Origin of the sequence: Corallococcus sp. AB030 (assembly GCF_003668965.1) — a bacterium.
GTDB lineage: Bacteria > Myxococcota > Myxococcia > Myxococcales > Myxococcaceae > Corallococcus > Corallococcus exiguus.
In genome coordinates this window covers 1-48183 of record NZ_RAWQ01000054.1, presented here as the reverse complement: position 1 = coordinate 48183, position 48183 = coordinate 1, and the positions used below count along the sequence as shown (strand labels likewise).

General features: G+C 69.6%; 18 protein-coding genes. 8 read left to right on the top strand and 10 right to left on the bottom strand.

What is annotated here, in order from left to right; genetic code table 11:
• Nucleotides 1–69 precede the first annotated feature (69 nt).
• The 4 genes from D7Y15_RS15565 (at nucleotide 70) to D7Y15_RS15540 (ending at nucleotide 31965) form a co-directional block, all read left to right on the top strand.
• A complete protein-coding gene (locus tag D7Y15_RS15565; protein WP_233604970.1) occupies nucleotides 70–15285 on the top strand; it encodes an IPT/TIG domain-containing protein in 15216 nt (5071 codons plus the stop codon).
• A 119-nt stretch (nucleotides 15286–15404) separates the two neighbouring features.
• Nucleotides 15405–16199, top strand: coding sequence for a peptidylprolyl isomerase (locus D7Y15_RS15560; RefSeq protein ID WP_158629060.1), 795 nt, complete (start codon nucleotides 15405–15407; stop codon nucleotides 16197–16199).
• On the top strand, nucleotides 16196–31489 hold the full coding sequence (locus D7Y15_RS44695; RefSeq protein WP_158629059.1) for an RHS repeat-associated core domain-containing protein: 15294 nt from the start codon (nucleotides 16196–16198) through the stop codon (nucleotides 31487–31489). Before D7Y15_RS15560 ends, D7Y15_RS44695 begins: the two co-directional genes overlap by 4 nt.
• A gap of 11 nt (nucleotides 31490–31500) precedes the next feature.
• A complete protein-coding gene (locus D7Y15_RS15540; RefSeq protein ID WP_121753076.1) occupies nucleotides 31501–31965 on the top strand; it encodes an SUKH-3 domain-containing protein in 465 nt (154 codons plus the stop codon).
• A 758-nt stretch (nucleotides 31966–32723) separates the two neighbouring features.
• Here the strand turns inward: D7Y15_RS15540 and D7Y15_RS15535 are convergent.
• From D7Y15_RS15535 to D7Y15_RS15510, 6 genes are all read right to left on the bottom strand, one after another.
• Nucleotides 32724–33533: a hypothetical protein gene (locus D7Y15_RS15535; RefSeq protein ID WP_121753075.1), complete on the bottom strand. Its 810-nt coding sequence runs from the start codon at nucleotides 33531–33533 to the stop codon at nucleotides 32724–32726.
• On the bottom strand, nucleotides 33530–34240 hold the full coding sequence (locus D7Y15_RS15530) for a DUF4956 domain-containing protein (protein WP_121753080.1): 711 nt from the start codon (nucleotides 34238–34240) through the stop codon (nucleotides 33530–33532). Before D7Y15_RS15530 ends, D7Y15_RS15535 begins: the two co-directional genes overlap by 4 nt.
• A gap of 5 nt (nucleotides 34241–34245) precedes the next feature.
• Nucleotides 34246–35958, bottom strand: a complete 1713-nt coding sequence (gene tmk / locus D7Y15_RS15525; protein ID WP_121753074.1) for a dTMP kinase — start codon at nucleotides 35956–35958, stop codon at nucleotides 34246–34248.
• Nucleotides 35959–35964: 6 nt separating this feature from the next.
• Entirely contained in the window at nucleotides 35965–36684 is a 720-nt protein-coding gene (locus D7Y15_RS15520; protein ID WP_120597486.1) for a VTC domain-containing protein, read from the bottom strand.
• A gap of 14 nt (nucleotides 36685–36698) precedes the next feature.
• Entirely contained in the window at nucleotides 36699–37994 is a 1296-nt protein-coding gene (locus D7Y15_RS15515) for a hypothetical protein (protein ID WP_233604969.1), read from the bottom strand.
• A 131-nt stretch (nucleotides 37995–38125) separates the two neighbouring features.
• Nucleotides 38126–38731, bottom strand: a complete 606-nt coding sequence (locus tag D7Y15_RS15510) for a hypothetical protein (RefSeq protein WP_147476311.1) — start codon at nucleotides 38729–38731, stop codon at nucleotides 38126–38128.
• Between the two features lie 114 nt (nucleotides 38732–38845).
• On the opposite strand from D7Y15_RS15510, the gene D7Y15_RS15505 reads away from it, so the two are divergent.
• Nucleotides 38846–41065: a serine/threonine-protein kinase gene (locus D7Y15_RS15505; RefSeq protein WP_121753072.1), complete on the top strand. Its 2220-nt coding sequence runs from the start codon at nucleotides 38846–38848 to the stop codon at nucleotides 41063–41065.
• Here D7Y15_RS15505 and D7Y15_RS15500 read toward each other — a convergent pair.
• Entirely contained in the window at nucleotides 41062–41394 is a 333-nt protein-coding gene (locus D7Y15_RS15500) for a rhodanese-like domain-containing protein (protein ID WP_121753071.1), read from the bottom strand. The genes D7Y15_RS15505 and D7Y15_RS15500 overlap by 4 nt on opposite strands.
• A 101-nt stretch (nucleotides 41395–41495) precedes the next feature.
• Here D7Y15_RS15500 and D7Y15_RS15495 point away from each other — a divergent pair, with 101 nt between their 5' ends.
• The gene (locus D7Y15_RS15495) at nucleotides 41496–41879 is read left to right on the top strand and encodes an iron-sulfur cluster assembly accessory protein (protein ID WP_121753070.1); all 384 of its coding nucleotides are present in this window, start codon (nucleotides 41496–41498) and stop codon (nucleotides 41877–41879) included.
• A 78-nt stretch (nucleotides 41880–41957) separates the two neighbouring features.
• On the opposite strand, the gene D7Y15_RS15490 is transcribed toward D7Y15_RS15495, so the two are convergent.
• Genes D7Y15_RS15490 through D7Y15_RS15480 form a run of 3 tightly spaced genes read right to left on the bottom strand, consistent with a single transcriptional unit; the run spans nucleotide 41958 to nucleotide 44098 of the window.
• The gene (locus D7Y15_RS15490) at nucleotides 41958–42476 is read right to left on the bottom strand and encodes an acyl-CoA thioesterase (RefSeq protein ID WP_121753069.1); all 519 of its coding nucleotides are present in this window, start codon (nucleotides 42474–42476) and stop codon (nucleotides 41958–41960) included.
• Nucleotides 42477–42510: 34 nt separating this feature from the next.
• Nucleotides 42511–43266, bottom strand: a complete 756-nt coding sequence (locus D7Y15_RS15485; protein ID WP_121753068.1) for a deoxynucleoside kinase — start codon at nucleotides 43264–43266, stop codon at nucleotides 42511–42513.
• 13 nt (nucleotides 43267–43279) lie between these two features.
• Complete coding sequence (locus D7Y15_RS15480; RefSeq protein WP_121753067.1) at nucleotides 43280–44098, bottom strand: glycerophosphodiester phosphodiesterase; 819 nt, start codon at nucleotides 44096–44098, stop codon at nucleotides 43280–43282.
• A gap of 159 nt (nucleotides 44099–44257) precedes the next feature.
• Between D7Y15_RS15480 and D7Y15_RS15475 the strand changes: the two genes are divergently transcribed.
• The gene (locus D7Y15_RS15475; RefSeq protein WP_120581023.1) at nucleotides 44258–45319 is read left to right on the top strand and encodes a hypothetical protein; all 1062 of its coding nucleotides are present in this window, start codon (nucleotides 44258–44260) and stop codon (nucleotides 45317–45319) included.
• 213 nt (nucleotides 45320–45532) lie between these two features.
• The coding region (locus D7Y15_RS45250) for a serine/threonine protein kinase (RefSeq protein WP_199745929.1) at nucleotides 45533–48183 on the top strand (2651 nt) is incomplete at its 3' end.

The following is a 48183-nucleotide window of genomic DNA, read 5'->3' as shown; positions in this document are numbered from 1 at the left end:
CTGTTCGTGTCCACCGACGGCGCGAACACCGTGCAGACGGTGCCGCCCGTGGAGCTGTTGCCCGTGGGCATGGTGCCCGCGTCCGGGGCGCTCACGGAAGCGACGACCTCCGTGCAGGTGGACTTCACCTTGCCGGTGAAGGAGGAGTCCCTCACCGCGACGTCGTTCGAGGTGAAGGCGCTGCGCGCGGGGACGACCCTCGTGGTGCCGGGGACGCGGAAGGTGGAGTACGCCGTGCGCGGCTCCTCCGTCGTCTTCACGCCCGACGCTCCGTTCCAGGATGGGGACGTGGTCTCGGTGGGCGTGAGTGGGCTCGTGTCGATGAGCCTCAAGCCCCAGGCCGTGCCCTTCCACGGGACGTTCACGGTGGTGGGCGCGCAGGCGCTCCAGCCGCGCATCGACTCGCTGAAGCCGGCGTCGGGCCGGGCGGACCGGACGACGGTGGTGGAACTCACGGGCGCGGGCTTCCGCGCGGGCGACGTCGTCCGCGTGGGCGGCCGTCCCGTCACGGTGACGGTGGTGGATGAGAACACGCTCTCGCTCACCATTCCCCCGACGCCGTTGGACAGCTCCGGCCTGCCGGTGGCGGGCGCGGCGGCGGTGGAGGTGGTGGACCCGAGCGGCCTGTCCGCCCTGAAGCTGGGTGGCTTCGTGTTCCGCGACGCGCTGAAGCTGCTCGCGCTGTCGCCGGACCGCGCGCCGCAGCAGGGTGGGGTGAAGGTGCAGTTGTCCGGCCGAGGCTTCGCGCCGGGCATGAAGGTGTCCTTCGGGGGCACGAACTCCTTCGACGTGCGGGTGCTCGGCACGCAGGCCGCGGAGGCCGTCGCGCCGACCCATGTCGCGGGTGTGGTCGACGTGGGGGTGACGCTGGAGGGCGACACGTCGCTGCTGCCGGCCTCGTTCCTGTATGGCTCGGGCGCGGTGTCCCGGCTGTCGACGCCGCCGGTGCGCGACGTGCTGGTGGACAACGGCGTGGCCTATGCCGCGCTCGGCGCCACCGTCGATGTGTACGGCGCGAACGGCACCCTGTTGGCCGCCAACCGGAAGACGCCGAACGGCGGACTGCTGCTGGCAAGCCTCAGCGAGCCCACGCACGTCACCCCCATCGCGCAGCTCACCTTCCCCGGGGAGGGGGGCAGCCGCCGCGTGCTCAAGCAGGGCAACACCGTCTACGTCGCGGCGGGTTCGAGTGGCGTGCAGCGCGTGAACGTGGCCACGCCGGGTCAGCCCGCGCTGTACTCGGCCCTCACGGTCCCTGGCGGCGCGGTGGACATCGCGCTGGGCGGGTCGCTGCTGTTCGTCGGTGACTCCGAAGGCGTCAAGGTGTTCGACGTGTCCAACGCCAATGCCGCCGCGCAGCCCCTGCGCGTTGGCGCGCGCGCCATCCCGGGTGGGGTGGGCGCCCTGGCGTTGCACGGGAGCCGTCTGCTGGTCTCCAGCGCGGCGAAGGTCGCGCCGAAGTTCTACGTGCTGGACGCGCGGACCGGCGACCTGGTGGAGCAAGGCGTGGCGGAGCTCGTGGCCCCGGCGGTGCACATCAGCGCCGAAGGGACGCGGGCCTTCCTGGCACTCGGGTCAGCGAAGCAGGTGGCCATCTACGAGCTGTCGGGCGCCCAGCCCTCGCCCGCGGGGACCCTGGTGGTGGAGGATCCGCTGGGCGGCACCTGGGTGTCCGCCGAGCAGACGCGCGTCGCGGCGGGCGTGGCGTACGTGGCCGCGGGTGGTGGCAAGGTGCAGCGTTTCTCCGTGCGCGAGGGCACTGCGCCGGTCCGGCTGGGCCAGGCGGCGGTGGTGGGCGACGCGCGCACGCTGGCGTTCATGGGGCGCTACCTCCTGGTGGGCACGCTGGTGCTGGACGACGCGGGCACGGCGGTGGAGCTGCCGCTGACGGACCCGGCCCAGGCGGGGCTGCAGCTCGCGGGCGCGCTGGCCTCCGTGGAGCTGGACACGCTGGAGATCCGCGGCACGGAGCCGGCGGAAGGGGACATCGTCGCGCCGGGCGCGGAGGTCCACGTCCTGTTGACCTCCCTGCCGGACGTGGCGAGCGCCGGACAGGTGACGCTGATGCGCGCGAATGACGGCGAGCCGGTGTCGGTGTCGCGCTCGGTGGTGACCGACACGCAGGGCGGCCAGGTGGTGCTGACGCCGGCGGCGCCGCTCGCGCTGGACACGCGGTACGAGCTCCGCGTGGGCGCGGGGTTGAAGGACCTCCGGGGCGCCATGCTGGGCACCGAGGCCCGGGTCCGCTTCCGCACCAGCCTCAACGCGTCGCAGGAGCGGCCGGAGGTGGCCTCCGTGTCGCCGGCCTACGGGCTGGAGGCGGGCGGCAACGAAGTGGACGTGCTGGGCACGGGCTTCCTGCAGGACTGCACCGTGAAGGTGGGCGGCGCGGTGGCGGCGGTCTCGCAGGTGTCGCAGGACGGCAAGCGCGTCCACGTGACGGTGCCGCCGGGCAAGGCGGGCGCCGCCGCGGTGGAGGTCATCAACCCGGGTGGTCTGTCGCACGTGCGGCTGGGCGCCTACCGGTACCTGTCGCTTCCGTCGCTGGCGGCGGTCCAGCCGGCGCGCGCGCCGTACAGCAGCCGGCAGGTGGTGACGCTCACGGGCCAGGGACTCTTCCCGGGCTCACAGGTGTCGTTCGGTTCGGTGCCCGCGCGGTCGGTGACGTTCTCCGATTCCGGGGCGCTGCTCGTGGAGGTCCCGGATGACGTGACGGGGCGCGTGGACCTCACGGTCCTCACGCCGGGCACGCCGCCCCAGCAGGCCACGCTCGCGGGAGGCTTCACCTTCACGCTGGCGAAGCGCGCCCAGCTGGACGGCGTGGGCCAGGTGGTGGCGCGCAAGGACCACCGGCTGTTCGTGGCCCGGGATGGGTTCCTCACGGCCCTGGACTTCTCCGTTCCGGGGAGCCCCACGGAGGTGGGGACGGTGACGGGCGTGACGCAGCCCGTGGACCTCGCGCTCCACGGTGACTCGTTGTTCCTCGCGGGCAAGGGCGAGGTCGTCCGCTACGACGTGTCGTCTGGTGCGTGCGCGCCCCAGCCGCTGGCGACGTGTGGTCCGCTGGAGAAGGACCGCGTTCAACTCGCGCCGACGTCGGGTGTCACGCTCCGCGCGGTCGCGGCGGGCGACGCCGGGGCGTACGTGGCGGTGGCGGGCGGCAACGAGCTGGCGCTGCTGGCTCCCGTGAACGGCGTGTACGCGGTGGTCGCGCGGACGTTGCTCGACTCGGGCACGGTGCTGGACCTGGACCTGGTGCGGGGCGCGCTGGTGGTGCTGGTGCGGGATGGCGCGGCCGGTGCCCGTCTGGAGGTGCGCAGCACGGAGAGCGCCAGCCTCACGCGTCTGCGCGAGGTGTCCCTGCCGGGCACGACGTCCGGCGGTGACGGCGCCCTGACGCACGAGGGGGCGCGCCTGGCGGCCTCCGTGGGTGGGCAGCTGTACCTCTTCGATTTGACGGAGGTGGAGGCGCCGGGCTTCGTGGCGTCCGCGCTGGACCCCAGCGGCGGCACCTCCAGCACCCTGTCGCTGTCGGGCCCGTGGCTCATGGCCGCACAGGGCGGCCGCGTGTCGTGGCTGGACACCACGCAGGGGCTGCGGGAGCGCACGTTCGCGGACGGCCTGGGCCTCGTGTCGGACGTGGCGGTGATCAACGGCGTGGCCGTGGCCGCCAGCTCCAGCAACAGCCTGCACGTGTTCCGGGTGCCGTACCCGGCGGTGGATGGCATGTCGCCGCTGCCCGGTGAGAGGGTGGCGCAGGGGGCGGCGGTCTCCGTGGCCCTGGCCTCGGAGGTTCCCAGCACGGTGACCCAGGCGTCCTCGCTGGCGCTGTGGGACGGCGCGCTCGAGGTGGAGGGTTCGTTGCTGGCCTCGGGTCACTCGCTCGTCTTCACGCCGGTGGCGGCGCTGGACCCGGCGCGCTCCTACGTGGCGCGGCTGGGACTGGGCGCGCTGCCGGATGTCGTCGGTGGCACGGTGCTGGGACCGTGGGACTACCCGCTGCGCGCGGGCGGCCCGGCGGTGTCGCTGAGCATCTCCTCCGTGACGCCGGACACGGGCCCGACGGCGGGTGGCGTGACGGTGAGCGTGCTGGGCGCGGGCTTCGATGCGAGCACGCAGGTGTTCATCGGTGGCATCGCCGCGCCGCTCGTCGCTCCGTTCGAGGAGAACCAGCTGCAGGTGAGCCTGCCGCAGGCCACTGTCGCGGGCCCCGCGGACGTGCGCGTGCGTCGCGCCTTGGATGGCGTGGAGGCCGTGGCGGCTTCGCGCTTCCTGTACGTGGCGCCGCTGTCGTTCGCGAGCGTGACGCCCCGCGCGGTGGACCTGGCGGGAGGCACGGTGAGCATCACGGGCACGGGCTTCCACCGCGGCCTGGAGGTGCGCTTCGACGGCGTGAAGGCGTTCACCCAGAACCTGACCGCCAGCCGCGTGGACGCGCTGGTTCCGGCGGGTGACGAGCGGCACCTGACGCTGACGCTCAGCCAGCCCGGCGCGACGCCGGTGGTGGTGGCGCAGGCGGTCTACCGCGGTGACGTACGTGCTCCCGTCGTGGAGCGCGTGGAGCCGATGGCCACCGTGGGCAACCAGAACGTCCCGCTGGCCGCCGTCTTCGACGTCCGCTTCGACGAGACGCTGGCGAGCGCCAGCACGCAGGGCCTGAAGCTACTGCGCCATCCCTCCGGCGTGGCCGTGCCAGGCATCGCGAGCCTCCTGGGCGACGGGCGCACCCTGCGCTTCACGCCGGGCGCCGCGCTGACGTCCACCACGTCGTATGCGTTGAGCGTCACCGGCGTGACGGACGTGGCGGGCAACATCGCGTCCGCCTTCACGCACGTGTTCCGCACGGTGGACACGGTGAAGCCCACCTTGCAGCTGCGCCGTGCCGGTGGGGCCGTGGTGGTGGATCAAGCGCGCTTCGCGGCGGAGGTCGCCTGGACGTTCCAGGTGGTGGCCACCGATGACAGTGGCGGCACCACGACGACCACCCTCAAGGTGGACGGCCAGCCGGTGACGGCGACGAACGGGCTCTACCGCTACACGTGGCCGTCGTCCGCGATGGGCCCCTCCGTGCTGACGGCGACTGCGACGGACGCGAGCGGCAACGTCAGCGACCCGGTGACGGTGACGGTGACGGTGGTGGAGGACTCGCCTCCGGACGTCTCCTTCCAGCAGCCGGTGGCGGACGGGACGCGCACCGAGGGCGAAACGCAGGACATCCTCGTGGCGGCGTCCGACAACCACGGGCTCGTGTCCGTCGAGCTGCACCTGGATGGCGTGCCCTTCGCGCGGCTGGACGGGTTGAGCGGCACGAGCGCGACGCTGACGCGCACGCTGAGGCTGGACCCGGTGCCGGGGACGGACCTCCAGGTGCAGCGCGTGCTGACCGCCTATGCCACGGACTCCGAGGGCCAGGTGTCGGCCGCGGAGCCGCGCGTCGTCACGGTGACGCGCGATGCGCAGGCGCCCACGGTGGCGCTGCGCTCGCCGGTCGAGGGTGGCCGGGTGGTGGGCGGTTCGGAGCTGACGCTGGAGGCGCTCGCGTCCGACGCGAACGGCGTGGCGTCGGTGGAGTTCTTCGTGGATGGCACCCTGGTGGGTGCGGCCCAGAAGGCCCCGTGGACGGTGGCCTGGAAGGCGCCGGTCGTGACGTCCAACGCGTCGCGCTCGGTGAAGGTGGTCGCGAAGGACGCCCGCGGCAACGCGGCGGAGGCCACGGCCCTCATCACGGTGGAGCCGTCGTCCGCCCGGCCGTACGTGGCGTGGTCCTCGCCCGCGGCGGGTGCGTCTTTGCAGGAGGGGCGGTCCTTCGAGGTCTCGGTGGAGGCCTCTGCCCCGGCGGGCGTGAAGTCGGTGCGACTGCGGGCGGGCACGGAAGATCTGCTCCTCACGCAGGCGCCCTGGCGTGCGACGTTCGTCGCGCCCGTGCTGGACGCGGGCTCCGCGCCGCTGGCGCTGGAAGCCCAGGTCACGGACAACGCGGATGGCACGAGCACTGTCATCCGTCGGCAGGTCACCGTGGTGGATGACGGTCAGACGGCGGTGGGCGTGTCGCTGGCGCAGGAGCCGGACGGGACGTTGCTGTTGGGCGGCTCGACGCTGGTGCTGACGGGCGCCACGGATGGCGGGGTCGCGCCTGTCCTGACCGCGAAGGTCGGGAGCGTGAACCTGCTGGTGCGGATGCGCGCGGGTGGAGTCCAGGGCGAAGCGCAGCTGCCGGAAGGGCCCGAGGGCGCGCAGGTGCTGACGCAGGCCTCGGTCACGACGGCGGGCGGTGTCTCGGCGTCGGTGGACCACGCGGGAATGCTGGCCGTGCTGTCCAGTGGCCAGGCGGCGAGGGTCGAGGACGCGGCGGATTCGATGACGCCGGTGGCGCTGGTGTCGCGCGGCGACCAGGTGCTGGTGGTGCGCTCGGATGGCAGTGGCGCGGGCGTGGTGGAGCTGCGCTCGCGGCAGACGGGCGTGAAGCTCGCGACGCGCGACGTCCTCGGCACGCCGGTGGGCGCGGCCTTCGTGGGCGACGCGGTGGTGGTGGCCTTGAGCCGGAACGGCGCGGGGTCGCTGGAGCGCTTCTCGCTGTCCACGTTGGACCCGCAGGACTCGACGCCGCTGGCCCGCGCCCCGCTGGCGATGGATGGGGCGGGGGGCTGGCTTGCGCTGGGCACGGACGAGGGCGTGGAGGTGCGTCGCGCCAACGGCAGCCTGGCGGGCCGGCTGCGCCTGGGCTCGGTGAAGGGCGTGTCGGCGGAAGGCGACCGGCTCTTCGCGCTCACGGGCACGCAGCTCGTCGCGGTGGACGTCACGCGGCCGCATGCGCCGAAGGAACTGTCCCGCTCCTCGCTGGGCACCTCCGGCTTCACGGTCGTCGCCGCGCTGGCGGACGGCGGCGTGTGCTCGGCGGGCGCTGGTGTGAAGTGCTTCGGGATGGATGGCACGAACGCGCTCGTCGCGCGTGGTGAGACGGCGATGGGCGCGCCCGCGGTGAGCGCGGGTGCCTTCGGAGAGCTGCTGGTGGTGGGCACCGCCTCGGGTGCCCGCGTGGTGGACGTCCGCGGCGCACCGGCCGTGGCCGGCGTGTATCCGGCCATGACCGGGCCGGCGGTGCTGGTGCCGGGAGCGCTCGTCGGTGGACTGCCGCGTGGGATGGCGCGGCTTCCGGTGGTTCGCGGGCCGGCCACGCCGCAGCTGACCTGGACGCTGGTGTCCTCCGCGGTCCAGGGCTCACGCCTGACGCTGGGTGCGCAGACGACGGATGACGCGCTGCCGCTCAACGGGTTCACGGCGGAGCTGTCCGTGAACGGCGTGGTGGTGGACGCGAGGGATTCGAGCTTGCCGCAGTGGGTGGACCTGCCCGCCACGGGAAGCAACGCGACGGTGGAGTTGCTCGTGAGGGACCTGGCCGGACGCCAGGCTCGCGTCACGCGCGACGTGTCGCTGACAGTGCCCACGGAGGGCCCGGTCCTCGCCTCGGCGGAAGCTGCTTGCTCCGAAGCCCCTTGCTTCGCGGAAGAGGGAACGACCTTCTCCGTGAGCGCCGTGCCGGTGAATCCGGCACAGGTGGTGAATGTGGAGGCCACGCTCGCGAGCGGAACGCCCGTGCTGCTGCCGGCTCCTGCCTTCGTCGGCGGCCTGCTCGCGCCGGCCGTGACCGGCGAGACGCAGATGCAGGTGTCGTTCGTGGCCATCGACGCCCAGGGGCGCCGGGGCCCGGCCCTGGTGCTCCCGGTGACCATCCGTGACGCCACCAGTGCCGCGCCGTCCGTGGCGCTGGAGCGCCGGGATGGCACCGGTGACTCCGCCATCGAAGGCCAGTTCGTGACGGTCCGCGCGACCACCACGCTGGGCTCCGCATCCACGGTCGTGAGCTTCCGGCTGGATGGGGTGGAGGTGGCATGGGGAACGGGCCTCATCGTCGACGCGACGGTGCGGATGCCGCTGGTCGTGGGGGCCCGGCAGGTGGTGCTGAGCGCGGTGGCCTGGGAAGCGGGCCGCGAGTCCGCTCTGGCGACGTTGAACATCCAGGTGTTGGATGACCTGACCAAGCCGACCCTCACCATCGAGACGGATCCGCCGGGACCGGTCGTGGCCGCGGGCACCGAGCTCAAGGCGACCGCCAAGGCCGCGGATGCGCTGGCGCTGGAGCGCGTGTCGTTGGAACTCTGGGCCGGAGGTGTGCGTCAGGCCCGGAGTGGAACGGTGCTGAGCTTCCATGTCCCCGAGCAGACGCCGCCGGGAACGGTGCTGGAGCTGCGGGGCCGGGCCGAGGACCGGTCGGGCAACGTGGAGACGGTCACGGTGCAGCGCACCGTGGTGTCGCCGGCGCAGCCCGCCGACGCCGCCACCGTGGCGTTGAGCGGAGCCACGAGCGTGGCTCGGTTGGGCGAGCACGTGTACGCCGCCCATGCCTCGGGCTTGTGGATTGGAAAGTTGGCCGGGACGGCCGAGGCGCCGGGGCTGGAGACCCTCGGGTCGCTCGCCACGCCGGTCGCGCCCAAGGCGCTCGCGGTAATGGGCAAGCACGTGGCGCTGGCCCTGGGCGGGTCTGGCCTGTGGCTGGTGGACGTGAGCGTTCCGGCGTCGCCGGTCGTGAAGGCGCGCATCGCAGGCAACTACGTCACCGTCGCCGCCGCGGATGGCTTCTACGCGGGACGCATCGAATCCATCTACCCCGCGTCGGAGCGGCTGGATGTGGGCGACCCGTCAGCGCCGGTGCGCACGGCCATTCTGCAGAACTCCAACCTGTCGCTCGCCGGAGCGGGGATGGATGGACCGCTGGCGTGGTACGGCGCCTCGGACCTCATCGTCTACGAGGCGGATCTGGGAAACAGCTCGGTCTCGTTCGGACCCGCCATCGGCCGCGTGGCCCGGGCGGATGGGGACCGGCTGGTGGTGGGCACGGATCGCTCGCTGGTCGTGTGGACGCGCGAGACGAATAACGCGCTGGTCAAGGCGGCGACCCTGGAGTTGCCGTCGGGGGTCCGCGCGATGGATGTGGTGCGAGGCGTCGCGTATGTGGCGGGCGACGACGGCTGGCTGCGCGTGGTGGACCTGCGCGAGCCGACCTCGCCGCGAATCGTGTCGCGCACGGCGCTGGACGCGAGCGGTCTGTCGATCAGCGGTGGCCTGTTGTTCGCGGCGGGCCCCGAGGGCGTGCGCGCGATGCTCCTGCCTGTGCCCACGGCGGGAGAGTCCGCGGGGGGGGGGGTCCTGGCGGACACGGCGCTGGGATTGACGCCGTTCCGTGGTGGAGCGCTGGTCGCGGCGCGGACGGCGGGGGTCCACGCGGTGTCCGTGACGGGCGGCGTGGCTCCGACCGACCTGGGCGTGCTGCGCTCGGGCACGGACGTGCGGCAAGTGGAGCGCGCGGGCCGGGACGTGCTGGTGCTGGACGGCCAGGTCCTCAATGCCTATCAGGAAGCGGCCAACGGGTCGTTGCCCTGGGGGGCGATGGGGAGCTGGGCCCTGGCATCGCTCGAGAACGTGGACCGCTTCGCGGCGTCCGCGGGTCGCATCTGGTCCGTGTCGGCGGGGACGGTGAAGTCGGTGCGTTGGCCTTCGGCGGATGGCTTTGGCTCGCTGTTGCTGGGCAGCGCAGTGCTGGACGTGGCGGGTGACGAGCAGCGTGCGCTGGTGGCGTTGGGCGCCCAGGGCGTGGCGGTGGTGGAGGTGGCGCCGTCCGGCCAGCTGCGCCGTGTCGCGACGTTGCCGGTGAACGCCTCGACGGTGGCCCTGGCGGGTCCGCTGGCGATCGCGGGCGGCGCGTCGTCGTTCTCCGTGTTCACGCTGGCGAATGGGGAAGCGCCCCAACTGGTGGGCACGGTGCCGACGGTGGGCACGGTGCAGCGCGTCCGGCTGGAGGGCCGGTTGGCGCTCGTGAGCGAAGGGGCCGCGGGCGTCGAACTGTGGCACCTGCCGGAAGGCCAGCCGTTCTCGCTCATGGCGACCCTGGCGGCGGCCGGGGCGACCGACGCGGTGGTCTCCGCGGGCCGGGTGCTGGTCGCATCCGGCGCGTCCGGCGTCCAGGCCTTCATGCCGCCCACGGGCGTGCTGCCGGCGGTGCGGGTGTCCGCGCCGACGGGAACGCAGGTCGTGGAGACGGGGGGCCAGGTGAGCCTGACCGCCGTGGCCACGGGCGTCGGCCTGGACAGCGCGGAGCTGGTGGTGGACGGCCAGCCGGTGGCTGCGCTGGATGAATCGAAACCGCTGGCGCGCTGGACGGTGCCGGGCGGTTCCGTCGCGGGTCAGCGGCACGCGCTCCAGGTGCGCGTGCGCGCCGCGGGCGGGACGGAAGCCCTGTCGTCCCCGTTGATGGTCGAGGTGAAGGCACCGACGACGGGTGCGCCGGCGGTGGCGGTGACCTGGCCCTCGGCGAACACGCAGCTGCGTTCAGGGGCCGCGGTATGGGTCGAGGCGCGTCGCTCGGGTGGCGTGACGCCGGCCACGCTGGTGGCGCGCCTGGGAACGCTGTCGCTGGGCAGGCTGCTTCCCTACGCGACGGATTCGTCGCTCTACGGTGCCATGTTCCGGCTGCCGGTGGTGGAGTCGACGCTGGACACGACACTCGCCGTGTCCCTGTCGGATGGCGCGGGCCGTGGGGCGGAGAACTCCATCTCCGTGAAGGTTCTGGCGGACGTGCAGGCGCCGAGCGTCCCCAGCGGGCTGCCCACGAGCCTTCGCGCCGGGCCGTACGTGAACACGTTCCAGGTGAACGCCACGGACGACGGCGTGGTCTGGCTGGAGTTGGAGAAGGACGGCGTGGTGATCGCGGCCACGTCCGAGGCCAATGTCAGTACGGGCCTCTCCTACAGCCTGATCCTCCCCGAGGATTCGGTGGGCCAGCAGGTGACGTTGAAGGCGACGGCCTATGACGTGGCGGGCCACAGCACCCCCGTGGAGAAGACCTACACGGTGGCGCCGGATGGCGTGAAACCGACGGTGTCGTTCTCCTTCAACTTGCCGCCCGCGACTGCCATCGAGGGCAGCACCATCACGGTCCAGGCCACGGCCACGGACCCGGACGGGGACCTGGAGAGCATCCAGTTGTTCGCGGATGACGAGGAGATCGCCTCGAGCACGACGTACATCGTGACGGCGAACTACACGCTGCCCATCCGTGCGCAGAAGCAGCAGGTCGTCTTCCGCGCGGTGGCGAAAGACAGACGTGGCCGCCCGGACGAAGTCACACGTACGACGGTGCTGAGCGACAATCAGCCGCCGGTGCTCACCTTCACGGTCAATCCCAACCCCGTGCAGGTATTCGATACGGCGCAGATCTGCGTCCAGGCCGTGGACAACAGCGGGATCCAAGACTTCACCGTCACCGTGAACAGTGGACTGCTGGTGACGCAGACGTCGTGCGGAGCGGGCTGCGTGCGTCGGTGCACGGACGTCTCGTTTGGCAGCGCGGCAGTGCCGTTCTACGTGGCGGCGAGCGCGACCGACAACCTGGGCGCGGTGACCTCGGAAACGCGGGAGTTCCCGGTCATGTCCAACACGCCGCCGGAGGTGACGCTGGCGACCATCACCTACGTGAGCAAGGGCGTCGACAAGGTGCTGTCCGGCACGGTCAAGGACAGCCGGGGCCCGCTCGCCTGGGCGGAGTTCCGGGTGAATGGCACTCGCGTGGGGAACCGCGTGTTGAACGTGCCTTCGGGTTCCGTGTTGAGCCAGACCTGGGTGCCCACCACGGTGGGGCCGGTCACCCTCTCGCTCGTCGCGCAGGACCGCAGTGGCCTGGAGACTTCTGCCTCCCAGGACTCGACCGTGGTGGAGCCGCAACAGCCCACGGACCTCACGGATGTCATTGCCGAGGATGACCTGCGTTTCGAGAACCAGGACATCATCATCCAGGGCAACAACAAGACGCTGCGCATCGACGGCGCGCATACGTTCCGCAACCTGTATGTCCTCTCTGGCGCGACGTTGACGCACAGCCTGCAGGGTGTGTCCGGCGCGAAGTTCCTCGATCTCACCGTGGCGCAGGAAGTCCGCGTCGACAGCACCAGCAAGATCGACGTGAGCGGCCGTGGGTACCTGGGAGCGTGGCAGGGAGCGAATGCGCAGCCGTCGGGACGGACGACGGGGAACGTGTCGACGGGGGTGGTGGGGTACGGTGGCAGCCATGGAGGCAGCGGGTACCAGAGCCTGGTGCCGACGTATGGCGACTACCGGGACCCGGCGGACTTCGGCTCGGGTGGTTCAGGAGGAGCCACCTCAAGCGCGCCTGGTGGTAACGGAGGCGGCCTGCTGAGGCTGACGGCGGGAAGCCTGAGGCTGGACGGCACCCTCCAGGCCAATGGCGAGACGACCAATGGGAATAGCGACCGTGCAGGCGCGGGCGGCGGCATCCGGGTGGACGTGGGTGCGCTGACGGGCAGCGGGAGCATCGAAGCGAAGGGTGCGTCGTACGGAGGCGGTGGCCGGGTGGCGGTCTACTACGACACCGCGAGCAGCAGCTTCGACTGGAGCCGCATCAGCGCGCAGGGAGTGACGCAATCGGGAGCGGGGACGGTGTACCTGAAGGGCAGTCAGCAGGCGTCCGGCGAGCTGCGGGTGGACAACAAGAACGTCACGCCGCATGCCGACACGAAGCCCACGCCAGTGCCGGGAGGGGCGTATGACCGGTTCGTGGTGGCTGGCTCCGCCCGGGTGGAGTTCTCGGGGGCCACACAGCTTTCAGTGCAAGAGCTGAAGATTCTGGGGAACAACACGCAATTGATGACGGGCCGCGACCTTGCCGGGGTTCCACGGGTCCTGGTGCTGGACGTCACCGGGACGATGGAAGTGGGCACCGGCGCGTCCATCGACGTCAGCGGTGCTGGGTATCTGGGCGGTTGGCAGGGATTGGACCAAGAGCGCCCCGGCAGGACGCAGGGCAACGTCTCGACCGGTCAGCTCAATGCCGGTGGCAGCCACGGTGGCTACGGAGAGGTGGGTTCCAATTCGACGGCCGTGCCCCTCTACGGGGACATCCAAGCCCCGTTGGACTTCGGCTCGGGTGGCTCGGGTGGATCCAGCAGCTCCTCGAAGGGTGGCAATGGCGGTGGTGCCCTCTGGGTGAAGGCCTCCAGCCTGAAGCTGGACGGTGCGCTCAAGGCCAACGGCATCAACGGAAGCACCTACGGTGGCGCGGGCGGCAGCATCCGCGTGGATGTCAGCGGAGCCATGACCGGTGCCGGCAGCATCGACGCGGTGGGCGGCACGGCTGGCGGCGGTGGGCGGGTGGCCGTCACCTACGACACGGCCAGCAGCACCTTCGACTGGAGCAAGGTCTCCACCAAGGGAGGCGACCGAGCAAGCCCGGGCACGACGTACCTCAAGGGCAGCCAGCAGCAGTACGGTTCGCTGTCAGTGGATCACAAGTTGAACAGCCTGGACCAGACGAAGGTGAAGGCCACGCAGGTACCAGCGGGCCGCTATGATCGCTTCGAGGTCCGCGGCCGTGCCTGGGTCGAGATGGTGGGGACCTTCCCGGAAGGAAGCGTGCTGGAGGTGTCGGGTTCAGGAACAGGCGTGACGCTGCAAGGCGGCGTGACGCACAAGCTGGCGACCTTGAAGGTGACCGGATCCAATGCCTCCGTGTCTGTCCAAAGCAGCGCGGACGGCCAACCGCTGCCGCTCAAGTTGGACGTTGACTCGGTGGAGGTCGGCAGTGGCGCGTCCATCGACGTGAACGAAGCGGGGTACCTGGGCGGCTGGCAAGGCGTGAACACGCAGCTGGCGGCACGGACCACAGGGAACCTCTCGACGGGCCGGACGGACCTCGTCGGCGGCAGCCATGGTGGGTACGGGACCTTCGTATCCACCACGGGGTCTCCCATCCCGACCTATGGCGATATCCAGGACCCCTCCGACTTCGGTTCGGGAGGCTCGGCCTATAGCCCCACGCAGAAGGGTGGCAACGGCGGCGGCGTCCTGTGGCTGAATGCGGACAGCTTGAGACTCGATGGCGTCCTTCAGGCCAATGGCAACCGTGTGTCAGCCGACGCCCGAGGCGGCGCGGGCGGCAGCATCCGTTTGGAGGTGCGCGCGCTCACGGGCACCGGAGCGGTGGAGGCCGCGGGAGGAGCCCACGGCGGCGGTGGACGCGTGGCGGTCTACTACGACACGGCGGCGACCTCTTTCGACTTGAGCAGGATTTCGGCGCAGGGAGGCACGTACGTAGAGTCTGGCACCGTGTTCCTGAAGGGGAGCCAGCAGCTGAATGGCGAGCTGGTATTGGATCAGCGGAACAGCGGTGTGAGCCGTAATTCAACCCGGCCCACGCCCGTCCTGGGTGGGACCTACGAGCGCGTCGTGGTGCGCAACAATGCCTGGGCGGAACTGGCCGACGCCGTGTCGACGCCCGTGCTCCAGGTGGAAGGCACTGGAGCGGTGCTGGTCCTCAGTGGAACCCAGCCCCGGGTGCTCTCAAGCCTGAAGATCACTGGCTCCAATGCATCGCTGGGAACGGGTCGGGCCGCCGACGGCAACCCGTTGACGCTGGACCTGGACGTCAGTGGAACGGTGGAAGTGGGGACCGGCGCCTCCATCGATCTGGCCGGAGCCGGCTATCTGGGTGGATGGCGTGAGGTGAATACCCAACAGGCGGGACGGACTGTGGGCAACGTCCCGTCCTCGCTGGTCGATGTGCACGCCAGTCACGCGGGCTATGGAGCCCTCAGGAATTCCGTGACCATGCCAACCTACGGCGACTACCAGGCGCCCACGCTCGCGGGAGCGGGTAGTTCCGGCGGCGCGGGCGGAGCCAGTCAACCTGGAGTCAATGGCGGCGGCGCACTCCGGTTGACGGCGGCCAGCCTGATCCTCAATGGCAGACTCGTAGCCAACTCCGCGAACAGCACCAACTCCTACAATGCAGGCGCGGGCGGCAGCATCTGGCTGGACGTAGGGGCGCTGACGGGAGCGGGCTTCATCGAAGCGAGCGGCACCCACGCAGGTGGAGGCGGGCGGGTGGCCGTCTACCATGATGGCGCCAGCACCACCTTCGACTGGACCCATGTCTCCGCGACGGGAGCTCAATACGGTGGACCTGGCACGGTGTACGTGAAGAACCATCAAGAGCCGTACGGCGACCTCACCGTCGACAATGCCAACGCCGCTTCCTTCAACCCGGCCACGGCACCCGCCACCCCGCTGCCCGCGACCCTCGCTGGCGAACAGACCTTCCGCAATCTCACCATCACCCGGAAGGCCTCCGTGGCCACGCCGGATGCGCTGATCATCACGGGCACGCTCACCGTGGACTCCAGCTCGCGCCTGCAGTCGTCGAACCTCAACCTGCCATGACCCGTCCTGCTCGTGACCGGAGCGCTTCCGCGCTCCTTCCGTCTGCCCGAATCACAACTGTTCTCCTCCTGACAGCCCTGCTTTCCACGGGCTGCCGTGACGAGGACGTGGTGGCCCGGGTGGGCCGTACCGACCTGCGGCGAGCGGACGTGGAGCTCTTCGCGTCCCAGCGTGCACCGGAGGCTGGCGGCATCCAGGCCCAGCTCGACGGGCTCATCGACCGGCAGCGGCTCGCGGAGGAGGCGGACACGCGCGGTCTGGACGACCGTCCGGACGTCCGCGCCCGGCTCGCGGCGGCCCGGCGGGAGGTGCTCGCCCAGGCCCTGGTGGAGGAGCAGCTCCAGGGCGCCACGGAGGACAAGGCGCTGCGCGAGCGGTACGCGGCCCAGAAGGACGCGCTGTCGCGCCGGGAAATCCATGTGCGGCACATCCTGGTCCGCGTGCCCCAGGGCGCGGACGAGGCCGAGCGGCGCAGGGCTCGGGACCGCGTCAACCTCCTCTACGCCCGCATCCTGGGCGGTGAGGCCTTCGACAAGGTGGCGCGCGAGTCCAGCCAGGACGAGGTCTCCGCGCCGCGCGGCGGGGACCTGGGGCCGGTGCTCGAAGGGCAGGTGCACGCCGCCTTCTTCGAGGCCGCCGCGGCGCTGAAGCCGGATGAGGTGGGCAAGCCCTTCGAGACGCCCTACGGCCTCCACATCGTCCAGGCGATTTCGCCGGTGGAGACGCGGGTGCCCTCGTTCGAGGAGGCCCGGGGCCGGCTGGCGGCGGAGTCGCGCCGTGAGGCGGAAGCGCGGTGGATGAAGGACCTGCGGGAGCGCGTGTCGGTGGAGCGCTTTCCCCAGGCGATGCGTCCGTTGGAAGCGGGCGCACCGGATGCGGGGACGGAAGCAACGCAGGGGGAGATGTCTCGATGAGCGGGCGAGTGCGGATCCAGGGGTTGTGGGGAGCGCTGTTGCTGGCGGTGGTGATGGCGTGCGGCAAGACGCCGGAGCGTCCCCCCGAGGCGCCCGCGTCCAAGCCCTCCGGGGCCGTGGCCTCCACGCGCATGCGGCTGACGCCCGCGGAGCTGGCGCCCGCGTGCGTCGGCGTCATCGAGGAGGCCGTGGGGCCCGCGTGGCGGGGGGGCACCCTGCCCGTGCAGGGCGGTCAGCAAGGCACGTCCTCGTTCACCGGGACGCTCAACGAGCCCGCGCTGGTCGTCGTGCAGAACGGCGACGCGCGCGGCGCGAATGAAGTGGCGACGTCGGAGGTGACGCTCAACGGCACCGTGCTGGGCGGCGTCTCCGCGGGCACCCCGTTGGCCGTGTTCCGCGTGGCGCTGCAGGAAGCCAACCAGCTCTCGGCGTCCACGACGGGCAGCGGCTCGGTGCGCGTGTCGGTGGCTCCGCTCGGGGCCCTTCCGTGCTCGCTGGCGGATACGGGCTACGTCCAGGCGGGCTCCGAGCCCGTGTCGAGGTCCCTGGAGGTCAAGCCTGGGGGGCAGGGCACGGTGGGCGTGCTGGTGGTGGACATGGTGGGCCCGGACGCGGACGGCACCGTGCGCCTCAACGGCGTGGACATGCTGGCGGGCCTCACGAGCACGCAGAAGCGTACCTTCGCGTCGAAGGTGACGCTGGCCGCCACGAACCCGCTGGAGCTGACGGTCCTGGGCGGGCCCGAGTCCTCGGTGCGCGTGGCGGTGTTCGACGCGGACACGCTGCCCTCCGCGCTCACCATGCTGGAGCCGGAGCCGGGGGCATTCTTCACCAGCTCGCCGGTCCACGTGTCCGGTCAGTTCGGGCCGGACACCAAGAGCATCGTCATCAACGGGATGACCGCCGCGCTCTCCGGCCAGACGGGGTACTTCCTGGACCTGCCCCTGGTGGAAGGCTCCAACGCCGTCACCACGGTGATCGCGGACCAGTGCGGCAACGTGACCCGGATGTGCCATCCCGTCGGGCTCGACAGCCAGGCGCCGGTCATCACCGTCAGTGGAGTGACGGAAGGGGAGGTCACCCGGGGACCCGTGACGCTCAGTTATTCGGCGACGGGCCTGACGCCCCTGACCCTGGATGCCACGCTCAACGGGGAGCCCATCGCGAACGGCGCGACGTACTCCGACGAGGGCTCCCACGAGTGGCTCGTGACGGCGACGGACCCGGAGGGCCGGGTGGCGAAGAAGCGGGTGCGCTTCCGCATCCAGCTCACCGCTCCCTCCATCGAAATCGTCGGGGTGACCCACAACGGGTACTACCCGGGACCCGTGGTGCCCACCGTGACGGTGCGTACCGACTACTTCGAGTCCACCTATTTCAGGCTCGACGACTCCGACTGGGAAAGCGGCCAGCCCATCGTTGGCGAGGGCCCGCACCACCTCTACCTGGTCGCGAAGGACCGGGCGGCCAACTACGGGTTCCTGGAACTGGACTTCACCATCGACCAGACCTTCCCGGTGGTCTCCTTCGCGGGGGTCGAGGAAGGATCATTCCACCAGGTCCCCGTCGAGGTGACCTACAGCGCCACGGACGCCCATCTGGACGTGGACAGCGTGGGCGCGCGGCTCGACGGGGCGGAGTTCATCAACGGGAACACCGTCTCCGGCGATGGGCCGCACACGGTGGCGGTGGAGGCCTCGGACCTGGCTGGCAACCGCACGGTGAAGGAGCTCCATTTCACCCTGGACCTCAACCCGCCCGTCATCACGTTGGGCGGGCTGCCCCAGACGAGCCCGGTCTCCACGACGGTGACGCCCACCTTCACGGTGGCAGACGTGAACCTGAAGTCGGTCACCGCCACGTTGAAAGGCGTTCCCTTCGAGAGCGGCACGGAGGTCACCGAGGATGGCTCGTACCTGCTGGAGGTGAAGGCCGAGGACTTCTCCGGAAGGCAGTCGTCGGTGGTGGCCTCCTTCAGCATCGACCGCACGGCGCCCGTCATTGCCGTCACCGGCGTCACTCCCGGCGCGCACTACAAGGCGCCCGTGCAGGTGGGCTTCACCGCGACGGATGCCTATCCGCAATCGCTCACCGCGAAGCTGAACGGTGCGGACTTCACCAGCGGGACGCAAGTCTCCGAAGCGGGCGAGTACTCGCTGGTGGTGACGGCGGTGGATCAGCTCAACCACACCTCCACGAGCACCGTGCTCTTCGTGCTCGACTTCACGCCGCCGGTCCTCCTGCTCACGGGCCTCCCCGCGCAGCCGCTGACGAACCAGCAGGTGACGCCGGGCTGGACGCTCACGGAGGCCCATCCGGACCGGGTCGAGGCGAAGCTGGACGGTGTGGTCCTCGAGGCGGGCACGACGCTCTCCGCTTCGAAGGACTACACGCTGGTGGTGAGCGCGTGGGACCGCGCGGGCAACACCGACAGCAAGACGGCCCAGTTCACCATCGACCGCGTCGCGCCGGTCATCACCGTGACGGGCGTGGCGGACGGACAGCACCGCAACACGCCCGCGACCATCTCCTGGACGGTGGAGGACGCGCACCCGGGGACGGTGACGGCGAAGCTGGACGGCGCGGACTTCACGAGCGGAACGACGGTGAGCGCGGGCGGGTCGCACACGCTGGTCATCACCGCGGTGGACCAGGCGGGCAACAGCGCGGAGGCCCAACGCACGTTCACCATCGACACGGCGCCCCCGGTGCCCACCATCCAGTCGCCGCAGAACGGGCTGGTGACGCGCGAGGCCCAGGTGGAGGTCGCCGTCTCCGTGACGGAGCCCGGCCAGGTGTCCCGCATCGAAGTGGGCGGCGTGGAGTTGGTGAAGGGGACGGACAACGTCTGGCGTCACGCGGTGCCGCTGAACGAAGGGACGAACGTCCTGACGGTGAGCGTGCTGGACGCCGCGGGCAACGCGTCCACCGCGAGCGTGACGGTGGTGCGTGACTCGACGGCGCCGCAGTTGGTGGTGACGAGCCCGTCCTCGAACGCGCGCATCGGCGCCCTCTCCGTGAAGGTGCGCGGCACGGCGAAGGACGCGACGCCGGTGGTGCTCACGCTGAATGGCACCGCGGTGCCCCTGACGGCGGACGGTGCCTTCGAGGTGACCCACGCGCTGACGCAAGGCGCGAACACGCTGCTGCTGCGGCTGACGGACGCGGCGGACAACCTGACCGAGCAGACGCTCCAGCTGCGCGCCAACGCCACGCTGCCCACGCTGTCGCTGACGGCGCCCGTGGACGGCCTGGTGACGGAGCAGACCTCCGTGACGGTGCGAGGCACCGCGTCGGCCGCGGACAGCACGGACACGGTGACGGTGGTGGTGGCGGGCGCGCTGGCCGCGACGTTGCCGGACCACTCCTTCCAGCGCACGGTGCAGCTGTCGCCCGGAACGCAGACGCTGACGGTCGTGGCGATGGACAGCTATGGCCTGCGCACCGAGTCCACGGTCAACGTCACGCGGAACGTCACGTTGCCGGACGGTGGGATCGCGGACGCGGGGACCGGGACCGGAAGCGATGCGGGCACGACGGTGGATGCGGGCAGTCCGCTGGATGGCGGGTCGGGCTCGGATGCGGGCACGTCCGCGGACGCGGGCAGTGGGGCTGCTGCGCCGGTGCTGGCGCTGGAGTCCCCTACGCAGGGGGCGGTGCTGGGGGGCGTGAGCGTGGCGGTGGTGGGCCAGGTGCAGGGCGGGACGTTGCCGCTGCAGGTGAAGGTCAATGGCGTCAGCGCGGCGGTTTCGGCGCGCAGCTTCACCCTGGCGTTGGCGCTCCCGGAAGGGGACCACACGCTGGCGGTGCAGGTGACGGACGCGGAAGGGCGCTCGGCGAGCACCACGCGCACGGTGGCGGTGGACCGCACGAAGCCCACGTTGACCCTCACGGATCCGGCGACGAGCCCGGCGACGGTGAACGAGTCCCCCTACGTGGTGAAGGGGACCGTGGGCGACACGCACCTGGCGGGCGTCACGGTGAAGGGGCAGCCGGCGACGGTGCTGGGCGGCGCGTTCAGCGTGCCGGTGGCGCTGGCGCAGGGCCAGACGGTGGTGGAGGTGGTGGCGGTCGACCAGGCCGGCAACACGGAGCGGAAGAACCTCACGTTGGTCGTCGACCACGCGCCCCCGCTGGTGACGGTGCTGTCGCCCGTGAGTGGCAGCGAGTCGCCCCAGGCCGTGGTGCACGTCCGCGCGAAGGTGGAGGCCTTCGCCGCGCTGTCGGAGGTGCGAATCGGCACGGGGCTCGCGGCGGAGGAGTCCACCGGCGTGTACGGGGCGGACCTCCCGCTGTCGTTGGGTGAGAACACGCTCAAGGTGCAGGCCACGGACGTGAACGGGCTCATCGGGCGCGCGAGCGTCGTGGTGCGCTACCGGGACCCGGCCACGGAGCCGCTGGTGGTGACGGGCGTGCAGCCGTCCGCGGGCGCGAGCGACGTGAAGACGGACGCGCTCATCAGCGTGTCCTTCAACAAGGCGGCGACGCTGGCGTCGGTGCGGCAGGGCTTCAAGGTGAAGGCCCAGGGCAAGAACCTGGAAGGCGGCTACTCCCTGGCGCCGGGAGGCCAGACGGCGACGTTCATCGCCAACGCGCCGCTGCCCGAGGGGGAGCTGCTGCAGGTGGAGGTGAAGGGCATCCAGGCGGAGGTGGGGCCCGAGCAGGGCGCGGCGTTCTACAGCCAGCTCACGGTGCGGAGGCCGCTCACGCGGGTGCGAGGCTCCGTGATGGACGACGCCTTCGAGCCGCTGTCGGGCGTGCGAGTCATCCTGGAGGGAACCTCCGAGACGACGCGCACGTCGGCGGACGGCAACTGGTCGTTCATCACGTCAGCGTCAGGGCCGCGAGTGGTCCGCTACGAGGGCGGGATGACGGCGGAGGGCCGTCCGCTGCCCACCGTGCGCCGGATGCTGACCATCACGCCGGAGGTGGAGACGGTGGACGCGCCGCTGGCGTTGACCGCCGTGGACACCGCGAGCGCGACGCGGGTGGACACCACGCAGGCGCTGCACGTGGACTTCGCCCAGAAGCACGGGGCGCTGGCCATCGACGGAGACCCGGGCTCGCTGCTGTTCGAGGACGGCAAGACGGAAGGCCAGTTGACGGCGACGCGGCTACAGCCCGTGTCGCTGCCCGTGCGGCTGGAGAACAACGCCACGCCCACGGCGGTCTGGCAGGTGGGCCCCGCGGGCGTGCGCGTCCAGAAGCCCATCCTGTTGCAGTTCCCCAACGTGACGGGGCTGCCGGCGGGCCGCTACGTGCTGGTGCTCGCGCACGAGCCGCGCACGCACGTGCTCGCGAGAGCGGGCCTGGCCGTGGTGTCGCAGGACGGCGCGTCCATCCGGACGGAGGAGCCGCTGTCACTGCGCTCCGTGGAGCTCGTGGGCTACATGGCCCTGACCGAGCAGCAGGACACGATCGTCCGTGAAGCGCTGGCGCGGTCGGGAGGGCAGGGGAGCGCGACCCCGGATGCGGGCATGGAAGGCGCGCTGCCGCCGGGAATGCTCCAGACGCCGGAAGCGCCGTGGTGGAAGCGGGCGCTGAACCAGGTCGTGGGTGAGGCCTACGCGCAGGCGCTCCTGGGCTACGCGGCGGCCATTCCTGCACTGGACTACATCATCCAGACCTCGGTGCCCGCCAGCGTCAGTGGCAAGGTGCGCGCACCGCAGGATCAACAGCTCACCGTACAGCTGTCGCAGGAGCTGGAGACGTTCATCTCCCTCCCCCAGCAGGTGACCTTCCCGTACGCGCTGCCGGTGTCGCTGCGGGCGTCACGGATCTCCGACGGCTCCGGCGCGGAGCGCATCGAGGCATTCCTTTCGGCGAAGGCCGAGGGTGGGGCGGCAATCTCGCCTCCGGCAGGCGAAACCTGGTCGGTCAGCGCGCAGCGCGACGACGACCAGGAACTCACGCTCGCGGGCAACGTCGAACTGGTCCGCGGGGGGACCACTGTCATCACCCTGAACGCCCGGATGGGCACCGAGCTTCGCACGGTGACGCTCACCGTTCGGACCGTGCCCGTGGCGGATGCGGGTGCGCAGACGTTCCGACTGCTCTTCACCCGAGATGACCAGGCGAGCTCCAGCGGAAAGGAGCTCCAGTCGGTCGTGCGTTTCCCTGGCGTTCGCGTCACGGTGACCGGCCCGGGGCCGACGATGAGCGGCGTCACGGGCGAAACGGGCGGCTACGGCATCCCCGTGCTCGTCCCGGGCGGCGAGGCCATGGGAATCGCCTGCGCGGACATCCCCCTCGGGCCCCGTCCGTTGCTGGGGCATGACCCGGAGACAGGCGCCGCCGTCGTCCAGTCCATGGTGTCGGCGAGCTATCCCACGTGCTCGCCCACCTTCACGACGTTCTCGGGTGGGCAGACGCGCGCGGACATCCTCGTCGATGCCCGACTGCTGCACGGCGCGCTCCACTTCGTGGACCGCGAGGGCCGTGCGCTGCGGCATGACTGTGGCGCGAACGCGACCAGCGAATTCGACGCACAGAAGGGGGCCTTCGCCTCCATCGCGGACGTGGACATTCCCCGGACGGAGGTCCACTTCTTCCGCGCGGATGACCTGGAGCGGCCCATCGCCCAGTTCACCGTGGGCGTGCCTGGCACCCAGTGCGACGAGGCACAGTCCGGTCAGCGCATCGCGCAGGGCCGCTACGCGCGGGTGCGGATGGGGCCCACGACGCCGTTCAAGCGCGTCATCCGCGAGCGCTGCCGCGAGCTCAACCCCGCCATCGTGCAGGATCCGGGCGCTCCCACGCCCACCACCCTGAGCGACGAGGACCGGGCCTTCTACGAGACGGAGTGCCGGGACAACCGGACCAACTTCCTGCGGCTGACGGCAGGAGAGCCCCTGGTCGTCGTGGCGGTGAACCACGCGACGGGCCACACGGGCATGACCCGCATCCAGGTGCCGGCCATCAGCAAGATGCAGCTTGATGCGAGCGGCCGTTGCGCCCTGGACGACCAGCTCGGGCCCCTGACGGTCGACGACTTCGGCCAGCCGGCGAAGCTGTCGCGCTGCTCGGTGGCGTCGCTGGGCATCGAAGCGCCGGTGTACCTCTACCCGCCGGAGATTGACGTGCGGGTGTGGCGCAGCGCGGATCCGGAGGGCGTCAAGCAGGACGCGCCGCCGACGCTGGTGCGCACCGGTGGCGCCGCCACCACGCGGGACACCTACGTCCACCTGGACACGCACTGGCGCGTGCGGACGCTCGCCCCCGCCGAGTGGCGCCTGCCGGACGGAGGCGTGCGCGAGTCGCCCATGGATCTGGGATTGCCCGCGGACCGGGTCGACGGAGGCATCTCCGAGTGCCGGGTGCCGAACCCCGACGGTGGCACGGTTCCGTGCCGCCCGGACCTCCTGCGCGATGAAGGCGTCTCCGGGCGGCTCCTGGAGACCTGCTCCGCGTATGGGCCGGGTGCGGCGAGCCAGCAGACGAAGGCCGCGGCCTGCTTCCGCGAAGGTGACCTGGAGGACGTCCCGGCGGGTGTACCTCCGTTGGCGGGTCGGGTGGTGCGCGTTACCGGCTCCGCGGTGGAGGAGCCCGCGGTGGCGCAGTTCGGCGTCGTTCCGGGGCGTGGCTCCGCGGCGCTCCAGGCTGCGATGCGCATCGTCACGGCCTCGGGCCAGCGCGTGACCCTGGGCAGCCTGCCCAAGGCCAACTACTACCTGCACGTCGTGGGGCACGAGGTGTTCCCGCGCGACCAGGATGGTGACGGCATCCTGCGTCCGCAGGAGCGCAACGCACCGCCCCCTGATTTCAGCGAGGCCACGGGGGAGCATCCCGCGGGGCTCCCCAAGCGGGCCCTGGGGCTGAAGAACGTCTACACCAGCCTGGATCCGGATGGCTTCAAGGTGCTGCGCTATGACCCGGCTCTCGAGCACGAGTTCCGGGTGATGGAGCTCACCAATCCGGAGGTCGTCGCCCAGGGGTCGCTCGACTCACGCGTCCTGGACGGCGAGAAGCCCGAGGCCGACGCCGATGATCTGGCCTACCAGTTCTTCGCGGGATTGATGCAGCCGGGGGCTGGACGTGCCACCACGCCCACGGGCGACTACGTGGTCCGCTTCGGGAGCGATGACTACGGCGTGGAGTGCGAAGTCGACGTCACGTCCGATTCCATCACCGGAAACTGTGACAACGAGTTCATCGAAGACGTCCTGTCCGCCAATGACTTGCTGTACGTGGAGCTGTACCTCAGCGGCAACGCGGACAACGTCCTCTATCGCTTCAACCTGATGGGCATCTCCCCGCGCGTGGATCTGCTGAAGGCGGGCAGTGCCTATACGGCGAAGCACTCGGTGGAGACTGGAACCGGAGGCCGGTCCGTCACGGACCGCGCCATCTCCATGCCTGCCTCCGCGCACTTCGCGCTGGATCCCGCGGTCATCCACAGCGGAACGGTGAAGGTCTGTACGTCCGAGGCCTGCGGCCCGGGCGACCTGGTCAATCAGGCGGATGTGCAGCTGCTGCCGGATGGCACCTACGACGTGCATGAAGTGACGGGCGGCCTGGCGGAGGACCCGCTGGAGCAGAAGGATCAATTCGGGCTCAACGGGGCCCGGCTGTTCCAGCAGCCCATCCCCGCGCACCTGGTCCTCATGCCCGGCACGAGCGTGACGGAGAAGCCCCTCTACCTGGTGCAGGAGGTGTTGCTGCCGGAGGCGCGACGTCTGGTCCGGACGCTCGGCAAACCGCGCGGCGCTTTCGAAGGCTTGCATGCGCGCGCTCCGGGACAACTCACCGTCCAGGGCATCAACGTGGCGGACGGGCACCTGTCCTTCGAGCACGAGGACTTCGCCGTGCCGCAACTCGCGGAGGTGGTCCGCTTCGCGCGCACGTACAACAACCAGAGCAGCCTCGTCAGCCCCACGGGGGTCGGCTGGACAAACAATCTCGAAGGCTACGTGCAGGAAGAGCGGCTGGGCCGCTACACGGTGGTGATCGCGGGGCAGGCCTATGACTTCCCCACGTGTGCCACGACGGATTCGGATGCGGGAACGGCGTCCGGCTGCGTCAGGGATGGCTCGCACGGCATGGAGCTCTCGGTCGAGCCGCGGGGGGCCGAGCAGATCGTTGCCCGCGTGCAAACGGCGGAGGGCTTCGTCTACGAGTTCGAGACGCGGGCGAAGGGCTTCCCCCAGAAGGAGCGTCGCCGCTGGCTGCTGGACCGGTTCCACGACGGACACGGTCGCGGAACGGAGGGGTGGACCCGGTTCACCTACAAGCCGGGAAGCAACCTGGTATCGACGGTGGAGCGCACACCGGGCCGGCTCCAGCTTGCGATGACCTATGAGGACATCGACACCGCCGATGAAACGGTGGCGTACCGGCTGCGCAACATGGCGCGCAACCAGGGCTTCGCGCTGCTGGAGACGGTGGAGGTGCGCCTCAAGGAGAACGAACAGGTTCTGCACCACCTGGACCTCACGCATGACAAGCGGGGCAACCTGAAGAGCGTCACGCGGACCTCTGCCCTGCCCGCGACGCAGGTCTGGGAGTACGACTACGCGCCGCTGCCCGGCGGATTGAGTGGCCGCAAGCTGTGGAGTGCCTCCAATGAGGTGACGAACGCGCGGTTGAGGCTGAGCACTGCCTCGCCGGGCAGTACGCCCTTCATCCAGTGGCAGGCGACCTACAAGCGTGAGGCAGAGAAGCGGATCTACCCCCACGAGGAGCCGTGGGAGGTCGTCACGTCCGTGGTGGGGACGGGCATGCCCGAGCCGGGATGGCGCATCGTCGCCGCGAACGAGGGGACGCGCACCGTCAAGCGGCCAGACGGCGTGGACGTGACGCTGGATCTCAACGAGTACGGCAACACGCGCGCCACCGAAGTCCCGGGCCTGGGGACGAGCACGGTCGCCTGGGGCAGCGAGGCTCGTGGCGGCCCGGTGCAGGTGAATTCCTCCGTGTCGGCCATGGGGCGCACGGTGGAAAATGCCGTCAACGACCGGCTCCAACTGGATGGGGTGAAGCTCCTGGCGGCACCCGCGAACAGCCAGGAGGTGCCGGGCGCGAGCGGTGGCTCGCTCTGGTCGGTGACAGGCCGGCAGACTGGCCGGGTCACGGGGATGTCGGTGGCCACGGGCCACGGCCAGGTGAGCGTGAGTCGTCCACTTTCGGCGTCGGGTGATCCGGAAGGCGTCACGGTGAAGGATACGAATGAAGAGATTGTCTTCACCGCGCAGCAGTTCCCGGATCCGGATGGTGTGGTGCAGGGCGGTCAGGATCCGTCAGGCAATACCCTGACGTTCTGGGGGCATGAGACGCAGGCGCTGGGTTTGCCGCGTTTCGGAGAAGTGACCCGCGCGATCCAGAGCCCCGGCGGCCGTGCGACCTATCAGGTGGAGTATGACTACGACGCGCTCGGCAATCGCATCCTGGAGTGGAATCACAGCACGGGGGCTCGGGTCGACCTCACCTACGACGCCGTCGGCCGACTGCTGACGCGTACGGTAGCGGGCAGCCCTGCTCAGGCCTGGTCGTACAACTATGTGCTTGGCAATGACTCGCTCGAGGTCACCGAGACACTGAATCTCGCTCGGTGGGGGCGGAGCCAGTCGAACACGACGGTGTATCAGCAGGGGCTCAAGCGCGCGGAGCACTTCAAGTATGGTGTGCCCGGCCAGACGGGTACCATCCTGTACGACCTCTATCAGGGCTCGCGGCTGGAGTCGTACCTGGATGCGCGGGGGAACCGGCACAGGTTGTCGTACGACAGCGCGGGCCGGCCCACTGGCGAGATGGTGGGGAGCAAGACGGTCTACGCGAACGCCATGGATGCGGACGGTCACGTCATCGCGGTGACGGACAGCAACGGTCTCACGACAAGCATTGGCTACGACGCGCTCGGGCGGGCGGTGCGTTGGGCGTACGAGACCAAAAGCTCAGGCGAGCAGTGTGATGAGGACTGCACGTTCGCGGATGTGGAGACGGTGGTCCTGGATGCGGCGGGCGCGGTGGAACAGCGCACCTTCGGCTCGTTGGACAAGAAGCATGTGTTGGACTCCAGGACGCTGGGGCGCGTGTCGTCGGTCCAGAGCAATGCGCAGAGCCACGGCGGCATCCACTCACAGACGACGTATGACCTGGCGGGCAGGGTGCTTACCCGCACGGACCATGTGACGGGGCTGGCGGAGACCTATACGTACGACGATGCCCTGGGCCGGGTGACGAGCTACGTGCGGACGGTGCAGTCTCCGGATGGTGAGAGGACGCTGACCGAGACCCGCGCGTATTCGGACAGTCCCTCCGGTCCGGGGTCGGTCCTGGTGACGCGAGTCCTGTCCGGGGAGCCGTCGACGGTGTCCACGGACCGAACCGAGGTGCGCACCTATTCGGTGGATGCCCAGGGCCGGGTCCTGAGCATCACCGAGACGGTCGATGGACAGACAGCGATCCATACGCGTGAGTACGACGCGCTCGGCAGGGAGTACGCCTCCACGGATCCAGAGGGGCGGCGGACGGAGCGTGAATACGACGCCGCGGGCAACCTGATGTCCGTAACCCAGGTGGTCCAGTCAGGCGATATCAAGACAAAGTTCACCCATGACGCGGCAGGCAATGTCGAGACGCAGGTCGGCCCCCGGGAGAACGAATCGTGGGGGATGACCTACGACGCCTTGGGCCGGATGGAGACCCGCACACTGGCTGGGTCTCCCGCGGCACAGTGGACGTATGCCTATCCAGGGAATGGCGTCGAGACGGAGACTGAGCCTGAAGGCACGGTCATCGAAAGGACGCGCAACGCACGGGGGTTGGTGGAACTCGAGGTCTGGAAAGACGGCCAGGATGGCCAGCGTTCCGTGCGGACTCGTTACGACGGGTCCTGGGTGAAGCGGCAGGAGTCAACTGAAGGCACGTCGGTGAAGGTGCTCCGGCGGGACCTGGCGAATGCAATTGACGACCGGGGCCGCACTCGAAGCGAGGAGGAGCTCTGGTCGTCCCCTGGCTACAGCTATTCGTACAGCACGGCCACGGTCTGGGCGGATGCGGAACGCAAAGGCACGTCCACCGAAACGTGGCTGATGAACGGCAAGGGCCAAGGCACCCGGACGGTGACGGCCCGGGTCGACAGCCTGGGGAATGTCGTCCGGCGCCTCCAGGAGGGAGCAGAGGACCAGTGGAGCTATTACGCGGACGGCAAGCCGATGTGGTCGCACGCGTATGGCTTTGGGGCGAACGAGCAGACCCGGTGGGCGTACGAAACCAGTGGCCGGGTGAAGACGCTGCACTTCGGGCCCACGGAGCAGACGACCTACTCGTACTTCCCGGATGGCCAGCTGCACACGGAGAAGACACCTGACAACAGGGTGAGGACGCTGACGTACAACGATCGGGGCTTCCTGCAGCTCGAGACCTTCGGGCGGGAATGGGTCGGGCAGGAACCGGACGTAAGCCGCACGTACTACGGCGATTACGACAATGCCGGCCATGCCAGAGAGGTCCGGCAGGCCTCTGGGAACTCTGTCGACGAGACCATCTGGCATTACAAATACGGACCGCGTGACGAGTTGCTTGAGGTGACGCCTCCGGACCTGGGTGCCTTTGTCTACAAGTACGACCGCCTGGCGAGGCTGGAGTCGATCAAGGCACCCGTGGGCTCGGTGACGCCCGACGTGACGTATGGTTATGACTTCCTGGGTCGCGAGAAGTTGCGCACGCGGGGCACGGCCTCCTGGATTACGACCTGGACGAACGGGAACCCTGAAGTCTCGAACGAGCTGAACGAGAGGGTCGAGCGAATCCTGGACGGCCGGGGCCGTGTGGTCCACGAGGAGTTCAAGGCGGGAACGCCTACGGTGGATGCTTCGGGAACGCTGCGAGTCTTCAAGGACCTGGACTCGGTCGACTACGAGTTCAATGGCCTGGATCAGCTCAGGGAAGCGACGGAGCACCGCGGCACGAATCAGACGGTGCGCTCGCTGACCTATGACGGGCAGAACCGGCTGTGGACCATTGACAGCGGTAACTCTGACACGATCAGCTATCAGTATCATGGCAGTGGTGCGTTGCTGTCGGTGCAGTCGCCGTCGGGAACAGTGAACTACGACGTGGGGGCGCTGCAGCGGCTCAGCAAGGTGAGGCTGGCGGACGGCAGGCAGTTGGACGTGGCGTGGGAAGCGGGAGGCAGCCGGGTTGAGTCCGTAGGCGACAACGCGCTCAAGCATTCCTACTGCTATGACAACCGTGGGCGTATCGCCTCAGTGACGCACGATGCGCGTCCTGAGGGCTGCGACTCTGCGATTGGTTCACCGTACCTGCGGTACAGCTACACCTACGACAACCGTGGCAACCGGCTCACAGAGGTCGTGGACCGCACCCCGACGGGGATGCCCACGAGCACGGAGACGACGAGCTACGGTTACGACCCGGCGGATCGCCTGACGGGAGTGACATATCCAGATGGCCAGTCCGTGCTCTATGCGCTGCACAATGATGGCTCGCGTAGGGCCGAAAAGAAGGTCACGGGCTACGCAGGAAATTTGAACGAGTCTGGTTTTAATGCCGTGGGGCAGCCTCAGGAGCATCTGGAGTATTTCTATGATGCGCTGGGAGGCTTGGAGGCGACGAAGAACAAACTCGCCTCCAATGCGGTGGTCGCAGAGTACAAAACGGACCATGCCGGCCATCTTGTGAGTGAGAAGCGTGGGAATCTCACAAAGCTGTTCCATTTCGATGCTGCGGAACGTCTGGTCGAAGTGGATCAGACGGAAGGGAACCAGCTGCAGAAGGCGACGTATCAGTACGACTACGCGGGCTTGCGGCGGTCCCGCACGGTCGGCACTGCGACGACGAGGTATCTGTGGAGCGGGGAAACGCTGGTGGAAGAGCACCTGCCGAACTCAAACCCACTCCTCTATCAGCGGGGGGCAGGACTCACAGCCGCGGTTGGGACTGATCGAATTCTTCAGGATGGCCTGGGCAGTGCGGTAGGCCGCTATCAAATGTCAGGCGAGGTCACGCTGCATCGCTACGATGCGTGGGGTGTTTATCGCAACGGAACGGCTCCTGCCTCTGCGCAGGCCAGCATCGGATACACGGGGCATGCCTGGGATGCGGAAACAGGTCTGACCTACGTACAACAACGGTGGTTGGATACGAAGACGGGTCGCTTCTTGTCGCACGATTCAGTCGGCGCTGAAGGATATCTCTCTGCGCCAACTGAACTGAATCCTTGGGTATATGGTCGTGGCAATCCGCTGGTCTTTTCGGACCCGGATGGTAGATGCTCCAAGAAGTACGGGAATCGCAGTTGGAGGCTGTGTTTGGCCGAGTCGATGCAGGAGTCGGCTGAGGCGGAACTGGCGGCTGCGCGGGATGACGCGGCACGAAGTGCCGCGCTAAAGAAATACACCGATGGCGCCAAGTATGAAGAGGACACTCTTGATGATGCCGAGTTTCGCCGTAGTGTGGTGGATCCGGTGTTTTTTGGGGTTTCTGCTGGCGTGGTCGCAGGTCCAGTAATTGCGACAAGTGCTGTGCTTTCTGATGGGCTGCTTTTGTATGGTGTTTTCAATGCCTCGGTAAAGGCAACGGGAGTGGTGACTGGCGAGAAGGTTGAAATTGGGCTCGCTGGTGTGGATGTCTCTAGGTATAAGAAATGCTATGGTGAGTGGTGGGAGTGTGACCGTGTTTGGGATGGCGTAGGTGCGGGCTCGGAGTTTTTCACTGCAGGTGCCGGTAATGTGCTGGCTTCTCGGGCTTCAGGCCAGCCCCTTTTTAGTCCTCAGACTCAAAAGGCTCTCAATTCGGTTGAAGACGCCTGGGCGACTCTGAATGCGAATCCTTCCCGTGGTCATGTGAATCTCAAGCCTTGGGGGAAGGGGCAGAATCGTGGCGGGGGGCGTTATCGGAAGCCGTCAAAAGCGCCGCTGGCTGCGAGAAACAAAGCAAAGCAAGTTAGAGCGAAAGAGATGGCCGATGGAAATGATGAGGTTTCTGGAACGGCTGCCGCATTGGAGCTTCCGAATGGTCATATTTATGACGGCATGAGCACGCAGGGGCGACCTCGCGATCCTGAGCTTCATGAAGAGGTTGTGGATTTGCTTGGAAAGACTCCTAAGCATCTAAGGCCTAATCATCACGGGAAATGCGGAGAGCCTGAATGTATCTCCAAGGTCTTTAAGGCAGGAGAACAGGCAGGTCTCCGGGGCTCCAGGATGGGCACGGCCAAGGTTCGAGGGCCTTATGCTCGCAGTTTGGGCGTGGATGGTGAACCGCATGAGCCATGTGGTTCATGCCAGTGGCTCATGGAGCAGCTTGGGATAAAATATGTTGCTGACTGAGGATCGAGTTCATGGGAAAGCTGTCTGAGGTGGCCAGGGCACGTCTGGTTTCTGCTGGGTGGAAGCCAGGGCGCGATGTTCATGAACAAGTCGTTGTTTGGCGGGATGCCTTGAAGGCTCAGGGTGGATTCGAAATCTTCCCTGCTGCTGAGCGGGTGCTTAGCGAGTTTGGCGGCCTTGATATTAAGCAAGGCGGTCCGGGGATAACGGCTCGGCGGCAATCATTTGTACTTGATCCGATTGTGGGGATTAGAGATAGGGATTTTTTGCGGCGTTATGAGAAATTCCTTGGTGTCGAGCTTTATCCTATTGGGAGGACATTTGAGGACGACATGCTCTTGGTTGTTGCTAGTGATGGTCGTGTGCTTGGTGTTACTGAGGGTGTTTATCTTATTGGGATCGGAATTGTGGATGCGATGGATGCGTTGCTGGTTGGGCGGATGTCGAAATTCTTGGGGGGGGCTCCTGGGGCTTGAGGCGTAGGGCCAAGGAATCGGGTTTCTACCAACCGCTCCAAACGAAAGTGCGAGCCGAGTTGAACAGTGACGGGTGTTGTCTCCAGGTTGAGGCACTTGAACCGCGAAGTCGTTCCCGATTCCTTCTCGCAGCGTGTGGCTCTCCTGCTGCCTCCGCCCCGGCCCAAGTAGAAGCTGGGCCGTCCTCGGGTGGTCGACCGGCAGCGCTGGGGCCATCGTCTTCGTGTTGAGGACAAGCATGAGTTCGTAGATGCGCAGGGGTTGCCTCTCGCCGAGTCCGTGACGGCGGCAACATGCAGGTCACAGACGGACTCTGCCGGCTCGTCGACTTCGTGCCCGCAGTGCGGATGCCGTCGGGCCAGAGGCGGCTTCACCCACGCAAGCTGCACTGCGACTAGAACGATGTCTCCAGGAAGAACCAGCGAGGGCATCGCCTGCGTGGCATCGCCGCCCCCATTGCCAGTCCATGCGTCGAGTCCAAGAAGCGGCTAGGAAACTATCGTTGGGTCGCGGAACGCGCGCTGGGCTGGAAGAACCAGTTGCGCGGCCTTCAAGGTCACGATGAGTGCAGGGACGACGGCCACTTCGGATTCCTCGTCTCTGCTACGTCATGGTACTGCGTCGCCTCTGTTTTGACATTTATTTGGGGGTTGTTAATGGGTTGCGCTTTTCATGGGAGTGTGTGGAAATGCGAAGCCCGGGCCAGCGCATTCCTCGCGCCAACCCGGGCCTCAATCCCATCCAGATGAATCAGCGGCCTACGGCTTCTTCACGTCGTAGGACACCAGTTCCTCCAGGCGTTCCCCTTCCTCGCGGACCTTGCCCACGCCGGGGACCAGCCAGTACAGGCGCTGCTTCTCTTCCTTCACCTCGCCGCTCTTGTTCAGCTTGTCGCGCTGGACCTTGATGGCATTGGTGAACGTGCCCGCGGGCGTCGTCACCGTGACGTCCTTCTCCAGCACCTTCCAGACGTAGGTCGGATCCTTCCCCTCCGTTCCGCCCGCCGCGTAGGTGATCAGCTCCCTCACCTTGTCCTGGTGCTCCCAGGGCACGGAGGCCGGCGTCGCCGCCAGGGACTTCATCATCGCCGGGGACCAGGTCGTCGCCTTGGAGGCCAGGCCGTCCGTGACGTCTTCCTCGCGCAGGCGCACCACCAGGCCGTTGGTCAGCTCCAGCTGCCAGGAGTTCTCTTCGTAGACCGTGCCGGACTTCGTGCGGTCCTGCCGGCTGTGCACCTTCACGGCCGTCATCGTCGTGTCCGGCACCGTCTCCGGACCCTGCACCGTCACGACCTTGTTGAAGACCCCCTCCACGTCATCCGTGATGCGGTAGGTCCACGTGGAGCCTGTGGTCAGCGGCCACAGCGTCGTCAGCTCCGCCTGCTGATCCGGCTTCGTGCCGCCGCCCGTGCCCGGGTCCACCGCGTTGCCCGGCAGGTCCACCGTGCCGTCCGGGTTCGTCGTGGGCGCGCCCGGATCATTCCCCGTCGGCAGGCTGCCCCCGCCGCCACCACAGGCGGCGATGGCTCCGCACGCCGCGAACAGCACCGCCAGCTTCCTGAACTTCATACCGTCTCCTCCCGCGCGCCCTTCGCGCTCACCGCCGTCCACCGCAGGCCCCGCAAGGGCGCCCCTTCCGTCCGTCCCAACGCCGCCGCCAGGCTTCCAGGCTCCGGCTCCTCCACTTCCAGTTCCACCCGCCGCGCGGAGAAATCCATCGCGCAGCTCTTCACCAGCACGTTGCGCTCGCCCAGCGCCGCCCTCAGCGTGGCCTCCGCTCGCACCAGGTCGTCCGCCTGCGCGGACACCACCATCCGCTGCTTGGCATCCTTCGTCGCCACGGCCTTCTTCTCGAACAGGTCCAGCACGAAGAGCAGCACCGCCACGAACCCCGTGCCCACGCACGCCAGCACCAGGTTCCCGTGGCCGCATGCCATGCCCAGGCCAATCACCAGGAACAGGATGGCCGCGTCGCGCGGGTCCTTCAGCCCCGAGCGGAAACGCACGAACCCGCCCAGGCCCACCAGGCCGAAGGCCTTCGCCACGCTGTTGCCAATCACCGCGGTAATCACCGCCGCCGCCGCGCAGAGCAGAATCTGCGCCTGCACCATCTCCACCTTCGGCAGCGGCTTGCCCGTCACCATCCGCCACGGCCGCGACGACAGCAGCGCGCCAATCACCGCCGCCGCCACCAGCCGGGGGAGGATGGCCCCCATCGACAGCGACTGCAGCTCCTGCTCCACGTCCTGGAACAGGGCTCCGAACGGACCCTCCATGGGCGTCATGCCTCCTGCCGCCCGGCGTCCACTCCCAGCGTCTCCGCCAGCGCCCGCGCCGGCCGCTGCGCCTGCTCCAGCGCGCGAGCGTGCGCCACCACCGCGTACGCGTTGCGCAGCACCGGCAGCTTCCCGGCCTGCTCCTCCAGGATGCGCTCCAACAGCGCCCGCGTCTCCGCCACCAGCGGCAGCCCGCGCATCGACGACACCACCGTCGCAGGCCACCGGCGCGCCGCGGAGGCCCGCAGCTTCCACGCGGCCGGCGAGTCCATCCCGTCCACGGAGTCCAACGCCTCCTTGGTGGACTGCGCGCCCCGCTCACGCATCGCCCAGGCCCGCGGCGTGTCCACGCCGGTCAGCGAACGCAGCACCAGCTTCAGCGCTCCCTTCTCCAACTGCTCGCGCAGGCCCACCGCCACCGGCGTCTCCAGCCCCGTGGTGCTCTTCAGCACCGCCAGCCGGTCGTGCGGAATCAGCGCATCGCGCAGCGCCTCCGCGCGCTCCGTGCTCAGTCCGCCCAGGCTGCGCGCCACCTCCGAGTACAGCTTGCGCTGCATGCCCGCCTCGCGGACCACCCAGGACTCCTCGCCGTCCACACCCACCAGGCCCAGCAGCACCGCCGCCAGGTGCCCGTCCTTCAGGCCCCGCTCGCGCAGCGCCCACGCTTCCGGCGAGTCCTGGCGCTTGAGCCCCTCCAGCACCGCCGCCGGCGCCTGCGCGTACAGCCGCTGCCTCAACGCGTGCGAGCGCGGGGACGTCACGAACCCCAGACCCTCCGCCACGTCCGCCGGCACGCTCGCCGACAGCACGTCGCGCAGCGTCCACGCCGTGTCGTCATCCAGCCCATTCAGGCTGCGCGCCACCAGGCCCGGCAGCCGCTCCGCGTACGCCACCCGGCGCTGGTGCGCGGGCAGGCCCGGGATGCCGTTGAGCAGCCACGCCGCCAGCTGCGGCTCGCGCGCCTCCAGGCCGTCCACCGCCTGGAAGAAGCGCTCCTCCACATCGTCCACGGACACCGCGCCCGGCGCCGGCGGGGGAGGGGCGGGGACCAGCCGCTGCACCGGCTGCTCACGGCCCTCCAGCCGCGCGACCACCGCGTCCACCAGGCGCTGCTCCAGCACGCGCAGCGGCTGATCATTGTTCTCCAGGATGATCCACCGCGCCGGGTCCTTCCGGGCCTGCGCCAGGAACGCCTCGCGCACGCGCACCGCCAGCCCCGCGCCGACCAGACCCTTGCGGCTGTCCGCGTCGTTCTCCTTGCCGCTCTGCACCTTGCCCAGCCGCTTGCGCAGCCGCGCCAGGTCCGGGTCGACGTCCACCAGGATGACCAGGTCCGGCCACAGCCCCTGCGACGCCAGCTCGCACGCGGGCAACAGCTGCGCCTCCTTCAGGCCCCGCCCACCGCCCGTCAGCGCGAGCTGCGAGTAGAGGTAGCGGTCGGTGATGCACACGTCGCCCCGCTTCAGCGCGGGCGCGATGACCTCTTCCAACTGCTGCGCGTCACGGGCCAGGTTCAGGAAGAACTCGGCGCGCGGGCCCATCTCCAAAAGCCGCGCGTCGCGCGTCAGGTCGCGGATGCGCCGGGCGGTGGGCGACTGCAATTCGCCGCCCTCGCGCGCGTGCGCGACCTTGTAGCCCAGCCGCTTCAGCCGGGCCGCGAGCAGGTTGGACAACGTCGTCTTGCCGCTGCCGTCAATGCCTTCGAAATCGATGAACACGGTGCCCTAACCCCCTACGACCCCAACGCCACCTGATGTGAAGGCATGCACCCGCGCCATGCCCTCCGCGAACTTGCTGTACACCGTCGCTCCCCCCGGATTGAGGGCCGACAGCCACTCGGGCAGCGCCGCCCCGAGGTGCTTCACCTCCACCACCACCCGCGAGTCCTCCCACACGGGCATCCCCAGCCGCTCCACCGTCAGCGCCACGGGCGACAGGGCCAGCTCCGGCGATACGGCGTGGAAGCCGATGTCCCGGTCCACCGTCACCCGCCACTCCTGCGACACCTGGTACACGTGCCGCCGGTACGTCACCGCCAGCACCGGCGACAGGCTTCCCCCCGCGATGAGCGGCAACAGGCTCACGCCGCCCTTGATGGTGCGGCCCAGCTCCGCGCGCGGCACCCACACGCGCCGCTTCCGCGTGAGCCCGCCGCGCTCGAGCTTCACCTCCAGCACCACGCGCTCGCGGCCCGCCGCGCCCACGTCCGGCGAGTACTCCTTCGTCCTCACCTTGAGGCAGTCGTCCGGCGTGCGCAGCGCGCGCATCGCCAGCGGATGGCCCGGCTTGTCGAAGTACACCGACACGATGCGCGTGGGCGGCGGCAGGTACCCGCCCAGCTCCTGCGACAGCCTCGCGCAGACCGCCTTGGCGTCCGGGGCCTCCAGCACGCGCTTGAATTCACGCCGCAGCTTCGTCACTTCCCCTTCAGCGAACGAGATCATCTCCAGGTGTCTCCTCAACGGAAGCGGGTGGCGAGCTGCACCGACAGCTCGAGCGCGGGCGCCACGTCCCCCGGCCGGAGCGCACGCTCCGCCTGGACCTGCGCCTTGAACGAATCCGCCAACAACACGTTGAGCCCCCCCGTCACCGAATGCCCTTGCGCCTGGATGCCACCCTGCAATTGCAGCGCCTCCGCCCCCACCACCGGTTGCACCGCCCACCCGTTGTGGCCTACCGGCACCGTCCAGTAGGCCAGCACCGACTGCGACTGGAACGGCCCCAACGCCAGCCGGCCCATCGCCGCCTCACCCGTCAACGACAGCCCCCAGAGGTTCAGCTCCGCGTCCGCCGCCGTCGCGTACTGCTTCGTCCCGTCAATCACCTGCGTCAGGTACGTGCTCGTGCCCAGCGTGAGAAACTTGAACGGGCGGATGCTCAGCCGCGCGGAGCCGTCCTCGCTCAGCCGCTTCCCGGTCGCGTCCTCGCCGCCCTCGAAGAGGCCCGCGGAGAACTTCAGGCCCCACGCCTCCTTGAGCCGCATCTCGCCCATCACGCCCAGACGCCGCCCGCCCAGCGCGTTCGTCTCCGTGAGGTAGTCCTCCACCAGGCCGCGCTCCTGGATGGGCAGCCGCCACGCCGACTCCTGCGAGCGCTGCAGGAAGGGCGACTTGAAGCGGCCCGCGTACAGCCGCATGCGCTTGCCGTCGTCCGCCAGCCGGACGAACGCGTCCTTGAGGATCGTCTTGGAGGCGAGATCCGCGCTCACCTCCGCTTCCAGGTTGGACAGCGACGCGGCCACGCCCACGCGCGCGGACTCGATGCCCAGGTCGCGCTCGTACTTCTGGCGCTCGTCCGCGGCGGCCCGCGCGAACACGCGGCCGAACACGCGGATCCGCTGCTGGGGCCCGCCCTTGTCGTCCACCTTGTCCGCTTCGTCCGGCGCCTCGCCCAGCGTGTCCGCCTTGGGGCCCGTGTCCTTCTTCTTCTTCTTCTTGCCCGGCACCGCCGCGTCCGGCACCGGCGCGCCCGGCTCGGAGACCTGCTCCGGCGAACCCATGACGGGCCCCTGCGAACCGGTGGGCATTGCCTGCGCCACCGCGCCTTCCAGCGCGTCACCTGTCCCGTCCGCCGGCTTCTTCGCGTCGTCGTCCCCGGACACCTCGAGCGGCCGGTCTACTCCTTCCGCCGCCGCGTCCTCGTCTGGCTCCGGCGCCGCGCTCGCGACCGCCGGCAGGCCCAGGAGGACCGCGACGAGCAGTCCCCGCCGCCTGCTCCCCTGTGCAACCCCGGTGCCCAGGGCAGGGACGTGCACTGCCGGACATCGGGAAGTGGCGCTCGGGGCGGATGCCCCGTGACGTGACCGTGACCAGACCCAACCTGGGAAGACTTTTTCCCTCCCGGGGGCCCGCATGGCTGTAACGACGGACTGTAAGAAGGGCGGTGTTACCGATCAGCGGGCGGATCCGCCGGAGGGGCGGCGGGCTCCACTGGAGGCTCGGCACCGGACTCCACGGGTGTGGCTTCCGCAGGCGCCTGGGGCAGGGGAGGGATGGGGTGCTCCGGCGTCACGCCTCGCCGCGTGACGGCGTACAGCACCCGCGCCAGCAGGAGCCCTCCGGCGATGGCCATCAGGACGCGCCAGACCATGGGTGGAACCGGAGGCTCGCTCACGGTGAAGCGCGCGTGGGCCGACTTGGGGCGGGTGGTGAGGAAGCGCACGTCCACGTCCCACGCGCCGGCCTCGTCGGGGACGAACTCGGTGCTCCATCCCACGGCGTCGCGCGTCAGCGTGCGCGTCACCTGGCCCGGCACGCCCTCTCGGGAGAGCGCGACCGTGACGGCGCCCTGGAAGGGAGGTCCCTGGAGGTTTCCCACCGACAGTGTCAGCCGCAGCGGCTCACCGGGGCGGGGGACGGCGGGGGTGAGGACGCCGCTCAGCTGGTCCTCCGCGTCACGCCAGGAGAGGGAGAGCAGCTCGCCGCGCCGCTCCACCTTGATCTGATCCGACGCGGGGGCCGCGGCGGCATGCAGGGCCAGCAGGCAGGTCATGACGACCCACCCCAGCAAGGCGGTTGAGCGGCTTTGCCTCATGGACCGCTGTCCCCTAAGATGCGCTGCCCTGTCACCTTCCACCAAGCTTGCTCCCCCCGGGGAGTCCCCGGGATGAATCCTCAAGCATTCGGGAAATATCAGCTCGTCAAGAAGCTCGCCACGGGCGGCATGGCCGAAGTCTGGCTTGCGCGTCAGTCCGGAATCGAGGGCTTCCAGAAGGAGCTTGTCGTCAAGCGCATCCTCCCGCACCTGGCGGAGGACCGCGAGTTCGTGGAGATGTTCAAGAACGAGGCGCTGATCGCCGCGCGCTTCAATCATCCGAACATCGCGCAGGTCTACGAATTCGGCGAGGCCAACGGCACCTATTACATCGCCATGGAGTTCATCCACGGCGAGGACCTGGGCCGGGTCATGCGCAAGGCCAGCGGGATGAACCAGTGGATCGCCCGTCCGCTGGCCATCCGCATCGTCGCGTCCGCGTGCGAAGGCCTCTACTACGCGCACAGCCGCAACGATGACCGCGGCCAGCCGCTCAACGTGGTGCACCGCGACATCAGCCCTCAGAACATCCTGATCAGCTTCGATGGTTCGGTGAAGCTGGTGGACTTCGGCATCGCGAAGGCCGCGGACCAGGCTTCGATGACGAAGTCCGGCGCCATCAAGGGCAAGTTCGCGTACATGGCGCCCGAGCAGGCCGCGGGCAAGCACCTGGACCGGCGCGCGGACATCTTCGCCATCGGCCTGGTGCTGTACGAGATGCTCACCGGGCACCGGCCGCTCAAGAAGGACTCGGAGCTGGCCACGCTGCAGGCGGCCATGGAGTGCTCCATCCCGTCCCCGTCCGAGGTGGCCGACGTGCCCCGGGACATGGACCACGTGGTGATGCGCGCCCTGGCCAAGAGCGCGGATGACCGCTACGACAACGCGCGCGAGTTCCAGACCGCGCTGGAAGAGCTGCTCGTCAACGAGCGCTGGCTCGTCACCTCCGGGCAGATTTCGGAGCTGATGAAGACGCTCTTCGCGGATCGTCTGGATGACGAGCTCAAACAGGGCCAGGTCATGCCCTTGGGCGAGGACTCCAACACCGCGCCGCCCCGGCCGCCCCCGGACATGAACTGGGAGGCCCCGCCGGGTGAGTCGCGCGAGCGCTCGCGAAGCAACGCCACCCGCACGGGCTCCGCGCCCCGCCGCGCCACGGGCATGTCCCCCGCGCTGGCGGATGATCCGAACGAATACGACGCGCCGTCGCTCACAGGCGTGGAGCAGCCGCCGCCGCGGCGCCGCTCCAGCGTGTCGGAGCCGGCCGTCCGGCGCGGCACGTCCACCAGCAACCCGAACGCGACGCAGATTGCCCGCACCAACTCGCGCTCGGACCTGCGCAGCCAGTCCGTGGACGACGTCCCTCCGCCCCGGCGCACGGCGTCGCGCGCCATGCCGGTGTCGGAGCCGCCCATGCGTTCGCGCTCGGGCGTGCATCGCATGGAGCTGGAGGACGACGAGCGCACGCGCCTGCCGCCGCCGGATGATGAGACGGAGCCCGCGCCCGCGCCGCCGCCTCCGCGCCGCCGCACCAGCACCAGCACCAACCAGTCCGCCGTGGAGCCTCCGCGCCGCCGCACCTCCAGCCGCGTGGACGCTCCGCGCGCGCGCCCGGTGGCCCCGCCGGTGGATGACGAGGACTCTGGCGAGCGCCGTCCGTCGCGCTCCAGCGCCCCCTCGCTGCCGGAGCCGGTGAAGCCCCGGGGCGGCAGCGTGCGCACGCTGGTGACGGTGGGCCTCGTCGTGGGCCTGCTCGCGCTGGGCGTGCTCTTCCGCGAACCCATCACGCTGGCGCTCACGTCCAAGGCCGCGGACGCGCAGGGCGTGTGGCTCACGGTGAACACCAACCAGCCGGTGAAGGTGTCCGTGCGGCACACGGAGCGCTGCAACAGCCCGGAGCCGGTGACGATGCTGGGCACCGCGCCGCTCACGCGCGTGCAGGGCGCCCACCTGCAGGACACGCTCATTCTGGAGAACGACGCCCAGGGCATCTACCTGGAGGACTCGGAGGAGCTCGCGTTCGGCGCGCCGGGCGAGCTGAAGACCTTCGAGCGCAGCTTCAAGGAGGGCACCCTCAAGCTGAAGATCACCCCCAAGGGGATGACCACGGGCCTGACGGTGTACCGGAACAACCAGATGATGGGCAGCGCCAACACGACGCTCAAGCTGATGGAGGGCAAGCAGATCCTGGAAGTGCGCGGCAAGCAGCTCAAGGAGCCCGTCGCCTTCGAGGTCACCATCAAGCCGGACGAGACGACGGAGCAGCCCTTGAATCTGGCCGACGCGAACTAGTAGCGCGGCAGGGCAGGGTCCACGGTGCGCGAGTACAGGTCGATGCCGCCCTGGAGCGACACGGCCTCCAGGCCCCGGTCGATGAGGTACGCGGCGCCGTCCAGGCTGCGCACCCCGTGGTGGCAGTAGACGACCACGGGGCGGCCCCGGAAGGACTCCAGCTGCTCGTGGAAGTCCTCCAGCTCCGGCAGGGGCATCAGCACAGAGTGGGGCAGGGCCACCCACTCGTGCTCGTGCGGGAAGCGCACGTCCACCAGCACGGGGCGCGACTCGGGAGGGCCGGCCAGGCGCCGGGCCAGCTCGGCGGGGGTGATTTCGGGGATGGGCATGGGGGTTATCTTCTGTTGAGCCGGGAAGGGGCCCGTCAGGTCCCTTGGCTTTTCGGGCGCCAGGGCGTTATGTGGCGTCGTCTACGAGGAGATTGAAGCACATGGATACTTCTACCGCCGTCACCGGCTCCACGCCGGCCTCCCAGCCCGCCGCCTCCGAGTCCGTCGTCCTGACGGCCGCCGCCATCGCACAGGTGAAGACGGTCATCCAGGCCCAGGGCTTCCAGGGCTACTTCTTCTCCATCCGCGTGGTGCCCTCCGGCTGCAGCGGCCTGGGCTACGACCTGAACCTCGTCAAGGAGATGAAGGCCGGAGACCAGACGTGGGAGCAGGACGGAGTGACGATCGCCACCGACGCGCTGAGCGCCCAGTACCTCTCGGGCACGCACATCGACTACGTCACCAGCGTCACCGGCGCGGGCTTCAAGTTCGAGAACCCCAACGCCAAGTCGTCCTGCGGCTGCGGGACGTCGTTCACCACCTGATTCGCCAGCTGGCGAATCGTCGTGGATGAAGGGCCGGGATGGGACGCCAGGCAGGCGTGCCCCCGGCCCTTCGTTCGTTCAGGCTCCGGCCACGGGCTTCATCACCTTCATCCAGTTCTGCTCCCCCTGGCCGCGGTTGCGGCGCTGGGCGCGGCGGGCCTCCGCCTCCTGGAAGGCCTGGCGCTCCGCCTCCGACTCCAGGAGCAGCGGCGGCACGGGCACGCCCTTGCCGTCCTGGCCCTGCGCCACGAAGGTGAGCAGCGCGCTGGCGGTGAGGTGCCGCTCACCGGTGAGCGGGTTCTCCGCGTGCACGGTGACGCCCACCTCCAGCGAGGTGCGGAACGCCGCGAGCACGCGCGAGTGCAGGAGGGCAATCCAGCCCACGCGGATGGGGGCGTGGAAGTGCAGGTCGTCCATGGACGCCGTCACCACGACCTGACGGCAGTGGCGCTGGGCGGCCACGGCGCCGCAGATGTCGATCCACTGCATCACCTTCCCGCCGAACGCGGCGTTCAGGTTGTTGGCGTCCGGAGGGAGGATGAGCTGCGTCATCACCACTTCGGAGTCGCGCGGGCTCTTGGGGCTGAGGTCGTGCATGGCGCGACTGAGCGTCGCACGAAACGGCGCCGCGTCAGGCCAGGAATGCGGAGACGCGGTCCATGAACTCCTCGCGGCCCGCGCCGCGGCGGATGTCCTGCTTGGAGACGTCCACCACCAGGCACTCCACGCCGTACTTCTCCTGGAGCACCTGCGGGAAGCCCGCGTAGTAGCCGTTGAGGCCCTTGAGGAAGGGCCTCCCGATTCCCTTCTCCTCCGCGCGGCCGCGCGTGCGGATGCGCTGGAGCAGCACCTCCTCCGACGGCACGTCGAAGCAGATGACCTTGTCCGGCCGCACGATGTGGCGCGACAGCCGCTGGAAGTACTCGTAGTACAGGTCCAGCTCCGCGTTCGTCATGTGCCCCAGGCCGTGCAGGTACTTGGCGAAGATCTCCGGGTCCTCGTAGAGCGTGCGGTCCTGAACGCAGCTCTTGCGGACGGAGTGGATGAGCTCGTGGTGCTCCACGCGCCGGATGAGGAACTCCAGCTGCAGCGTGAACGACCACCGCGACATGTCGCCGTAGTAGTCACGCAGGAAGCGGTTGTCGATGACGGGCTCGTCGAAGAGCTCGAAGCCGAAGCCCTGGCTGATGAGCTTCGCGGCCGTCGTCTTGCCCGCGCCGATGTTGCCCGCGAGCGCCACGAAGCGCTTGGCGCGCGGCACCTTCACCTTCGCCTTGAGCGTGTTGCGAGCGGCGGGCTTCGTGTCGGCGTCGGCCGGGGGCGGCGCCTTGGTCGAGGGCTCGGTGCGGGACGTCGCCGGACGCGCGCGGGCGGTGGAGCGGGGCATGGAGCCCGAAGGCTTAACCCGGCTTTCCAGAGGCGTCCATTCGCTGGCGGAGCAGGTCCGGCCGGTCGGTCATGATGCCGCCAATGCCTTCCTGGATCAGCCGGTCCATCTCCGCCGGATCATCCACCGTCCACACGTTGATCCACTTGCCGCGCTCGGCCGCGGCCTTCAGCAGCGCGTCGTCCACCAGCCGCACCTCGCCGAAGTACAGCGGCATGTCGAGCACGCTGTAGCGCGCGTCCTCCGGCGGCGCCTCGCCCGCCTTGAGCGCCAGGACGAACGCGGCCAGCGCGTCGCGCGGGTAGAAGTGGCACGCGTCGGGCAATTCTTCGTGCAGCCGCTCCGCGATGACGTCCTGCTCGCTGCCCAGGCACACGCGGCCCAGGGCTGCTTCCTCGGTCAGCAGGCGAGCGAGCACGGCTTCCGCGCCCGGCACGTCCGGCTTGAGCTCCACGTTCAGGCGCAGGGTGGGGAAGGCGCGCAGCACCTCGCGCAGCGTGGGCAGGCGCACACCCTGGCCTCGGAAGGGGAAGGTGCGGCCTTCGTCCGGCGTGAAGCGGTGGCCCGCGTCCAGCTTGCGCAGCTGGGCCAACGTCAGCGCCGCGAGCGGACCTTCCCCGTCGGTGCAGCGCTCCAGCGTGTCGTCGTGCGCAACGATGACTTCACCGTCGCGCGACAGGTGCACGTCCAGTTCCAGCATGTCCGTGCGGTGGGTGTGGACGGCGCGCTGGAAGGCCTCCAGCGTGTTCTCCGGCGCGAGCAGCGCTCCGCCGCGGTGCGCGATGTGGAGCGTGGGCTTCAGCCCATCAAGAAACATGTCGCGCGGCAGCATGATCCACCTATTCTTGAATTGACGATGGTGTGACGGACAGGGCCCCGGTCCGTTCCTTGCCGGCCCTACTACCCCACCGGTATAAGGGCCTGAATCCTCAGCCCGACCGGCGTCGGACTTCAACCACCTCGGCGCCCTTCACCTCCCGGAGAATTTCAAATGGAACTGCGCACGAAGCTGGGCGCCGCGGCCTTCCTGGCTGCCGCGGCGATGGCCACCGCGGCCGGCTGTGGCGGTCGTGACGACGACAACCCCACTCCCACCCCCGACGCCGGCTGCACGGGCGTCTGCAGCACCGACGCGGGCTCTGACGCGGGCACGAACACCGACGCGGGCACTGACGCGGGCACCGGCGACGCGGGCCCCACCGCCAACCAGATCGCCGCGACGCGCAAGGTGTCGTTCGGCACCAAGGCGACGCTGCGCGACGTGGTCGTCTCGGGCATCCACTACGAGAAGCTCAGCGACCAGGGCAACGGCTCCTGGCGCTCGTACTTCTGGGTGACGGATCCGGCCGCTCCGAAGGAGGGCCTCTTCATCCATAAGTTCTACACGGACACGCCGGACGCGTATCACCCGCAGCTCGGCGACACCGTCGACATCGTGGGCTACTTCGGCACGGAGCCGAACAACTCGCCGTTCACCGGCCGCCGCCACCACCTGGCCAATCAGCAGACTCCCGCGGTGCCCCTGGCCATCACGCCCAAGCTCACGGACGCGGGTACGGCGAACCTGCCCCCGGCCAACGAGGTGACGGTGGATGAGCTGACGGCGTCGCTCGCGGCGGCCCAGAACAGCGCGGCATACCTGGGAACGCGCGTGCACCTGGCGGGTCCGCTCACGCTGACCAACCCGCAGCCCTCCCAGCTCCAGCGCCTGGACAACGAGGACGCGGGCACCCTCTTCTACGGCTTCGAGGTCACAGGCGGCATCCTCGTCTACCACGACAAGACGCGTGACCGGTCCGACGGCGGCTTGGGCTGCGACTACCAGAAGGCGGCCCTGGATGGCGGCTCGGTGACGTTCCCCAACGGCATCACGGGTGTCTGGGATACCTACACCTTCGCGGGCTGCATCAACGGCAGCTCCAACATCACCAGCTGCGGCACCGGCGGCAATGACCGGGACAGCGGCGTGCCGGGCACGGACCAGCGCTACACCTACACCATCATCCCGCAGGGCTGCGAAGACCTGCCGGGCGAGGTGGTAGTCCCCGAGTAATCCGCTTTCGCCTGATGCCTTCCCCGTCCGCCTCCCAGGGCTCACCTGCCCTGGGGGGCGGTCGTGTTTCAGGGGCCCGAAAGTTCGCGTGCTCCGCAGGGCCTGCCTAGAGTCCGACGCCGGGCGGGTCGGACGGCTCCCCCCGGGGCGGGAATGCAGGTAGGCTCCGGACACGCTTCAAAGTTCCACCCGCGGCCCACACCTTCCACGTCCTTGAGCTCGCCCCAGACGGCCACCCCGTTCGGCAAATACCTGCTCATCAAGCGCCTCGCGCTGGGCGGGATGGCGGAGCTTTTCCTGGCGCACAAGCCGCCGGATCCCACGCTGGTGGTCATCAAGCGGATCCTCCCGTACCTCTCCGAGGAGCCGGAGTTCGTCCAGATGTTCCTGGACGAGGCGCGCATCGCCGCCCAGCTCCACCACCCCAACATCGTGCAGGTGCACGAGCTGGGGAAGGAGGGGGACAACATCTTCATCTGCATGGAGTACGTGGAGGGCGTGGACCTGCGCCGCGTGCTCGCGGAGGAGTTCAAGTTCGGCGCCTCCATGCCGTACGGCGTCGCGGCGAAGATCTGCGCGGCCATCGCCGCGGGCCTGGACCACGCGCACTTCAGCCGCGGCGTGGATGGGCGCCCGCTGGAGCTGATCCACCGGGACGTCTCTCCGCAGAACGTGATGATCGCCTACGACGGGCGCGTGAAGCTCGTCGACTTCGGCATCGCCAAGGCCGGCGCGTTCATGGAGCGCAGCAAGCCGGGCGTCATCAAGGGGAAGTTCCTCTACCTCTCCCCTGAGCAGATTCTTCAGGATCGGTTGGATCACCGGGCGGACATCTACGCGCTGGGGGTGATGCTCTACGAAATCACCACCGGCAAGCAGCCCTTCCACCGCCCCACCACGGAAGGCATCCTCTACGCCATCCGCTACGAGGAGGCGACGCCGCCGCACCTGGTGCGCCCGGACTACCCGGAGGTGCTGTCGCGCATCGTGATGCGGTGCCTGGTGAAGGACCGCACCCAGCGCTACCAGCGGGCCTCCGAAGTGCGCGACGACCTGCACGCGTTCCTCGCGTCCGGCGTGCTCAAGCAGAGCCTGGACGTGGCGCAGTACATCGCGCGGCTGTTGGGGGAGAAGGAGGAGCGCACCGTGCTCCACATCCCCCCGGCGAAGCGCGCGGGCCGGCACGAAGCCACGCTGCCGCTGCCGTCCCTGCGCACGCCGCTGCCGCCCCCGGTGCCGGACCTGCCGGAGGACACCGCCGCGCGCACGCTGCCGCTGGCCGACGCGGAGGACACCGCCGCGCGCACGCTGCCCCTCACGGAGGACACGTCGTCGCGCACGTCTCCGCTCGACGAGGACACGGGCGCGCGCACCCTGCCGCTGGGCGGGACGGCGTCGCAGCCCCGGGGGCCCTCGGCGCTGACGCCCGTGGGGCTGGTGTCCCGGCCTCCCGCGCGCAGGCCCACGGCGGAGGCCGCGGCGCTGCGCACCTGGGACGCGGAAGAAGGGGAGCCGGAGACGCAGATGGCGCGGCCGCGCGACCTGCCCTCGGGCCACGACGACGACGATGACGACGGCGAGTCCACCGCGGTCGGCACGATGCCCGGCGCTCCCTCGCCGCGCCGCCACCTGGAGCCCGTGTTCGAGGCGGAAGCCTGGGACGAGGAGGAGGAGCAGGAAGAGGAGGACGACGAGGGCGACTCCACCGTGCCGCTGCGCGCGCGCCGCCCCCGGCCCGTCGCGCCCACGCCCGCACCGGCGCGGCGCAATGGCCCACCGGAGCCCACCGCGCGCTCCGGGTCGGGAGACCGTTCGCGGCGTCCGTCGACCGGCGTGGCCATGCCTCGCGGCGCGGGTGGCGGGGATGATCCGTTCGCGCCCACGCCGCGTCGCACGCCGGAGGGACGCGCGACGACGCCGCCACCTGGCCCGCGTCGGCCGGGCATGGCGTCCGCCAACGACGGCCGCTCCGAGCCGCTGTCCTCCGGTCCCCGCCGCATGGGGGACGACGGCCGGTCCGAGCCGCTGTCCTCCGGTCCCCGCCGCATGGGAGACGATGGCCGGTCCGAGCCGCTGTCCTCCGGTCCCCGCCGCATGGGGGACGACGGCCGGTCCGAGCCGTTGTCCTCCGGTCCCCGCCGCATGGGGGACGACGGCCGGTCCGAGCCGTTGTCCTCCGGTCCCCGCCGCATGGGCGACGATGGGCGCTTGTCGCAGCCTCCGGGCCCGCGCCGGGGCGCCTCCGCGTCCAGCGACGCGAACCGCTCCGCCCCGTCCGGAAACTCCGGGGCTCGCAACGTCCGTCCTCCGCCGCGGCCGTCACCGGAAGACGACGAGCGCTTCAACACCGACCCGGGGCCCTCCGGGGTGAGCCTCACGGACCCGACGCCCGTCATGACCGGAGACCCGGACGACGACGAGTCCACCGTCGGGTTCCAGGCGCCGCGAAGGCCGCCGCCCCGTCGGGTCGTGCGCGCGCCCGTCAACGAGGACGAGGACTACGACGACGAGGGGCCCGACACGCTCGACGCCTCCCGGTCGCCCCGGCGGTCGCGCGCCATCGTGCTGGTGGCGGGCGTGGTGCTCGTGGCCGTGCTGGGCCTGGGGCTCGCGTGGATGATGGGCTTCTTCAGTCCGGAAGCGCAGGCGCCTCCCGCGCCCATGAGGGGGCCTCCGGCGGGAGGCCCGGCGCGGCCCGGTCCCCAAGGAACGGCCCCCGTGAAGGCGCCCGCGCCACCCGCTCCTGTTCCGGCCGAAGTCGCGCCGCCGAAGTCCGCTGAACCCGCCCTCGCGGACACCGCCGCGCGGCAGCCCGCTGAACCCGCCCTCGCGGACACCGCCGCGAGCCCGCCAGACTCAGGGAT

What these genes read in the sequence shown, in the direction of transcription:
- D7Y15_RS15565 (WP_233604970.1), top strand. Translation starts at nt 70, where the DNA reads ATGGTGCCCGCGTCCGGGGCGCTCACGGAAGCGACGACCTCCGTGCAG.
- D7Y15_RS44695 (WP_158629059.1), top strand. Translation starts at nt 16,196, where the DNA reads ATGAGCGGGCGAGTGCGGATCCAGGGGTTGTGGGGAGCGCTGTTGCTG.
- D7Y15_RS15540 (WP_121753076.1), top strand. Translation starts at nt 31,501, where the DNA reads ATGGGAAAGCTGTCTGAGGTGGCCAGGGCACGTCTGGTTTCTGCTGGG.
- D7Y15_RS15535 (WP_121753075.1), bottom strand. Translation starts at nt 33,533, where the DNA reads ATGAAGTTCAGGAAGCTGGCGGTGCTGTTCGCGGCGTGCGGAGCCATC.
- D7Y15_RS15530 (WP_121753080.1), bottom strand. Translation starts at nt 34,240, where the DNA reads ATGGAGGGTCCGTTCGGAGCCCTGTTCCAGGACGTGGAGCAGGAGCTG.
- D7Y15_RS15520 (WP_120597486.1), bottom strand. Translation starts at nt 36,684, where the DNA reads ATGATCTCGTTCGCTGAAGGGGAAGTGACGAAGCTGCGGCGTGAATTC.
- D7Y15_RS15510 (WP_147476311.1), bottom strand. Translation starts at nt 38,731, where the DNA reads ATGACCTGCCTGCTGGCCCTGCATGCCGCCGCGGCCCCCGCGTCGGAT.
- D7Y15_RS15505 (WP_121753072.1), top strand. Translation starts at nt 38,846, where the DNA reads ATGAATCCTCAAGCATTCGGGAAATATCAGCTCGTCAAGAAGCTCGCC.
- D7Y15_RS15500 (WP_121753071.1), bottom strand. Translation starts at nt 41,394, where the DNA reads ATGCCCATCCCCGAAATCACCCCCGCCGAGCTGGCCCGGCGCCTGGCC.
- D7Y15_RS15495 (WP_121753070.1), top strand. Translation starts at nt 41,496, where the DNA reads ATGGATACTTCTACCGCCGTCACCGGCTCCACGCCGGCCTCCCAGCCC.
- D7Y15_RS15490 (WP_121753069.1), bottom strand. Translation starts at nt 42,476, where the DNA reads ATGCACGACCTCAGCCCCAAGAGCCCGCGCGACTCCGAAGTGGTGATG.
- D7Y15_RS15485 (WP_121753068.1), bottom strand. Translation starts at nt 43,266, where the DNA reads ATGCCCCGCTCCACCGCCCGCGCGCGTCCGGCGACGTCCCGCACCGAG.
- D7Y15_RS15480 (WP_121753067.1), bottom strand. Translation starts at nt 44,098, where the DNA reads ATGCTGCCGCGCGACATGTTTCTTGATGGGCTGAAGCCCACGCTCCAC.
- D7Y15_RS15475 (WP_120581023.1), top strand. Translation starts at nt 44,258, where the DNA reads ATGGAACTGCGCACGAAGCTGGGCGCCGCGGCCTTCCTGGCTGCCGCG.